The organism is Xanthomonas sp. WHRI 6108, assembly GCF_040202385.2.
In the GTDB taxonomy this organism is placed as follows: domain Bacteria; phylum Pseudomonadota; class Gammaproteobacteria; order Xanthomonadales; family Xanthomonadaceae; genus Xanthomonas; species Xanthomonas arboricola.
The window spans coordinates 3,029,145-3,086,196 of sequence record NZ_CP168198.1; the positions used below are offsets into that span (position 1 = coordinate 3,029,145).

Sequence of the window (57,052 nt, forward strand, 5' to 3'; positions counted from 1 at the left end):
CAACGGCCATCCCGGCCGTTGCCAATCCCAGATCCCGGCCCCCGGATCCGCCCAAGCGGAACCCACCACACCCCGCAGTCCCCGCTGTTGCGAATCCCGAATCCCGATTCCCAAATCCCCGCATCTCAGGCCTGCGTTCCACCAACGGTGATGCCGTCGATCAGCAGCGACGGCTGGCCGACGCCGACCGGCACGCTCTGCCCGTCCTTGCCGCACACGCCCACGCCTTCGTCCAGCGCCAGGTCATTGCCGATCATGCGCACCTTCTGCATGGTTTCCGGGCCGTTGCCGATCAGCGTGGCGCCCTTGACCGGCGCGGTGACCTTGCCGTCTTCGATCAGGTAGGCCTCGGTGGCCGAAAACACGTACTTGCCGCTGGTGATGTCGACCTGGCCGCCGCCGAAGTTGACCGCGTAGATGCCCTTTTTCACCGAGCGGATCATTTCCTGCGGATCGTGCTGGCCGGCGCGCATGTAGGTGTTGGTCATGCGCGGCATGGTCAGGTGCGCGAACGATTCGCGCCGGCCGTTGCCGGTCGGCGCCACGCCCATCAGGCGCGCGTTGTGGGTGTCCTGCATGTAGCCGACCAGCACGCCATCTTCGATCAGCGTGGTGCACTGGGTGGACGTGCCCTCGTCGTCGATATTGAGCGAGCCGCGGCGGCCATCCAGGGTACCGTCATCGACGATGGTCACGCCGGGCGAGGCCACGCGCTCACCGATGCGGCCGGCGTAGACGCTGGTGCCCTTGCGGTTGAAATCGCCTTCCAGGCCATGCCCTACCGCCTCGTGCAGCAGCACGCCGGGCCAGCCCGGGCCGAGCACCACCGGCATTACGCCGGCCGGAGCCGGAATCGCATCCAGGTTGACCAGCGCCTGACGCAGCGCTTCGCGGGCGAAGCCTTCGGGGCGGCCATCTGCGAACAGTTCGGCATAGCCGTAACGGCCACCGCCGCCGGAGTAACCGGACTCGCGCCGCCCGCCCTGCTCGACGATCACCTGCACGTTCAGCCGCACCAGCGGGCGCACGTCGGCGGCGAGCACGCCGTCGCTGCGCGCGATCAGCACCGTGTCCACCCCGCCGGACAGGCTCACCATCACCTGCTTGACGCGCGGGTCGGCGGCGCGCACGTACTGGTCGATACGGCGCAGCAGATCGACCTTGGTCGCGCTGTCCATGTCGTCGATCGGGTCGGTGGCCGGGTACAGCGCACGGCCGTTGCCGCGCACCAGCGAGCGGGTGGATTGCGCACCGCCCTCGCGCGAGATTGCGCGTGCGGACTGCGCCGCCTCCAGCAAGGCATCGCGCTGGATGTCATCGGAATAGGCGAAGCCGGTCTTCTCGCCGGCAATCGCGCGTACACCCACGCCCTGTTCGATGGAATGCGCACCGTCCTTGACGATGCCGTCTTCCACGCTCCAGCTCTCGCGTCGCGAATGCTGGAAGTACAGGTCGCCGAAGTCGATGCCCGGGCCCAGCAGGGCGCCGAAGGTGCGGTCGAGATGGCCGGTGTCCAGGCCGGAAGGAAGCAACAGCCGGGTTTCGGCCAGAGTGAGAGCGTTATCGGTCATGCACTCAGGATGGGGCCCGCGCGCCGGGGAGACAAGTCGTTCGGCTGAACATGCGGCACGGCTATCATCGCGGGCCCATCGCCACGCCGACGCCCGCGCATGAAGCTCACTGCCCACGTCCTGGATGGCCATACGCTGGACATCCGCCCCGCTCCGCACGAGCGCGACTGGATGGACGCCACCGACCAGCGCTATGCCTACCGCTGCCTGCCGCTGGCGATCGCCAATGCGCATGGCTGGGAGCTGCTGTGCCAGGCCGGTTTCGAAGCGAGTTGGGACGGGCGCGACGGCCTGGATGCGATCCGGATCAGCGCCGATGCCGGCGCCGCCTCACCGGCCATCAGTCACTTCGGTTACGGCGTGCTGACCTTCCACGTGCCCTGCCTGTTTCGCACCGATGCCGGCATGGATCTGTTCGTCACCGGGCCATTGAACCGGCCCAAGGACGGTATCGGCGCGCTGAGCGGCATGGTCGAAACCGACTGGAGCCCGTACACCTTCACCATGAACTGGAAGTTCACCCGGCCCGGGCAGGTGCGCTTCGAGGCCGGCGAGCCGTTCTGCCATCTGTTCCCGCTGCCGCGCCAGCTGATCGAACAGGTGCAGCCGCAGTGGAAGCCCTTGTCCGAGGCGCCGCAACTGGCGCAGCAGCATGCCGACTGGACCCGCAGCCGCACGCAGTTTCTGCAGGAACTGCCGGATGCGCAGTCGGCCGCCGCGCGCGAGAAATGGCAACGCGGCTATTTCCGTGGCGTCGCCGGTGCCGATCAGGCGCCGGTGCAGGGCCACCGTTCGCGCCTGCGTCTGCCGATGTTCGTGCGTGCTGACAGCGACGGCGACGGTCCGCTGGACTGAGTGCATCGCTGCATCGGCGCACCGGACGTGCCCGCTGACGCGCGTGCCGCGTTCGATCGACTTGCCGTAAGGCTGAGCGCCCGAGACGACTCAGCAGCAACACTCGCCAGCGCGCCCGCAACCGGACGCGTCAGCGTGGCGACCTACCGGGCGTGCCTGGCGTTGCGGTGGGCGCGCCTTCTGCAGGCGGCTTGCCGGGCGCCCGCTCGCGCACTTCGCGCTCCACCACGTCCACCTGCGGATCCTTCCACGGCCCGGTGACGTGATAGGTCTTGGCGCCGATCGCCCCGAGCGGTTTGCCGAGCACCGCATTGGCGGCCGCGCCCACCGCCGCCCCGACCGGGCCGCCGGCCACCGCGCCAACCACGGTGAGCAGATTGCCGGCCTTGGGATTCACGTCCACGGTCTGGTCGAAGGTCTGCGCGCGCAGGTCGGTCTGCCCCCGGATGGCGATGTCGGCGGCCGGGCCTTCGATGCGGATCGCATCGGTGCGCGCGAAGCCCTCGCCGAAGCGCACCTGGCCGTCCAGCTTGTTGAAGGCCAGCCCCTTGGAGAAGAAATCGCGGAAGTCGAACATCAGCCGGCGCGGCAACTGCGCCACGCTGAGCAGGCCGAGCACGCGACCGGCACCGGGGTCCACTTCCAGCAGCTGGCCGTTGCGCACGTCGATCTTGAGGTCGCCATCCAGCGAACCGAGCGCAAACCCGGTCGGCGAGCCCTGCCAGCCGGCATTGAGTTCCAGCTGGCCTTCGCCGCCGCGCAGCTGGCCGCCCAGGGTGAGGTTCTGCAGCAGGTTGCCGAGATTGCGGCTGTCCACCCGTGCCGACAGCCGGGTGCTGGCGGAGTCGCCCTTGCCGCGCCAGGCGCCGGTCAGGCCGATGTTCTGGTCGTTGGAGCGCAGTTGCAGCTGGTCCACCTGCATGCCGTCGGTCAGCCGGCTGCTGCGCAGGGTGGCCGCGCCCAGGGTCATCTTGCCGACCTGCAGGTCGTCGACGTCCAGCGACAGCGGCGGGATCGAGACCGGGTCGAACTCGGCCACCGCGCGGCGCGCCGGTTCCGGCAAGGCACCGGCCAGCGGATCGCCCGGCTCGGGCACGGCCGGCTCGGCCGGTGCAGCCACCGGCTGCCAGTGCACCGTGCTCAGCTTGCCCTGCACGGCGGCGCCATCGGCATTGGGCACGCTGAGCTGGCCGGCCAGCGACGGGCCGTCCAGGGTCACCGCCACCGCGTCACGGGTCGGCCGCAGGCGCAGGCGCGTCTGCGGGAACACGCCGCCGATCATCAGCAACCGGTCGGCCTGCACATCGACCTGCTGCAATGGCACGGCGTCCTGTTTCGGTGCTGCCGGCTGGCCCGGCAGCGGCGGCATGTCCGGCTCGCTGCTGCCGCGCGCCAGGCTGATCCAGTCGATCGCATCCAGCGAGGCAGTGCGGCCGGTGACCACCAGGCCGTTGGCGGGCGGCCGCTCGGTGACCGTGTCGGTGCCCATGACCACGCGCACGCCGGTCTGGTTGCCCTGGCTGTTGGCCTTGAGCGCAACCAGCTTGCCGAAGGCCACGTCGATGTCGCCATCGCCCACCGGCAAGGCCACCCTGACCTGCGTGTCCAATGGCTGCGTGGCCGCCTTGTCCAAGGGTGCAGGCAAATCCAAAGTGATGCCGACCAGCTGCGAGCGCAGTGTCAGCAACGCCTGCGCGTCGGCCTGCCCCGGCGAGGTCAGCGGCACGTCCACGCCCACCTGCCACGGTGCGCTGCCATGCACGTAGGGGCGCAACCATTCCATCTGCGGTGCGCGGTCGAACAGCTCTTTCGCATCCAGGGTAGCGCCAAAGCGCGCCTCGAAGGCCTGCTTGGGGTCCTGCACGAAGCCACCGGCACGCAACGACAACTCGCCGATGCGGCCCTGGTGCTGCACGCTCAGGCGCTCGGCGGCAAAGCCGCTGTCGCGGTACTCGGCCTGTCCGCTGACCTGGTCGAAAGCCAGGTTCCAGCGTGCATCGCCCAGCCTGGCGCCCTGCAGCGCGACCGTGCCCTGCAGATGGCCGCCCACACCGCCGGTGCGCAGGGGCCGCAGCAGGTCGAAGCTCACCGTTGCCGGGCCGGACACTGTGAGGTTGCGCAAGGTGTCGCCATAGCGCTGCTCCAGCGGGCTCTTGCGCAGCATGCCCAGCAACTGCGCGGCATCGGCCCGGGTGGAGGCGCGCACGTACAGCTCGGAGGTGGCGAAGCTGGGAATGCCCGCCTCCAGCGACGCGATCGGCGCGCCGGCCAGCTCGCCCTTGCCCTGCAGGGAAAATCCGTTGCCGATGAAGCGCAGATCGGCCTGCACCTGCTCCATCGCCGGCCAGTCCGGATTGAACGGGATCACGCCGTCGCGGATCTGGCCAAAGGCCTCGAACCGGCCGTCGTTGTTGTCGAACGGCCAGTCGTCCAGATCGCCGCTGACCAGGCCGGTGCCGCCGGTGATCACGCCACCGGCAACCGCCGTGTCCAGCCAGTCGATGGCCGCCTTGCTCATCTTGGAGCGGATCCAGAACTTGCGCGCCACCGGCAAGGCGACATCGTCCAGTTGCGTGGCCAGCTGGATGCGCGGGCGGCTGCCATCGTTCTGGAACCACAGCCCGCCGCGCACGCTGGCGCCATAGTCCTTGGCCTGCACGCGCAACGCCGGCGTGGCGACCTGCCAGCCGGCGCCGTCGCGCCAGCCCACGATGCTGCCGGCCAGCTGCAGCTCGTGCACCACCCCGAAACCGGTCGGCCAGTCGAAGCGCAGCGTGGCATCCGCTGCGGGGTCGAGCTGGATTGCCTGCGCGTCGCCATCGATCCGGCCGCGCAGGCCGCTGATGCCCGGCGCGTTGCCCACCGGCAAAAAGCCCAGTTCCTCGATCCGGCCCTGCGCGCGCACCGCTCCGCCCTGCTCGCCGGCGATCTGCAGATCGGCCAGGCGCAACTGCGGCCGTGACAGGCTCAGCCAGCGCCGCAGGCCAGGCGACAGTTGCTCGCTCAAGGCGGCCGCCGCGATCAGGCCCGAGACATCGAGGTGGTTGCCCACCACCGCATAACGGCGCCCGCCGGCAACGCTCAGCCCGTCCAGCCGCTGCAGCCTGGCCGCCTGGCCCAAGCGCAGCAGCGGCGCATCCATGCGCCAGCCGCCGTCGATGGTCTGCCAGCGCGCGCGCGCCTGCAGCCGCTCCCACACCAACGTGCGGCGTGCGGTCTGCTCGGGCAATGCCGCGCCGGACAATCGCAGCTGTTGCAGATCGGCATCCACGGTGACTGCGGTGATCCGGCGCGCGCGCAACTGCGCCCAGGCCTGCAGGCGTCCGCCGCCGCCGTCCACGCGCATGCCGCCGAACTGCAGCAACGCCGCCCAGGCGGCCAGATCGGCCGGGTCGGCTTGTGCATAGGCGCTGCCGTCGCCGCTGTCGCGATCGAACGCGATCACCGTGGTCAGCGGTGCGCGCTGCAGGTCGATCCAGGCGCGGCTGCCGACCTTCACCGTCGAGCCGTTGACGCGCAGGCGCAGGTCGATGCGCGGCAGCGTGGTGTCCACGCCGATCGACGGCGCGGCCACGCGCAGGCGCGCCTCGGCCACCTGGATCTCGCCGAGCCGGCGCAACGCTTCCAGCGGGTCCGAACGCCGCCCGGCCGGCAGACCCTGCACCGACCACACGCCATCGTCGCTACGTTGCAGCGTCAGCGCCAGGCCACGCAGACGCACCTCGGTCAGCGAGTGGCCGGGCAACAGGCCGGCGTACATCGCCAGCAGGATTTCGGCTTGGCCCACACGCACCTCGCCATGCGGGCCGATCCGCAAGCCATCCAGCCGCAGCAACGGGCCGCGCCGGGTCCATTCGGTCTGCAGGCGATCGAACGCGATCGGCTGGCCGGCGCGCTCGCTCAGCCATGCGGCGATCTGCTGCGGCCGCTGCTCGGCCAACGGCAACGCCTGGCTGGCCGCACCCACCAGCAACGCGATCGCCACCAGCGCAAGCGCGGTGGCAGTGATCGCATAGCGGCGAAACAGACGGAGACGGCGGCGCAGCGGGGTGGGCATCAGGGGCGGGGATTGGGCATTGGAGATTGGGGATTGGTCAAAGCAAAGCCGCGCACGGTGCCGTCAAGCGCCATTATCGGACCAAGCCACGCTACCAGAGCCGGCGTTGACCAATCCCGAATCCCGACTCTCCAATCCCGGACTCACAGCAGCACCACATCGAACTGCTCCTGCAGATACTGGTCGTCGGACTGGAAGCGGATGCTCTTGCCGAGGAATTCCTCGAGCTCGGCCACCGCGGCCGACTCTTCGTCGGTGATGCGGGCGACCACCTTCGACGAGGCGATCACCAGCAGCCGCGCCGCATCGAACTGGCGCACCGCGCGGGTGATCTCGCGGAAGATCTCGTAGGTCACCGTTTCGGCGGTCTTGATGGTGCCGCGCCCGCTGCACTGGCCGCAGGTTTCCGACAGCTGCCGCTCCAGGCTCTCGACGGTGCGCTTGCGGGTCATCTCGACCAGGCCCAGCGGCGAGAATTCGTACACGGTGGTCTTGGCGTGATCGCGCGCCAGCGCTTTCTCCAGCGTGCGCAGCACCTGGCGGCGGTGCTCGGCATCGTCCATGTCGATGAAGTCGATGATGATGATGCCGCCCAGGTTGCGCAGCCGCAGCTGCCGCGCCACCGCCTGCGCGGCCTCCAGGTTGGTGCGGAATACGGTTTCCTCGAGATTGCGCTGGCCGACGAACGAACCGGTGTTGACGTCGATGGTGGTCATCGCCTCGGTCTGGTCGATCACCAGGTAGCCGCCGGACTTGAGCGGCACCTGCTTGTTCAGCGCGCGCCCGATCTCGTCCTCGACCCCGTACAGGTCGAAGATCGGCCGGTCGCCGGTATACAGCTCCAGTCGCTCGGCCAGCACCGGCATGTACTTGGCCACGAAGGCCTGCAACTGCACGAAGGTCTCGTTGGAGTCGACCTTGACCTTTTCCACGTCGCGGCGGATCAGATCGCGCACCGCACGCAACGGCAGGCTCAGGTCTTCGTAGATGATGCTGCACGGCGGCGCCTCGCGGCCGCGCCGCTCGACCACGTTCCAGACCCGCGACAGGTAGGCGATGTCCTCGGCCAGCGCCTCGGCCGGCTGGCCTTCGGCGTTGGTGCGGATGATGTAGCCAAAGCCGCCGTGCTGGGCCGAGACCTCGCTGACGATGGTCTTCAGGCGCAGCCGCTCGGCCTCGTCCTCGATCCGCGCCGACACCCCGACGATCTTGGATTGCGGCAGCAGCACCAGGTAGCGCGAAGGAATGCTGATCTGCGTGGTCAGCCGCGCGCCCTTGGTGCCGATCGGGTCCTTGACCACCTGCACCACGATCTCCTGCCCGTCGCGCAGCAGTTCCACGATCGGCACCGCGGCCGCCGGCGGTGGCGGGATCGGGGTCTCTTCGGTATCGACCACGCTGGCCGGTGCCGGCGCCGGGCGCACCACGTCGTTGGCGTGCAGGAACGCGGCGCGCTCCAGGCCCAGCTCGACAAATGCCGCCTGCATGCCCGGCATCACCCGTTGCACCTTGCCCTTGTAGATATTGCCGACCACGCCCCGGCGCCAGCCGCGCTCGATATGCAGCTCCTGCAGCATGCCGTTCTCGATCACCGCGACGCGGGTTTCGCGCGGGGTGACGTTGACCAAGATCTCTTCCGACATCAATGCGCTCCGAGGGCTGTGAGCAACTGCGAGGTGTGAAACAGCGGCAATCCCATCACGCCGGAATAGCTGCCGGCCAGATGGCTGATAAAACGTTCGGCGCGGCCTTGGATCGCATACGCGCCGGCCTTGCCCATCGGCTCGCCGCACGCCACGTACGCGGCGATCTGCGCAGCATCGAGTGGCGCGAAGGTCACCTCCGACACCACCAGCGCCTGCACCGGGGCGCGTTGCGCGCAGACTAGAACCACGGCCGTGAGCACTTGGTGGGTACGCCCGGACAGCAGGCTCAGCATGGCGATCGCATCATCCGCATCGGCCGGCTTGCCGAATACCCGTTCGCCCAGCACCACCTCGGTATCGGAGCCGAGCACGATCGCATCGGGGTCGCTGGCCTGCACCTGCGCCAGGCCGGCACGCGCCTTGTCCAGCGCCACGCGCTGCACGTATTGCGCAGGCGATTCGTCAGGCGCGCGCAGTTCGGGCACGTCCAGTTGCAGGGTCTGGAAAGGCACATCCAAGCGTTGCAGCAGTTCTTGCCGGCGCGGCGACCGGGAGGCGAGATAGAGCATCCGTCCAGCATACCTGTTGCCCCTCCCCGCCCGCTTGCCGATCCGGGCGGCAGTGGTCGCGTTCGACTCACAACATGTTCATCGAACCGGCAACACGCTTCCCCTACAGACAAGGAGATCTCATGCGTACCACCCTCAAACCGTTGTTGCTGGCCCTGTCCATCGCTGCCGGAACCGCCATGACCGCCCACGCCCAGACCGCTCCGAGCTACACCATTCCCAACGACGGCACCCTGCTCAACGTGTCGGCCGAGGCGGACGCCAAGCGCATACCGGACATCGCCACGCTGTCGGCCGGCGTGGTCACCCAGGCCGCCGACGGCAACGCCGCCATGCGCCAGAACGCCGAACAGATGAGCAAGGTCATGGCCGCGATCAAGGCCGCCGGCATCGCCGACAAGGACGTGCAGACCACCGGCATCAACCTCAGCCCGCAGTACACCTACAAGGAAAACGAGGCGCCCAAGATCAACGGCTACCAGGCCAGCAACACGGTCAGCCTCAAGGTCCGCGACATCTCGCGCCTCGGCAAGGTGCTGGATGCATTGGTCGCCCAGGGCGCAAACGACATCAACGGCCCCAGCTTCTCGGTCGACCAGCCCGAACCGGCCTACGACGAGGCCCGCGTGGCCGCGCTGAAGAAGGCCCAGGCCCGCGCCGACACCTATGCCAAGTCGCTGGGCCTGAAGGTGCGCCGCATCGTCAGCATCTCCGAAGGCCGCAGTGGCGGCGGCGTGCGTCCGATGATGATGGCCGCCTCGATGCGCTCGGCCAAGTCCGAGATGGACACGCAGGTCGCCCCGGGCGAGAGCACCTTGTCGATCAACCTGGACGTGACGTTCGAGTTGGGCCGTTGACCTGACCGCAACCGCATTCGGTTTGCTTTCCAGACTGCCCTCCTCGAGGGCAGTTTTTTATGGGCAAGCCAAAAGTTGTGTTGCCTCGCCTTGCGATGGCACCCGCCCCGCTTCCGGCACGAGTCAGGCGTGCCAAATGTGTGCGGATCGATGCGACCGGGGCGAATCGACCAGCCGACCTCCAGCGCGTCGAAATCGCTTGTGCCCGCGCAAGGCTCGCGGTAAACCTACGCTACCGGATGGTGTAGTGCGTCCGGGTCGCGCTGGTCCTTTCCGCAGTTCCGTTGAGGAGGTGGATGATGGTTCGCACGCAATCGCAGGTTTCTTCCCGATCCACCGGCATCGACACCTCGCGCGTTCTGGCGATGAGCACGGCGGTGGCCTTGCATCTGCTCGCCGGCGGGTTGTTGTTGATACCGCTCTCGTACCGGGCGGTTCCGCAGCAGCCCACACCGAAAGAACGCTGGGTCATGCCCATCACCATCGAGACGCCGCCGCCACCGGTGTTTCCGATCGAGGTGAAGTTCAAGCCGAAGGCAACGCATACATCGCCGACCACGGTACCGGTGCAGGTGCAGACCCCGGTGATCAGTGAGCCAGCGGTGGTCGACAACGCAACGTTCACCTTACCTGCGGTCTCGGAGGCGGTGTCTGACAGCGCGCCGGCGATTGCCGCGCCCAGCGGCCCGGTCGAGGCAGGCCAGTTGCAGTACCTGAGCTCACCGGCGCCGAGTTACCCGGTGGCGGCACTGCGTGCCGGGCAGCAGGGCACGGTGCTGCTGCGCGTGTTGGTCGGCACCGATGGGCGCCCGGCCGAGGTGAGCGTGCAGACCAGCAGCGGTCATCGCGCACTCGATCTGGCGGCGCGTAGCCAGGTGCTACGCAACTGGCGCTTCCAGCCGGCGATGCAGAACGGCCAGGCCGTGCAGGCCTACGGCCTGGTGCCGGTGAGTTTTTCGTTGAACTGATGCGTCATCACCTGCGGCGACCCGGATGCCCGGTCGCCGCATGGTCCGGCGTTGCGCAGCCGGCTGCTGCAAGACCACGGTTTCAGCTGTTGCATGCGCATCGTCGCAGTGCGCCTTGCGTGCACGCGACGACGTGCGGTCTCGCAGATCGGGTTGAGGGTACGCCCGGCTACTCGCCCGCACATCCATCTCGAAAGCGCAGCGGCTACGCGCGGCATACTGCCCTTGCGCATGCCGCTTAGGCGCGGTGGTACGGATGATTAGCCAGCATCGCCGCAGCGCGGTACAGCTGCTCGGCGACGATCAGGCGCACCAGCATGTGCGGCAGGGTCAGCGGGCCGATCGACCAGCTTTCGCTGGCGGTTTTCAGCACCTCGGCGGCGTGGCCTTCGGGGCCGCCGATCAGAAACGCCAGATCGCGGCCCTGCCCGCGCCAGTGCTCCATGCGCTGGGCCAGCTGTTCCGAACTGAGCGGGCGGCCCGGGATATCCAGCGCAACCACGTAGGCGTTCTTGGGCAGCGCGGCGAGCACACGGCGGCCTTCGTCGTCGATGGCGCGTTGTGCATCGCGGCCCTTGCCACGCAGGCCGGGTTCGATCTCGACCAGCTCCAGCGGCATCCAGTGCGAGAGACGTTTCTGATATTCGGCAAAGCCCTGCGCCACCCAGGCCGGTGCGCGCTCGCCGGTAGCGATAAGTCGGCATTTCATGACCACATGATATCCGCGTCACAGCTTGGGCATCGGAACCGGGGCGATCACAGCGGTGTCATGGTGCGGTTACAGCGGGCTTCTAGGGTCGGCGCACTACCCAGCCCGCAGGAGTCGTTCGATGCCGATTTTCGATCCCGCCCGCCGCCAGGTGCTCAAGGGCAGCGCTGCCGTGATGGCCGCCGGTGCGCTAGGCAGTTTGAGTGCGCTGCAGTCGCGCCAGGCCCAGGCCGCCAACAGTTCCTCGCCGCCGCTGCAACTTGCCCCGGTGCCCAGCCGGTACGGCCCGCTCGCGCCGGTCGCCGACCAGAGCACCGGACTGCCGCTGCTGCAGCTGCCGCGCGGTTTCAGCTACCGCTCGTTCGGCTGGAGCGGCGACCGCATGGACGATGGCCAGCCCTGCCCCGACCGCCATGACGGCATGGCCGTGGTCGGCCTGCGTCGGCCCGACTGGCGTCCGGGCAGCGATCCGCTGCGCGGCCTGGAATACGTGCTGATCCGCAACCACGAACGCGGTGCGACCACGCCGTTCCGCGCGCCGGCGATGTACGACACCGGCATCGTCAGCGGCACCCAATCCGCCGGCGGCGGCACCACCACGCTGAGTTACGGCCGCCGCGGCTGGGGCAGCCTGGAGCCCAGCCTGGGCGGCACCCTGGTCAACTGCGCCGGCGGCCCGACCCCGTGGGGCACCTGGCTGAGCTGCGAGGAGATCAAGACCAACGCGGTATCCAGCACCGGCCGCAAGCACGGCTATGTGTTCGAAGTGGACCCGGACAGCCAGCGCACCACCGGCCGCCCGCTGGTCGGGCTGGGCCGCTTCAGCCACGAGGCGGTGGCGATCGATCCGCGCACCGGCATCGTCTATCTCACCGAGGACGACCGCAACAAGGCCGGGCTGTACCGCTTCATTCCCAACGACCGCCGTGGGCGCAATGGCTCGCTGGAAAACGGTGGCCGGCTGCAGGCCGCACGCGTGCGCGGGCGGCGCAATGCCGATCTCACCGTCGCCAGCATCGGCCAGCAGTTCCAGCTGGAATGGGTGGACATCGAAGAGCCGGATCTGGACAGCATCGCCGCGCCGGCCGGCTTTGCCGACATCGGCGCCAACGACACCCTGAGCGGGCCGTTTGCGCAGGCCTGGGCAGACGGTGCGCTGCGCATGAGCCGTGGCGAAGGCATCTGGTACAGCTACGGCAAGCTCTTCATCGTCGACACCAGCACCGGCGTGGATGCGCAGGGCCGGCGCGGCTACGGCAACGGCGCGGTGTGGGTGCTGGACCTGTTCACCCAGCGCCTGAGCGCCCTGTTCGTCAGCGGCAATCAGCTGGCCGCGCACAACCCGGACAATGTCACCGTCAGCGCGCGCGGCGGCGTGGTGCTGTGCGAAGACGGCGGCGAAAGCCCGGACGAATACGGCCCCGGCGCGCGGCTGCTCGGGCTGACCCGCGGCGGCGAATCGTTCTATCTGGCCAAGAACAATGTGCAGCTCACCTCGCAGCAGATCGCCGATGCCGGCAAGACCATTGCCGAGGGCGACTACCGCGATACCGAGTTCTGCGGGGCCTGTTGGGATCCGCTGGCGCGCACCCTGTTCGTCAACATCCAGACCCCGGGCATCACGCTGGCGATCACCGGCCCGTGGGAGCGCGGGCCGTTGTGAGCCTGCGGCCCTGAGCTGGCTGTCTTAGGCACAGGGCAACGGCCAGCGCTGCCGAACGGACCGGCCTCCGTTCGGCAGCGTCGCTCCGGCCGCCGGCACAACGCCACGCATGCACGCGCCCCGATTGCAGGGCGGGCAGTGTGTCCAGCCAAGGCTGCGCGCCGCGCGCGCGCAGCCGCGGTGGCGGATGTGCAAGCCGACAACCACCATAAAGGCCGGGATCAGAACCAGGGCGCGTCGGGCGCGCCCGCCATGGCGCGCTGCCGCTTCAACCAGCGCTTGAACGATTGCGGGTCTTCCAGCTCGCGCAGGCCACGGCGCGCGTCCAGCAGGTCGTCTTCGACCTCGCGCTTGAGTTGGGCCATCAAACGGCCCAGTCGCTCCGGCTTGGGGCGCGACGGCAGCTCCAACCCGTACTCGGCGCAAAAGTCGTCCGACTGCTGCTGCACCTGCTGTTGCAGCTGCCTGCACTGCCGATCCAGTTCGCGGTTGTAGTCCTGCAGGCGCGCGGCGCTCATCGCATCCACGCCTTGGGCGTCCATCAGGCCGATCTCGGCCTGCAGTTCGAGCAGACCCAGCAGATCACCGGCCTTGTAGGCCGCGTTGAGCCGCTGCATCAGGATGGTGCGCGCGGCGTGGTCGTCGGCGCCCTTGGCGCGGTCCGGATGCAGATTGCCGGCCAGCTTGCGATACAGCTCGCGCAACGGAGGCGGCTCGACATTCTCCCCAACTGCCTTGTGCTCGGCACGCTTGCGCCGTTGCGTGTGGCGTTGCTGTTGCTGCGCACGCTCCTGCTGCAGGCGCTCGCTGACGCGCTCGTAGAGCTGTTCGGGCGAATCGATGCCATCCAGCTCGTCGGCATCCAGCCCGTAGGCCTGGCCGAGGATCTGCTTCATCAGCGCATCGGATTCGGCGACTTCCTGGTCGTAACCGGCTGCGCTGTGGCGATCGTAGATCGGGCGCAGTGACGCGTGGCCGGCCTCGATCAGCGGGGCGGCGATATCGCACAGCAACTCGGACAGGAAGGCGCGGTCGGCCTTGCCCAGTTTGAACGTGGCATACGCACGGTCGAGCTCTTCGACCAGGGCGAGGTCGGCCGCGCGGCGGTGGTCGAGCAAGGGCTGCAATTCGGCGTGGTAACGCTCGCGCCACTGCGACAGTGCAAGCTGCCAGGCCTGCAGGTCGGCACGATGCCGTTCCAGGTCGCGCAGCAATCGGTCGAAGCGCTTGCGTGCCGGCGACAGCGGCGCGCCGGAGGCGTGTGCGCCCTGGCTGTGCAGCTGTTGCAGCGCCTGCGAGGCAGGCGCATCGGTCGGGAGTCGGGCATTGCGTGGCATGCCCGGCTCACTCACTCTTCGGGATCGGCTTCCGCATCGTCCGGACGCTGGTCGCCCACCGTCCACAGACGTTCCAGCGCGTAGAACTCGCGCACGCGCGGCAGCATCACATGCACCACCACGTCGCCCAGGTCCACCAGCACCCACTCGGCCTCGCGCTCGCCTTCCACGCCCAGCGGCATCACATCCAGGCGCTTGGCGAACTTGACCACTTCTTCGGCGATCGACTTCACATGGCGGGTCGAGGTACCCGAAGCGACCACCATGTAATCGCAGACGCTGGACTTGCCGCGCACATCGATCTCGACCACGTCCTTGGCTTTCAGCTCCTCCACGGCCTCGCGCACGGTGGCCAGCAGGGCCGGCACGGACGGCGGCGGATTCGGGATGGAGGTCTTGATGACTTGGGCTTGGGTGGTCAAAGCGGGCAACTCGATGGAATTGGCGCGAATTATAGGCCGGTCCGGCCGGCTGCGTGTTCAGCTAGTCGGCTGGGCGCAGCCGTAGAGGCCTTCGTGCGCGATAAATGCCGCCACCGACGCCGGCAGCAGCGCCTGCCAGTCGCCGCCGCCGGCGATGCGCGAGCGCACCGCGCTGGCCGATTCGCCGCGCAACGGCTGCTGCAGCGACCACAGGCGGCCTGCGGGCGAGATGCCCAGCTCGCCCGCCTTGGCGGCCCAGCGGCCCTGCACTGCCGCGGCGAGCTGCGGCGCGGCGGCCAGGTCCAGCGGCGTGCCCGGACGCGCGGCAATGACGAAATGCGCCAGTTCGAACAAATCTTCCCACTGATGCCAGCTGCTCAGTCCGACGAAGGCATCGGCACCGAGCAGCCAGGCGATCGGTATCGTGGGGCCGAGCTCGGCGCGCAGCGTGCGCAAGGTATCGACGGTGTAGGACGGCGCATGGTCGCGACTGGCGCGTTGCAGCTCGCGGCTGTCCAGCGCCAGCCCGGGGGTGTCGGCCAGCGCCAGCTCCAGCATGCGCGCGCGCTGCGCTGCGGTGGCGCCGGGTGCGGGACGGTGCGGCGGATCAGCGGCCGGTACCAGGTGCACCAACGCGCCCAGTTCGTCGCGCGCGGCGCAGGCGATGGCGAGGTGGCCCAGGTGGACAGGATCGAAGGTGCCGCCGTAGTACAGGTGGAGCTGGGATTGGGGAATCGGGATTCGGGAATCGGAAGAGCGTGGGTTCGGCGCTGCCGGGTGGGAGTCGGTGGGCAGAGAGGTAGGGGCCGCAGCTGCGGCCTGGTCGGAGGTTGCGCTGCGTGGGGAGGCGGGTCGCGCGTCGCCGTTGGCGGCATCGCCGGCCTTCACGCCAGCAATCTCACCGCGCGGGATTCGGCCACGGCCACCAGCAGGCGTTCCAGGCCGACCCAGGGGTCGCCGTCGGCGCGGCCCTTGGCCATGCGGTCGACCCGCGAGGCTTCGGCGACGAAGCGCTCCCAGCGGCGTGGTTCGGGGTGCCGTTGCAGCGCGCGCTTGAACGGCGCCTGGCGTGATTCCCACAGGCCCTGCGCCTTCATTTCGGCAGCGAGGTTGCCGCCGTTGGCCTGCACCTTGGCCAAGGACGCGGTGCGCAGCAGTTCCTTGATCAGGATCGGCATCAGCGCGGCCACCGCCTCGCCTTCGGCGCGCAGGCCGGCGAGCATGCGGACCGCTGCGGCCGGCTGCCCGGAGAACGTGGTTTCGGCCAGGCGGAACACGTCGTAGCGCGCGGCATCGGCGACCAGCGACTCCATCGCCTCCAGGTCCAGCACCTTGCCATCGGCCAGCAACACCAGTTTGTCGATTTCCTGCGCGGCGGCCAGCAGGTTGCCTTCCACCCGCTCGCTCAGGCGCTGCACCGCCGCAGCATCGGCACGCAGGCCGTGGCTGCGCAGGCGGCGCTCGATCCAGTCCGACAGCTCGTGCGGCTTGATCGCCCAGGCCACCGAAATGGTGCCGATGCGGCCGATCGCATCGGCCCATTTGCCCTGGTGCGCCTTGCTCCAGTCGTTGGCGGTGATCAACAGCACCACATCCGGCGGCGGGTTGGCGCAGAAGCGGGTGATGACCTCGGCGCCGTCCTTGCCCGGCTTGCCACTGGGCAGGCGCACTTCCACCAGCCGGCGCGGACTGAACAGGCTGGGCGCGTTGAAGGTCGCATCCAGCTGGTTCCAGTCGAACTCCCGGCCATCGGCATCGAAGACCTCGCGCTCGCTGATGCCTTCGGCGCGCGCGCGTGCGCGCACCGCATCGGCCGCCTCCAGCACGCGCAAGGTCTCCGGACCGGCGATCAGGTAGACCGGCTGCAGCGGCTGATTGGACTGGCCGGCGAGCTGTTCTGGGCGAAGTTCCATGACTAGGTAAGTTCCATCACTACGAAGGCACGCGCCACTGCACCATCACGCACAAGACGGCGTCGGCAGCGATCGTCGGGGCATGCTCACCGCGCAGCAAGCGCGACATGCGCCTGGCGCAAGCCAATTCCGCACACCGTGCGCGGTTGCCCGGCAGATGCGCGGACGGGACGATCACCAACTGCTCAGTTATTCGACGAAGACGCGGGCGGCAGCGAGGCCGGCACGCTCGATTCTGGCGTGGACGGCTGCACCGGCGGTGTGGTGGCTGGCTGCAGCGGCGCGCTGGGCGTGCTTTCCAGCGTCTCGCCGCGCTCCACACGCGCGCGCACGACGCTGTCGATGCGACGCAGGATCGAGGCCGACATGTCCTTACGCAGTTCGTTGGCGAGGATCTCGCGCTCGGTCGCAGTGCCGGTGGCATCCACCGGTGGCGACACGTAGTCGCGCGACAGCTCGATCACCTGCTGCGGTACCAGTACCGAGCCGTTGGCGGTGGTGACGGTGAAGATGGCCGCATAGCGCAGGCTGTATTCCTGCGCGCGGCCCTGGCTGTCGATGGCGATCGGCAGATCGCCCCAGCGCTCGGACAACACCTGCACCTGCGCAAAGCCGGTCTTGGCATCTTCGTCGGCCAGGGTGGCGCCGGCGGCCTTGAGGCCACGCCGCAGCAACTTGGCCAGCTCGCTGTACTGCACCGCGGACTGCACCTTCACCGCAGGCGTGTCCGGCGGCAGCGCCAGCGAGTTGCGCAGATGGAAGCCGCAGGCGGTGAGGCTCGAGACCAGCACGAGGGACGCAGCGAAGGCAGTAGGAAATCGAATCATGGGCACAGTCTGGATGAGCGCCCCGGCGGCGGCAACAGGCGGCTAGCCTGCCCGACACCGCGTGAACGGGGCTTGAGAGGGCGCCGCGAAAAACGCGGCGCCCGGGAATGACAAACGCGTCGCCACGCGCCGGTGAAATGAATGACCACATGCCACTGCGGCAATCTTACCTGCGCGTCGCAACGCCGGTCCGCGACACTGCACGGACCGGCGTGGCAACGATCAGCCCGCCACGATATTCACGATCTTGCCGGGCACGATGATGATCTTGCGCACGCTCAGCCCTTCCAGGAACTTGGCCGCGTTCGGCTCGGCCTGGGCCAGCGCTTCGATCTGCTCGCGTCCAACATCGGCGGCCACCTCGATGGTGCCGCGCAACTTGCCGTTGACCTGCACCGCCAGGGTCAGCGCGTCGCGCACCAGCGCGGCGGCATCGACCTGCGGAAACGCGACATCTTCCAGCAGCGTCTCGCCGTGGCCCAGCACCTGCCACAGGGTGTGGCTGGCGTGCGGGGTGATCGGGTTGAGCAGCAGCACCATCGCCTCCAGGGCTTCCTGGCGCACCGCCCGGCCCTGCGCACTGGCATCGTCGAACTTGGCCAGCGCGTTGGACAGTTCCATCACAGCGGCGATCGCGGTGTTGAAGCTGTGGCGGCGGCCGTAGTCGTCGCTGACCTTGCCGATGGTTTCGTGGGTCTTGCGGCGGATCGCCTTCTGCTCGGCGCTCAGTGCGGCGGCGTCCAGTGCGGCGGCAGCGCCGTCGCCCACATGCTTGTGCACCTGCACCCACAGCCGGCGCATGAAGCGCGCCATGCCATCGACGCCGGCCTCGTTCCATTCCAGCGACTGCTCCGGCGGAGCGGCGAACATCGAGAACAGCCGCACCGTGTCGGCGCCGTACTTGGCCACCATCGACTGCGGGTCCACGCCGTTGTTCTTGGACTTGGACATCTTCTCGGTGCCGCCGATGTGCACCGGCTGGCCATCGGCGATCAGCACCGCGCCGGTGACGCGGCCGCGCTCGTCGCGCTGGATCTCCACGTCGGCCGGATTGATCCAGTCCTTGCCGCCGTTATCGGCATCGCGATAGAAGGTGTCGGCGATGACCATGCCCTGGGTGAGCAGGTTGGTCACCGGCTCGTCGCTGTCCACCAGCCGCGCGTCGCGCATGAGCTTGTGATAGAAGCGGAAGTACATCAGGTGCAGGATCGCGTGCTCGATGCCGCCCACGTACAGGTCGGCCGGCATCCAGTAGTTGGCGCGGCGATCGACCATGTCGCGTGCGTTGGGGCTGGTGTAGCGCGCCACGTACCAGCTCGACTCCATGAAGGTGTCGAAGGTGTCGGTCTCGCGCTCGGCCGGGCCGCCGCAATCCGGGCAGGTGGTCTGGCGCCAGGTCGGGTCGGTCTTGATCGGCGAACCGGTGCCGGCAAATTCCACGTTCTCCGGCAGCACCACCGGCAACTGGTCTTCCGGCACCGGCACCGCGCCGCACTTGGCGCAATAGATCACCGGGATCGGGCAGCCCCAATAGCGCTGGCGGCTGACGCCCCAGTCGCGCAGGCGGTAATTGACACGGCGCTGGCCCTGGCCCTTGCGCTCGAAACGCTCGGCCAGTGCCTCGAAGGCGCCGCCGAAATCCAGGCCGTCGAACTCGGCCGAATTGATCAGCTCCAGCGGGCGGCTCTTGTCGGTGTACCAGTCGCGCCACTGGCTGGCGTCCCAGCTCTGCTCGTCGTCGTTGCGCGGCTCGCGCAGCTTGACCACCTGCACGATCGGCAGCTTGTACTTGTTGGCGAATTCGAAATCGCGCTGGTCGTGGCCGGGCACCGCCATCACCGCGCCGGTGCCGTAGCCCATCAGCACGAAGTTGGCCACCCACACCGGCACCTGCTCGCCGCTGATCGGATGCACCGCGGTCAGGCCGGTGGCCATGCCGCGTTTTTCCTGGGTTTCCAGCTCGGCTTCGGAAACGCCGCCGTGCTTGAGCGTTTCCAGCAGCGCGGCCAGTTCCGGGTTGGATTTGGCCGCATGCAACGCCAGCGGATGCTCGGCGGCGATCGACACGAAGGTCACACCCATCAGCGTGTCCGGGCGGGTGGTGAACACGCGCAGCGGGTCCAGTGCAGCGCCATCGGTGTCGCGCACGTCGAACTGGATCTCCAGCCCTTCCGAGCGGCCGATCCAGTTGCGCTGCATGGTCTTGACCGAATCCGGCCAGCCGTCCAGCTGGTCCAGGCCGTCGAGCAGTTCCTGCGCGTAGTCGGTGATACGCAGGAACCACTGCGGGATCTCGCGTTTTTCCACCAGCGCGCCGGAGCGCCAGCCGCGGCCGTCGATGACCTGCTCGTTAGCAAGCACGGTCTGATCGATCGGGTCCCAGTTCACCACCGCGTTGCGGCGATAGGCCAGGCCCTTGCGCATCAGCCGGGTGAACATGCGCTGCTCGTGCACGTAGTACTCGGGCGTACAGGTGGCGAACTCGCGCGACCAGTCGATCGCATAGCCCAGCGATTTGAGCTGGCCGCGCATGTGGTCGATGTTGGCGTAGGTCCACTTGGCCGGCGCGGTCTTGTTCTTGATCGCCGCGTTTTCCGCCGGCAATCCGAACGCGTCCCAGCCCATCGGCTGCATCACGTTGTGGCCGGTCATGCGCTTGTAGCGGCTGACCACATCGGAGATGGTGTAGTTGCGCACATGGCCCATGTGCAGCGCACCGGACGGGTACGGCAGCATCGACAGGCAATAGAACTTCGGCTTGTCCGAAGTTTCGTCGACCTGGAAGGCGTGGGTGGCATCCCAGAACTGCTGGGCGGAGGTTTCGACCTGCTGCGGGTCGTAGGCGTTCGGTTCGACGGTGGACATTGGGAGCGGATGCTCGGGCGGTGCAAAGCGGCACAGGGTACCGCAGTGCAGCAGGTGCTCCAAACGCTTGCCTCAGGTGGCAGGTCTGGCCGGCCAGCGCCAGGCCGCCACGGCGAGCCAGCCGACCCAGGCCAGGAACGCCAGGCGCTGGGCGATCGCCTGCCGCAGCAGGCCCGGCGGGCCGAACGCCAGCACCGCCACCAGCAGCCCCGCGCCCAGGCTCAGCCATGCCAGTGCGCGGGTGCCGGGCTGGTTGAGCAGCGCGGCGGCGAGCAGCAACATGCCCGGTACGAACGCCACCGCCCACAGCAGCCAGGCGGTGGCATGGGCCTGACTGGCGCGCCCGTCCAGATCGGTGGGGTCCAGGGGCAAGGCGCCCATGCCGAGAAAGGCCAGCCCGGCCAGCACGATCAGCTGCCCGCCCACGCGCAGGCTCCAGCTGGACCTGGCCGGCATGCGCGCCAGCAGGCTGACTCCGGTGGCCATGCCGAGCGCACCGACCAGCACGAACGCCAGCAGGTTGAAGCCCAGCGCATGCGGCACCCCGTTGGCACCGAGCAGCGCAACCGGATGGCTGGCCTGCAGGTAACCGGGCAGTGCCACGCCGAACCCGGCCACCGCCAGCACGAAGACGGTTGCGGCGACCAGGCCCAGGTAGCGCTGGGTGCCATCGATGCGTGTCATTGCCTTGCTCCAACGCGGGGCGCAGGCTGCGCCACCAGGACGCAGCATTGTCGTGCCGGGCGCGCGTGGCGTGAACCCCTGCCGGCGTGACGGCCGGCCACGCGCCATGCGCCCGGGCCGGCCAGCCTTGTGTCGGCCCGGTTTGCCACCATTACCTCCCACTGTTGCCGCAATCACTTCTGGAAGCCCATGTCCGACAAGCCGCACGTATTCGATGCCACCACCGACACCTTCGAGACCGAGGTCCTGCAGAAATCGTTGACGACACCGGTGCTGGTGGACTTCTGGGCCACCTGGTGCGGCCCCTGCAAGTCGTTGACGCCGATCCTGGAAAAGCTAGCCGCCGACTACAACGGTGCGTTCGAGCTGGCCAAGGTCGATGTGGACAAGGAGCAGCAGATCGCCGCCGCGTTCCAGATCCGCTCGGTGCCGACGGTGTTCCTGGTCAAGGGCGGCGAGCTGGTCGACGGCTTCCCGGGCGCGATGCCGGAAGGCCAGGTGCGCGAATTCCTGACCCAGCACGGCGTGCTGCCGGCCGAGCCGCAGGTCGCCGAAGCACTGCCGCCGGCCCCGCTCGAGCCGCAGGACCAGGTCGCCGCGCTGCGTGAGGCGATCGCCGCCGAGCCGGACAAGGACGAGCTCAAGCTGGACCTGGCACTGGCGCTCCTCAAGACCGGCGACACCGCCGAGGCCGAGCAGTTGATCGACGCCCTGCCCGCCAACCTGGCCACCGACGACCGTGCGGTGCGCGCCAAGGCCCGGCTGAGCTTTGCCAATGTGCTCAAGGACGCGCCGGACGCCGACGCGCTGCAGGCCGCCGTTGCCGCCAACGGCGCCGACCTGCGCGCGCGCCATCTGCTCGGCGTGCGCCACCTGCTCGACGGCCACGACGAGGCCGCGCTGGAGCAGTTCCTGGAAATGCTGCGGCAGGACCGCACCTTCGACGACAACCTGCCGCGGCGTAGCCTGATCGATGCGTTCCGGGTGATCGAGGACGAAGACCTGGTCGGCCGCTACCGCCGCAAGATGTCGTCGCTGGTGTTCTAAGCACCGTCGGCACCACGGCGCCCGGTCTGCAGGCCGGCCGGGCGCTGCCGTCACCGCCACAACCTCCATACGCATGCGAATGGTATGCTGCAGGCCCGCCCCGCCATGGACCCTGGCCGCATGCGTGCTTCACTGTTCAAGCTCGGTATCAACCTGTGGCCGCCGTACCTGTTCGCCGGGATCCACGTCACCGCGTTGTCTCCCGACTACCGCTACGCACGCGTGGAGCTACGCCAGCGGCCGTGGAATCGCAATTACGTCGGCACCCATTTTGGCGGCAGCCTGTTCGCGATGACCGACCCGTTCTGGATGCTGCTGACCATGCAGAACCTGGGGCGCGACTACTACGTATGGGACAAGGCCGGCAGCATCGAGTTCGTCAAACCCGGGCGCGGCACGGTGAGCGCCGAGTTCGTCATCGACGACAGTGTGCTGGCCGAGTTGCGCGCCGCCACCGCCAATGGCGAAAAACACCTGCGCTGGTTCGAAAACGTGGTGCACAACCGCCAGGGCGAGGTGGTGGCGCGCGTGCGCAAGCAGTTGTACGTCAAGCGCAAACCGGCACGCTGACACTGCGCCGTCGGCGTGCGGCCGGATGGCCAACACACTGCATCAGTTTCACGCGCGTCGGCTGGACGTGATCGTGGCGTGCGCAAGCCCGTCATGCCCTCGCGCACGCTCACGAGGTGTTGCGCGCGGCATGCGGACTCTGGGGTCTCCCAACCCACACGGTCTGTCTTCATGAAAACGCTCAACGTCATCACCCTGGTGCTTCTTATCGTCGGCGGCTTGAACTGGGGCCTGGTCGGTCTGTTCCAGTTCGATCTGGTCGCCACGCTGTTCGGCGGCCAGGATGCCCTGCTGTCGCGTGTGGTCTACACGCTGGTCGGCATCTCTGCGTTGTGGCAGCTGGTCCCGCTGTTCCGTAACGACCATGACGCCAACGTTCACCACACCAGCCCGCACGTGCGCAACACCCCGTAAGCGCACAGCCGCGGCAGGCATGCGCGTGACAGCACGACGCCGGCGCATTCCGCCGGCGTCCTGCTATGCGTTTATGCACGTTGCGTCCAGGCGCTTTGCGTCCGGGCGCGTGGTCGGCAAGAATCGGGCATCCCTCCCGCTGGCTGCCTTCATGCTTCTGCGCACTGTTGCTTCCGCCTGCCTGCTTGCCCTGGTGTTACCCGCTGCCGCCAACGCGGCCTATCGCAGCCCGCAGCAGATCCTGGATGCCTCGCCGGCCAGCGCCTGGCGCGTGCTCGACCCCGAGCGCACGCTGTACCTGGAACTGGATGGCGGACGGGTGATCATCGAGCTGGCGCCGCAGTTTGCGCCCGCGCACGTGGGCAACATCCGCACCCTGGCGCACGAGCGCTTCTGGGACGGGCTCAGCATCTACCGTTCGCAGGACAACTTCGTGGTGCAGTTCGGCGACCCGGATGGCGAGACGCCGGCCAAGGCCAAGTCACTGGGCTCGGCGAAGACGCACCTGCCGGCCGAATTCGAGCGCCCGTCGCAGGGCCTGGATTTCCAGCGCCTGCCCGACAGCGATGGCTGGGCGGCGCAGGTGGGCTTTGTCGACGGCTTCCCGGTTGGGCGCGACAGCACCAGCGGCAAGACCTGGCTGGCGCATTGCTACGGCACCCTGGGCGCCGGCCGCAACAACGACGAAGACAGCAGCATCGGCGCCGAGCTGTATGTGGTCACCGGGCAATCGCCGCGCCAGCTGGACCGCAACATCACCGTGGTCGGCCGCGTGGTCAAGGGCATGGAGTTGCTCAGCGTGATCCCGCGCGGACCGGACCCGATGGGTTTCTACGAAGACCCCGCGCAGCGCTCGCCGATCCGCGCCATTCGCCTGGCCAGCGAGGTGCCCATGCCCGAACGCACGCCACTGCAGTTGCTGCGCACCGACAGCCAGACCTTCCGCGATGTGGCCGAGGCGCGCCGCAATCGCAAGGACGATTTCTACAAGCGCCCGGCCGGGCATATCGATCTGTGCAATGTGCCGTTGCCGGTGCGGACGCCGCCGGCTGGCTGAGTCGGGAATCGGGAATCGGGAATCGGGAATCGTAAAGCGGCGCGCGCGTGACTAGCGGGCGCGCTGGCTGAAGGCGACGCTGCCCAGGATCAGCACCGCGGCCACCAGCATGGTCCAGGTCAGCGGCTCGCCCAGCAGCGACCATGCCAGCAGCGCGCCGAACACCGGCACCAGATAGGTCACCGTGGAGGCGCGTGCCGGGCCGATGCGCTGGATCAGGCGGTAATACATCAGGAACGCCAACCCGGTGCACACCACGCCCAGCGCGGTGGCGCAGGCCCAGGCCACTGCCGGCACCGGCGTGGTCGGCCACTGCAACCAGGCCAGCGGTGCCAGCAGCAGCGCGCTGCAACCCAACGTGGACGCTGCCGATGCGGCCGGCGGCAAATCGCCCATGTGGCGCTTCACCAGGTTGTAGCCGATGCCGTACAGCAGCGACGCGGTGGCGCCCGCCAGTGCCGCCGGCCCCACGCTCAACCCGGCCGACTTGCCGGTGGCCAGCACCAGCACGCCGATGAAACCGATCAGCAAGGCCAGCGCGCGACGCGTGCCGATCTTCTCGCCGAAGAACAGGAAGGCGATCAATGCGGTGAACAGCACCGTCATCGCATTGCAGATCGCACCGATCGCGGCCGGTGCGTGTTGCGCGCCCCAGGCGAACAGCAGGAACGGCAACGCGGAGTTGAGCACGCCGATCGCCGCCAGCATCGGCCAGCGACGCAGCGGGAAGCGTTCGCGCGCCAGCCACAGGAACGGCAACAGCACCAATGCACCGAGCGCCAGGCGGATTTCCACCAGCGCCACGGTGCCGAACCTGGGTGCGGCCACGCGCATGAACAGGAACGAGCAACCCCAGACGATGCCGAGAAACCCCAGCTCCAGCGGGGTGCGCCATTCGCGTGCCGCAACCGCTGGCTGCGTCGCCGGCTGCGCGCTCATGGCCGCACCTGCGCACGCTGCCGTGATGTGCTGAAACCGCAGGAGACAACATCAGGCAAGCAGACGGGCATGGCACGATCATCGCGATGGGGTACTGCAGCATCGGTTGCAACCGCAGGCGCGACAAGCGCGTAGTATCGAGGCGAGCCACAAATCTCACTCATGCCTCGATGAACCTGCGCCCCACCCTGCTGCCCGCGCTGGGCGTGTTCGCCGCCGCCGCGCGCCACCAGAACTTCGCGCATGCCGCCGAAGAACTGCATCTGACCGCCAGCGCGGTCAGCCACCATGTGCGCAAGCTCGAAGCGCTGCTCGGCGTGACCCTGTTCCAGCGCCTGCCGCGCGGGGTCAAGCTCACCGCCGAAGGCCGCCAGCTGGCCGACGCCGCCACCGCTGCGTTGGCCGAGATCGCTTCGGTGGCCGGCAACCTGCATCCGCGCGAAGACGCCATCCCGCTGCGCGTGACCACCTTGCGCTCGCTGTCGTACTGCTGGCTGTTGCCGCGGCTGCCGCGCTTCTGTCGCGCGCATCCGCATATCCGCATGGATCTGCAATCGGACGCGGCGTTTTCGCGCTTCGAAGAAGGCGGCCCGGATCTCGGCATCCGCTATGGCCAGGGCGCCTGGCCCGGGTTGACCTCGCATCATCTGATGGACGACGAACTGTTTCCGGTGGCCTCGCCGTCACTGCCGGAGGTCGCTGCGCTACGCACGCCGGCGCAGATCGCGCAATTGCCGCTGCTCACCGACATGTCGCCGCAGGGCTGGCGCGACTGGTTCCGTGCCGCCCAGGTGCGCGGCACCACGCTGCCGCCGATGCATACCTTCAACGACAGCACCGACGCGATGCGCGCTGCCGTCTATGGCCTGGGCGCGGTCCTGGCGCGCAAGCACATCGCCCAACCGTATCTGCAGCGTTACGAGCTGGTGCGCCTGCCCGGCCCCACCCTCAAGGCACGCTACGCCTACTACATCGTGCACCCCAGTCACCGCGTCCCCGGCCCTGCGGCAATGGCGTTTATCGATTGGCTCAAGCGCGAGGCGCTGGACGAGCGCACCCCGATGCCGGCATTGCCGGCAGAGCTGCTGGCACTGCCTGCGGCCTGAGGTGGCTGCTTGCATCACTGCGACCTTGCATGCTGGGCCCTGCCTGCCTGGAGGACTTGAGCGCGGTGCCTGAGCCGATGCTGCCGGACTGATCTGGCATGCCTGGGCTGCAGGCCGCCAACCGCAAAAACCTTCAGCACCTATCGGCTGCGACCTGCCCTGCGGGCAGATCCCGCGCGCCAGAGGCCTGGACATCCCCCATCACGGCAACGTCGGCGACAGCCGCCAGCCGCGCCCGACCACCGCCGGGCAGCGCCGCGCCGAAAAGACGCTTGACATCGGTCGCCATAAAATCAATTAATTAGCTAATTCTTTAATTGCCTAATTCCTTATGTCCATCGACCGCATCTTCGAAGCCCTTGCCTCCCAGCCCCGCCGCAAGATGCTGGCGTGCCTGGCAGACCAGGAACTCACCGCCGGCCAGATCGGGCAGTTGTTCGAAATGAGCGCGCCAGCCATCTCGCGACATCTGTCGGTGCTGGAAAGCGCCGGGCTGGTATCCAGCGAACGGCGCGGCCAGTTCGTGGTCTACCGGCTCACCCCGGACAACATGGTCAACACGCTCAGCAGCTTTGCCTTCGAAGTCTGCCCGGCCTCGGCGCCGCTCAAGCGCAAGGCGCGCGCCTTGACCAAGAAGATCTCCTGACCCTCCTCCGGCCGCAAAGGACTCCTGCCGATGTTCAGCACGCCCCAGCAACGCCCTGCCGATGCACAGGCAGGTTTTCCGTCAGTCCGTCTGGAGTCCTACAGCGGCGGTCTGCCGGTGGAGGTCACGCTGATCGCACAGCTGGGCGTGGGCGCAGGCAACCCGTTGATCGAACAGGCCTGCCGCCGCCAGCGCGCGCATCCCAGTTTTCACGATGCGCTGGACGAGCCATCGGCACGCCTGGCCGGCACCGACTTTGCGCACGGCGAATCGACTGCCCTGTTCTCGTTTGCGGTGGGCGCCAACGGCCACCCGTTCCATCGCCACGCCGGCCATCGCATGTTCACCGCCATCACCGGCAGCAGCGGCGCGCAACTGCGCTTCTGCACCGCCTCGATGGAGCAGATCGAACAGGATCCACAGCACTTTCTGGCGGCGTTGCGGCATATCGATCTACCGGCCGACTGCCTATTCACCGTGCGCTTTGGCGGCGGCACCTGGCATCAGTTCGCACCACTCAAAGCGCAAGCCGCACACCCGGCATTTTTCGCACTGTCCTGCCACAGCGACGAGGCCGGCGGCGCGTTGAGCGATGCGGTGCGCGCACGCGTGCTGTCCGGCACCGCCGATATCGCCACGCTCACCGAACGCTGCCGGAGGCGGTGATCGGGCTACTGGCCTCGGCGCAGGCACGCGCGCTGCAGATCCCCACCGTACGCCTGTCGTTGGCCGCATCGCCAGGCAGCAGCAGGTCTGCATGGTGCGGCCGGCTGCGCGCGCTCAGCGGCAGGCTGCGCCAGGCAGTGAGCCGGCTGCGTCGACCGGTGGGGTTCGTTGCAATGGCACCGCAGCTGGCGCAGGTCAGCGTGCATGCCGAGCCCAAGACCGGCTCGCTACTGACCCGGCACCTGCAGGGCTTCGATCATCAGGACAGCGTACGTCTGCGCCTGCAGCCGCATCAGTTGCGTCAACGCGGTGCGCACACCTTGATGGCGTTGCTGCTGGAGGGGTTCACCGAGCGCGCGCCGCGCGGCGTGACCTGGTTGATGCGGCTGCGCAATGCGCTGGTGGCGCCGCTGCAGTTGCGAACTTCTCCGCTGGGCTGCCCGGTGTCTTCGTTGCTGTCGGCACAGCGCGACTGCCTGTTCGCAGGGCGATTCCCGGTACTTGCGCAAGACAACGCGCCACTGGATCGACGCGTGCAGGTATTGCTGGGCGCCGACGACCGCCACCTGGTCTTCCGCAGCAGCGTGGGCGTGGAAGTGCTGGAGGATGGCAGCGTGGAGCTCAGCCTGGAGACGCGCGTGGTCTGCCGCAACAGGTTTGGCCGCGTTTACATGGCCCTGGTGGACGGCGTGCACCATCGCTACATCGCACCGGCGCTACTGCGCACTGCCGCCCAGGCCCTGCTGGTGCCGGTACTGGAGACCACCGCAACACAGGCAACCGCGCGGCGCCCGTGAGCGGCCAGCGCACGCGGCCATCACCCGATCTTGCCTGACGGCTGCCTAGTCTTTGGGGCCCCAATCCAAGGAAGCTTTCCCATGCCGACTCTTCGCATGCGTATCACCGGCACCGACGACGACGCGCGTGCCATCGCCAACCTGCTGCAGAGCATCGAAGGCATCGAGCACGTGGAAGAAGTCGACGACCTGATGCCGCACCTGGATGACGACGATTCCAGCTCGGCCGGCCTGTCCGACGACGAAGGTCCGGGCAGCCACGAGTTCGAAGTGGAAGCCGGCAACGATGCCACTGCGCAGAAGGTGCGCGACGCCGTGCAGGAGCTGGCCCTGCAGCTGGACGTGTTTGTCGAGTACGAATTCGACGAAGGCTGAGCAGGCTGCGTACCGACTGCGCTCCGCTTGCGCGCAGTCGGTGTCTGGAGATGTTGCACACCATGCGCTGTACCGCGATCGCGTACAAGCAGCGCAACCAGGATCGACGTGTTACCGCGCAACGCGTCGAGTAACTGCCCGACGTAAGCGCCCTTTCTAAAACATGCGCAGCTAATACGGCATCGCCGACCAGCTACGCAGTCGATCACGACATCCGGCGCCGCCGCGCACGCCAGCGCCATGCCTGCAGCAGCAGCCAGCCGACGATCCCCCCCAGCACCAGCACCGGCAGCAACGCCGCCACTGCGCGGATCACGAAGGCCACGCTGGATGCGAAGACCTGGCCGAACTCGGCTGCCGCCTCGGCAATCTCGCCCCTGCCCTGCTCGCCACCGGTGCCGCGGAAATTGAGCGTCAGCAACTGCGTGCGCACGCGCCGTTGCTGCTGCGCGGCGTCCTGCTGGGTCTGCTGCGCTTCGGCCTCGATCTCGGCAAGCCGCTTGGACAGGGCCAGCAGATCGGTCACGGCCAGGTCGCGGCGCTGCTGCAGTTCGAGCAGGCGCGCATGTTCCTTTTGCAGGCGCGCCTGTGCCAGCCCGGTATCGGCGATCTGCTGCGCCAGATCCTCGGCACGCGTGCTGCGCGCGGCGACATCGCCATGCTGGCCGGCCAGTTGCACCATCGGCTCGATGCCGTCCGGAGCTAACCGCACGCTGACGCTGCCGCTGGGGTCGCGCCCACCGGTTTGTTCCACCGCCAGCAGCGCGCAGTCGCCGAACTGCGCCGACTGGCAGGCGGTGCGTACCGCGGCGATGCGTTGATCGATCTGATCGGCCGGCAGTTCGATGCGTACATCGTGCTCATACGCCAGCGCATTGCCTTGCGCGGCGGGCGGTGCCGGTGCCGGCGCCGGCGCGCCGCCGTCTGCCGCCATCTCGCCCGACGGCCTGGCACACCCGCTCAGCGCCCAGCCCAGCAGCAAGCCGACCGCGTACCACTGCATCCGGCGCCTCATCGGCTGGCTCCATCGGCCGCGTGCATGCTCTGCGCGGCCAGACCCGGCGCGGACGCACCGCGCAGCTTGACCGCCACACTGGCCTCGCCAGTCCTGCAACGCACGCCCGTGCTGAAAGGCGCACTGCCGCGCTGCGGGAAGTGGTGGTGATTGGCATGCTGCCGGTTGAAGCGATGGATTCCCGGCATCTCGGGCGCCGCCTGCAGGCGCAATGGCGCGCGCATGCCGGGCCGCAGCAGGCCGCCACGGCGACGGCATGACGCACACGTGCGCTCGCACGCCTCGGGGTTCGGCGCATCGGTGTCCGGGTCGAACGCGATGCGTCCGCAATGACAGCTTTGGGCGTCGTGCATGGTGATCCTCCTTGAAAGCGGCCACTCTAAACCAATGGCGGATGCGGACAAGCGCGCACATGCCTATGCTGGCGGATTGCTTCCATTGGAATCCACCATGCGTCAACGTCTGCTTGTCCTCGCCCTGCTCGCCGGCCTGAGCGCCTGCCAGCAGCAGCCCGAATCGCCGCGCGCCGGCACCCCCGATGCCGCGACGCAGGCTGCGCAGACGCCGGATGCGCGCTTTGCGGCGCTGTCCAAGCGCGCGCTCGACACCTGGATGCAGCTGTCGCCGGTCACCGCCACTCAGACCGGCGATCACCGTTTCGATACGCAGATCGACGATCTGAGCAGCGCAGGGCGCCAGCGCAGCCTGGAGGCCGGCAAGAAGCTATTGAGTGAGCTGGATGCCATCGAGGTGGCCAAGCTGTCGCGCGAGAACCAGGTCGATGCGGCCATTTTGCGCAACCAGCTGCAATCGGAAATCTGGAACACCGAGGTGCTGCAGAGCTGGGCCTGGGACCCGCAGGTCTACAACGGCCTGGCCGGCAGCGCGCTGTATGGCCTGATGGCGCGCGACTTCGCGCCGCTGTCCGAGCGCCTGAGCTCCGCCACACAGCGCATGGAGAAGATTCCCGGCATCTTTGCGCAGGCGCGCGCCAACCTGGACCCGGCCCGCGTGCCGAAGATCCATGCCGAAACGGTGGCCAAGCAGAACAAGGGCATCCTCAGCATCGTCGATACCTTCATCGCGCCCAATATCGGCCAGCTCGGCCCGATCGAAGCGGCCCGCGCGCAGGCCGCCATCGACGATCTGCGCAAGGCCGTGGCCGAGCAGCAGACCTGGCTGGATACCGTGCTGGTGCCCAATGCCAAGGGCGATTTCCGCGTCGGTGCGCAGATCTACGACCAGAAGCTGAAATTCGCGCTGCTGTCGTCGTTGTCGCGCGCCGAGATCAAGCAGCGCGCCGAGTCCGAGCTCAAGCGCGTCCGCAGCGAGATGTACGGCATTGCCCGCACGGCGCTCAAGGACAAGCCCGGCGCACCCAAACTGCCCGAGACGCCCAATGACGACCAGCAGCAGGCCGCCATCGAGGCGGCGCTGGAACTGGCCTATGCCGACAAGCCGGCACGCGACAAGGTGGTCGACGACGCCAAGGCCGCACTGGCGCAGTCCACCGAGTTCGTGCGCCAGAAGGATCTGATGACGCTGCCCGATTCGCCGGTGGACATCATCCTGATGCCGGAGTTCCAGCGCGGCGTGGCGGTGGCGTACTGCGATTCGCCCGGCCCGCTCGACAAGAATCTCAAGACCTTCTATGCGGTCTCGCCGATTCCCGACGACTGGAACGACAAGCAGGTCGATTCGTTCCTGCGCGAGTACAACAGCCGCATGATCCACCTGCTCAGCATCCACGAAGGCACCCCGGGCCATTACCTGGAAGGCTGGCATTCGGCCAAGTTCCCCTCCACGCTGCGCGCGGTGCTGCGCTCGGGCATGTTCGCCGAAGGCTGGGCGGTCTACACCGAACGCATGATGCAGGAACAGGGCTATCTGGATAACGACCCGCTGTTCCACCTGGTGCAGCTCAAGTTCTACCTGCGCACCATCGCCAACGCCATCCTCGATCAGGGCGTACATGTGGATGGCTGGGAACGCGACAAGGCGATGCACCTGATGATCCACGACACCTTCCAGCAGGAAAGCGAAGCGGCGGGCAAGTGGGTGCGTGCGCAGCTGTCGTCCGCGCAGCTGCCGACCTACTTCGTCGGCGTGCAGGAACATCTGGACACGCGCAAAGCGGTGCAGGACAAGCTGGGCAAGGACTTCAACCTGAAGGCGTACCACGACCAGATGCTGTCCTACGGCGCCCCACCGGTGCGCTTTGCACGCGAGTTGATGCTGGACCAGCCGATCGAGTGATTGATCCTTCTCCTACCGGGAGAACAAGCACTCTTCGCCCCTCGGGAGAAGGTGTCCCGCAGGGGCGGATGAGGGTGCGGGCGAAGCCTGGTGTGGCCGGAACTAGCGAGTGGCTTCGCCCCGTACCCTCACCCCAACCCCCGCTCAGCGCCCCCGGCCCGCGCTTGCGGCGCGGGCGCTCCAAGGCACGCGCGCCAGTGGCGCGCAAGCCGTGCCTTGGCGTCCCGGCAGGAGAGGGGCGTATTGCTGCGGTGGTTGCACGTTTGTGCAGCCCACTAATTTGCGCAGCCCACTAAACAGCGACCTCAGCCATCCGCTGCAACAAACCCGCCGGTCTGCCGCGCCCACAGGCGTGCATACAGCCCGCCCTGCGCGATCAGTTGCGCATGCGTGCCGGTCTCGACGATGCGTCCGGCATCCATCACCACCAGCCGGTCCATGCGCGCGATGGTGGAGAGGCGGTGCGCAATCGCGATGACGGTCTTGTTGCCCATCAACGCGTCCAGGCTATCCTGGATCGCCGCTTCCACTTCCGAGTCCAGCGCCGAGGTGGCCTCGTCCAGGATCAGGATCGGCGCATCCTTCAGCAGCACGCGCGCAATGGCGATGCGCTGCCGCTGACCGCCCGACAGCTTGACCCCGCGTTCGCCCACATAGGCATCGAATCCGCGCCGGCCTTCGCCATCGACCAGCGTGTCGATGAAGCCTTCCGCGCGCGCCTTGCGCACCGCTTCCAGCATCTGCGCGTCGCTGGCCTGCGGCCTGCCATACAGCAGGTTGTCGCGGATCGAACGATGCAATAGCGAGGTGTCCTGGGTGACCAGGCCGATCTGCCCGCGCAGGCTTTCCTGGGTAACCTGGGCGATGTCCTGCCCGTCGATGAGGATGCGCCCCTGCTCCAGGTCGTACAGCCGCAGCAGCACGTTGACCAGGGTCGACTTGCCCGCGCCCGACGGCCCGACCAGGCCGATCTTCTCGCCAGCACGCACCTGCAGGTCCAGCCCGGCGATCACCCCGCCGCGCTTGCCGTAATGGAAATGGATGTGCTCGAACTGCACCTGGCCGTGCGTCACCTGCAACGGCACGGCGTCGGGCGCGTCCTGCACCAGCACCGGCTGCGAGATGGTCTGCATGCCGTCCTGCACGCTGCCGATGTCTTCGAAGATGCCGTTGACCGTCCACATGATCCAGCCGGACATGTTGTGGATGCGGATCACCAGGCCGGTGGCCAGCGTGATCGCGCCCACGCTGATCTGGCCGCGGCTCCACAGCCACAAGGCCAGCCCGCAGGTGCCCACGATCAGGAAGCCGTTGGCCACCGCGATGGCGGTATCCATCGTGGTGGTCACGCGGGTCTGCCCGCGATGCTTCACCGCCAGCTCGTCGATCGCATCGCGCACATAGGCCTGTTCGCGGCCGGCATGGGCGAACAGCTTGAGCGTGGAGATATTGGTGTAGCCGTCGACGATGCGCCCGGTGGCCTTGGAGCGTGCATCCGACGCGATCCACGCGCGCGCCTTCATGCGCGGCACGAAGAACGCCATCAGCGCGACATATACCACCAGCCAGATCAGTAGCGGCAGCATCAGCCAAGGGTCGGCCTGCGCAAACAGCCACAGCGCGCTGCCGGTATAGACCACGATGTACCAGAGCGCATCGACCATCTGCACTGCCGATTCGCGCAGCGAGGTCCCGGTCTGCATCACCCGGTTGGCGATGCGGCCGGCGAAATCGTTGTTGAAAAAGCCCAGGCTCTGCCGTACCACGTAGTTGTGCATCAGCCAGCGCGAGCGGTTGCTCAGGCCCGGCACGATCGCCTGGTTGACCAGCAGGTTGTGCAGCCCGGTGAACAGCGGGCGCGCCACCAGCGTGATTGCCGCCATCCAGAGCAATTCGCCGGCATGACGGCGGAAGAAGTCCGCTCCCGGCCGCTCCGCCAGCATGTCGACGATGCGCCCGAGGAAGTCGAACATCGCCACTTCCACCAGGGCCAGCAACAGCCCGGCGATCAGCGTGGCCAGCAGGATCGGCCATAACGGCCGCAGATAATGCAGATAGAACCGCCACACGGTGCGCGGCGGCATTTCCCGCTCGATCGGCGGGAAGACATCGATCAGGGATTCGAACCAGCGGAACATCGCAGACACTTTCGGGAAAAACCGGGAGATCAGGCTAGCTGATCGCGCGTCAAGCTGCAGTGGCGCTGGCGTCGGGTTGCTGCAGCATCACCCGCACGGCAGGCTGCGCTGTGCGCGGCAGGCAACCGGCCCGTCGCATCGGTTCCGGTTGCCCGGGTCATGCGGCGTCGGTCGCGCTTATTCGCGGACACGTGCGAGCAGGCGGTTGACCTCGACCAGATCGAAATGGCCCGGATCGAAGCGCCCGCCCAGGGTGGCCAGCTCCTGCACATGTTGCGCATGCTCCGGGTCGGCGATGATCCGCAGCAAGGCCTGGTAGCTGTCGATTCCTTCGCTGCTCTCCGGCGGGCAGGCATTGGTGCCGTCCACGCAACGGGCCGCGCGCAGGCTCGCGTCCGGCGGCAGGATCGCCTCAACCTGGACGCGGTGCTGCCAACCCGCGCCGGCACCGTAGAAATAGTCGAACCGCTCCAGCTCGCCCACCGCGCTTTCGATGCTGACCCGGGCAGCATGCTTGAGCCGTGGCCGCTCCGGCACATCCAGCCCGGACTCGCCGTAGCGGCCGCCGCCCAGGTCGAATTCGTACGGATGCGCACCGTTCCAGCCCATCAGCGGTTGCAATACACGATGCAGCGTGGCCAGGCGCAGCGCTCCGGCCACCAGCACGCGGCGCCAGATCAACGGCGCGCTATCCACCAGCGAAACATGCAGCTGATATACCGGCGCAGGCGTGGGTACCGCCTGCTGTGCAACTTTCTTCTTGGCCTTGGTCATCGGGTCTTGGTCGTGTCTCTCAGTCGCCAGTATGGCGGCAGCGGCCCGCGCCTGCATGGCCCCGCTCCGTCAGCGCTGCGCCATGCGATGTGCGATGTGCGATGTGCAGCATGTCGCGCGATCACGCATCGACGATGCCGCCCACCGTCACGCCAGCATCATTGCGCCGCCGCCCTCGCCCGCCCGGATTTACGCCACACCCGCTGCACGCGCCGGCAGTCGCAGGCCGAACAACAGGTCATACAGGATCGGGATCAAGCCCAGCGTCACCAGCGTGCCCAGCGCCAGGCCACCGATCATGGTGATGGCCATTCCGGTCCACAGCGGCCCGGCAAACAGCATCAGCGGAATCAAGCCGACGATGCAGGTGAGCTTGGTCATCACGATCGGGCGCAGCCGCTTGACCGCTGCGGCGATCACCGCCTCGCGGCGTGGCAGGCCATCGGCAAGCTCGGCTTCGATGCGTTCCAGCAGCAGCACCGCGTTGTTGACGATGATGCCGGCCAGCGCCAGCAAGCCGAAGGTCGCCATGAAACCGAACGGATAGCCGGTGATCACCAGGGCCAGTGCCGCACCGATCAGCACGAACGGGACTGCCGACAGCACGATCAGCAGCTTGCGGAACGAGTTGAACTGCCACACGAACAGCAGCAGGATCGCGCCCAGTGCGTGCGGCATGTATTGGAGCAGGGCCTGGTTGGCCTCGGCAGAATCCTCCAGCTCGCCACCGATCTCCAGCCGATAACCGGGTGGCAGCTTGAGCGCGGCCATCGGCACCGACAGGCGCTCGACGATCTCGGTCGCGGTCAACTGCGGGTTGCGTGCGGTCACGGTGATCGCACGGCTCAGGTTGCGCCGCTGGATCGCCGACGGCTCGCTGTCGTGCAGCACCGTGGCGACCGCCGCCAGCGGCACCGGCGCACCGCCGGCTTGCGGGTACACCAGGGTGTCGCCAGGTGTGCCGTCGGCGGCGCGTTCCTGCGCACTGCCACGCCACACCACGGCCACCGAGCTGCCATCGTCGCGCAACAACGAGGCATCCACGCCGCTGTAGCGCGCCTGTAGCGCCTGCGCAATGTCCTCGCTGCTCACCCCGGCACGCCGCGCCCTGAGCTGGTCCACTTGCACCACGTAGCGCGGAATGCGCGCCTGCCAGTCGTCCTGCACATCCACGGTGCCCGGCAACGCGCGCAGCGCCTTTGCAATCGCAGCGGCGCTGCTGCGCAGTACCGTCTCGTCGGGGCCGACCACGCGATACACCGCCATGCCGGCTTCGGTCGCGCCCAGCGAAAACCGCTTCGGCTCGGCGCGCACGGTGGGGAAGTGGCTGCGGACATGCGCACGTGCCCGCGCTATCACTGCATCGAGATCGGTGCCCGGGCGCACGCTCACGGTGAAGTACGCCATGTTGGCCGCCGGCAGCGGGGGATTGAGGCCCAGCACGATGCGCGGGCCGCCATCGGCGACATAGCCGATGCTGTCCACCACCTCCGGGTTGGCGCGCCGATCGGCCAACCAGCGGCTCAGCGCGCGCACCGTGCGCAGGGTTTCACGCGTATCGCTGCCTGCCTGCAAGGTCACCGGCATCTGGAACTGCAGACGATCGGACTTGGGCAGAAAATCGTAGGGAATCGATACCAGCACCGCGACCGCCACCGCCAGCATCGCCGCCATGCCGGCGATAAACAGCGCCTTGTGCATCAGCACGCGCTCGATGAGGCGGCGGTAGCCACGATAAAAGCGCGACGGCTCCTGTTCGCTGCCGTGTGCGACATGTGCCTTGGCGAAATACATGCACAGCAGCGGCGTCACCGTGATGCTGAGCAGCCACGAGCCCAGCAAGGTCACGCCAAGCACGGTAGCCAGCGAGCGCAGATATTCGTTGGTGCTGGTCTGGCCGAAGAAGAACGGCGAGAACGCCAGCACGATCACCAACGATGAGGTCAGCAACGGGGTGGCCAGGGAGCGGCCGGCGTCGATGCAGGCCTGACGGCGCTGTTCTCCGGCAACCAGGCGGCGTTCGATGTCTTCGGCAATGACAATACCGTTGTCCACCAGCAGGCCGAGCGCCAGGATGATCGCCGCGATCGACACCGTCTGCAGCTCCACGCTCAGCACGCGCATGACGATCAGCGAGGCGAAGATGGTCAACGGCACGATCGCGCCGACGATCAGGCCGGTGCGCCAGCCCAGGAACAGCATCACTACCGCCATGACGATGACGATGGTCTCGCCCATGACGTGGTGCATCTTGCCCATCTCGCGCTCGACCACGTCGGCCTGGAAGGTGACCACGTGCTGCGCAAAACCTGCGGGCAATTCCTGCGCGGTCTGGCCCAGCTTGGCGCGCAGCGTTTTGCCGAAGTCGGCGATATTGCTGCCGGGCTTCATCGAGACCGACACCACCACCGCCGGCTGGCCCTGGTAGACGGCAGCGCTTTCCGGCGGATCGGCAGGCATCACCTGTACCTGCGCCAGCTCGCCCAACGCCACTTCGCGCACGCCATTGGCATTGGGTGTCGGCAAGGTCAGCAACAGGTTCCGCAACTGCGCAGGCGAGCGTATCTCCCCGGAAGTCGCAACCGTCATCGCCAGCCCGGACACCGTCGCCAGCCCGCCGGAGGCCACCACATTCTGCGAGCGCAACTGCGCCATCACGCTGGCAGGGCTCAGTCCGGTCGCCAGTAGCCGCGCGCGATCGAACGCCACATACACGCGCTCGTCCTGCAGCCCGTACAACGCCACCTGCTCCACGCCAGGCAGGGTATACAGCTGCTCGCGCAGGCGCCGCAGCGGCCCACGCATCTCGCTCATCGAATAGCCTGGTGCGGTGACTGCGATCGAGGCCACCGACACCCGTCCGAAGTCATCGTCGACCAACGGTCCCTGCGTGCCCGCAGGCAGTTGCGCACCCGCCTCGGCGGCCTTGGCCCGCACGCGCTGCCACAACGCCGGCAGATCCTGCACATCGTCGTAGGCGGTCAGCTGCACGATCGCGCTGCCTGGCCGCACCGTGCTCACGATGCGCTTGATGCCGGCCAGTTCGCGCAGGCGCTCTTCGAGGGGGCGCGCCAACAGGGTTTCCACCTGCTCGCTGGGCATGCCCGGAAACGCCACCGACACAATGGTGTCGCGCACGGTGACCGAGGGTTCTTCCTGCGAGGGAAAACCGACGAACGCCACGATGCCGCCGAGCAGGATCATCACTGCCGCGAACAAGGTCAGCCGGCTCGACCTCATCGCCATCCGGGTCAGCATCATGGCGCCTGCCCTCCGCTCAGCTTGGTTTGCATCTGCAACGGCGCCACCGGCTGGCCATCGATCAAGAAGCCCACGCCTGCGCTGACCACTTGGTCGCCGGCCTGCAGCCCGCGCCGGACCTGGATGCGGCCGCCGACGATCGACCCGAGCTCGACTGCGCGCTCGCGCACGATCCGCTGTGCCGGCTGATACACGAACACGCTGGCCCGTTGGCGATTGAGCCTGGGCAGTACCGCAGACAGCGGTACGCTGGGCGTGCTCGCAGCCTGCGCGGGCAACTGCAGCAACACACTGTCGCCACTGCGCATCGCGTGCGGCGCGCGCACCACCTCCAGAATCGCCAGCGCAGTGGCACCGTTGTCCAGCCGGCTGGACAGGCTGCGCAGGCGCAATGTCAGCGGCACCGCAGGCTCGTCGGCCAGCGTGGCCTGCACGGTCTGCCCAGGCGTCAGCCCGGCGGCAGCAACAGGCGGCAGATTGGCGAGCAATTGCAGATGCGCCTGCCCTTCCAGCTGCAACACTGCCTGCCCCGCCCCCACATCGGCCTGCGGTTGCTGCAGGCGTGCGACCACGGCGCCATCGAAGGGTGCGCGCAGCTCACCAAGACGCGATGCACGCCGCGCCAGCGCCAGGTCGGCCTTTGCCACCTGCAGTTGCGCGGTTGCCGCATCCGCCGCCGCGCGGGCGGCGGTCAGCGTCGCCGCCGAACTGGCACCATCGTCGAACATGGCGTGCTGCTGGCGCAGTTGCAGCTGCCGCTCGCCGGACTGCGCCATCGCCGCGCGCAGGTTCGCGTCGGCCTGCTGCTGGCGCAATTGCAGCGGCTCGGCATCCAGGCGTGCCAGCACCTGCCCTTTCTCTACGCGGTCGCCCACATCCACCAGCACGGCGGCGATGCGTCCGCCGCTCTCGAACGCCAACTCGGCCCGTTGTTGCTGACGCGCCATTGCCGGCACCTGCAGCCACCCATCGCGGCCGGAGCCGAAGCGCTCCAGCTTGACCGCCCGCGGGGTCTCGGCCGCCGGCGCATCCGGCCGGCTGCAGCCGGCCAGCACCAGCAACAGACCGCAACACACCATGGTGCGAAGAACATCCATCATCACGCTATCCCCTGCCATGTGCCGTTCAGCGGCTGTAGGTCACTGCAACCGTGCCGCCGACAAAACTGCGGCGTGCAACCAGCGGGCTGTCCGTGGCGTTGTCCGCATAGCGGGTGCCGGTCACGCTCACGGTGGTGGCCCAGTGATCGCCCAGCGCATGCGTCCAGCTGCTGCCCACCGCGGCGGCATACACCCCGGATCCGGTACTGAAGGCCTGCCAGCGCGTCCGCGCCGCCTGCGCGTCGGTGACCCCGAAATAGGCCTGGTTGAAGCGACGATCGCCGGCATGCACATCCAGATCCAGCGTCACCGTGTCGCTGGCGCCATGCAGCAGGGTGAACTCCACGCCGGCGCGATAGCGGTTGCGCCGCGCGTCCTGCTTGAGCGCGAATTCGGCTTCCGCGTTGACGTTCATGTACGGCGTGATCCGCTGCATCACCAGTGTGCGTGCGGTGACCGACCCCGGTACATCGCCCATGCCCGCCAGCACGCGCGAACCCGGACGCCAGTCGCTGTCGCGTTGCAGGCGGCCCAGGTCGTAATACAGCGGCTGCGACAGATAGAAGCCGGAATCGCTCTGGAACTGCAGACCCGCGCCACGCGCGGTGTCAAAGAACAGCATGCCGCGCTGGACCACCAGCACCGGGTTGGCCTGCACGCGCGCGCGCTCGGCGCCGGCATACCGCGGTGCCGCAACCGCTGCCGCGCCCACGGTGAGATCGGTGTGGTCGCCCAACAGCCGCGAGCTGCCGGTCAGATCGGTCTGCGCGTGCGCGAGGCATGGCAGCAGCAGGCTGGCAACGAACGGCCAGGCACGCAGTGTGGTGTCACGAGGCAGCTGCATGGAAAACAGGATGGCCATGAAAATCTCCGTCAGCGATCAGGAAAGGGATGGCAGGCAAACGCCGTAGAACGCCTGAAACAGGGCAATCCGGCTCAATAGGCGTTGGCGTGCGGTGGTCAGGTAATCCAGTTGCACCTGCGTGGCGCGCAGGCGCTCGGTCAGCAGCGTGGTGCGATCTTCCAGGCCTGCCTCCACGCGCCTGCTGAGCCGTGTCATGCGCGATTGCTCACGCTCGGCCTGCGCACGTGCACGCGGTTCGGAGTCGGCCAGGGTGGCGTGCGCGTCGAGCGCATCGGCGACCTCGCGGAAGGCGGACTGGATCGCCTGTTCGTAGGCCGCGACATCGGCGCGCTGGCGCAGCTGCGCCAGCGCGAGATTGGCGCGGTTGCGGCCGCCGTCGAACAACGGCAGGTTCAATTGCGGGCTGAAGCTCCACATGCCGTGGCCGGCGGAAAACAACCCGTTCAAGCCATCGCTGGCGGTGCCCACGCTGCTGCTCAGGGTGATCGATGGAAAGAACGCGGCGCGTGCTGCGCCGATGTCGGCGTTTGCCGCGCGCAGTTCCAGCTCCGCCTGCTGGATGTCCGGGCGTTGCAGCAACAACGAGGAATCCAGCGCACGCCACGCCGTGCTGGGTGTATCTGCGGCAATCAGGCGCTGCAGGTCGCCCGGCACCGGCAAGCTGTCGTAGCCAACCAGCAGTTGCAGCGCGCGCAATGCCGCAGCGTGATCGTCGGCGCCCTGCAAGGCCGCAGCATGGGCCTGATCGGCCTGATGCTGCTGGCCATCGCGCTGGTCGCGCGCGATCAGCCCAATCCGGTACTGCCGCTGTGCGATGGCCAGCAGCGCAGCGCTGTCGGCATCGGCTGCTTGCAGCTGCTGCAGCGCCTGGCTGCTTGCGCGTTCGGTGGTGTAGGCGCGCAGCACCTCGGCAACCAGCGCGCCCCGGGCCGCATCGCGCCCATGGGTGCTGGCCAGATAGCGCTGCCGCGCCGCCTCGGACATGGCCTGCAGCTTGCCGAAGAAGTCCAGCTCGAGATTGCCGATGCCGGCGTTGGCAACGACCAGATCCTGCGCGTAGCGCGCGTCCAGGGCCGGATCGTCGAAGCGCTGCCGCACCTGTTGTGCACCCACGCCGATGCTTGGCACGCGCGCGGAGCGCTCGATACGGTACTGCGCCCGTGCCTGCTCCACCTGCAAGGCAGCGCGACGGAAGTCGCTGTTGTGCGCAAGCGCGCGTTGCAGCAACGGGCGCAGATCGCGATCCGGTGCGAACGTCTGCACAAACGCGCGTTCCTGCAGATTCAGCTCGATCCCCGCCGGCTCGCTCGGTCCCACAGCGGCCATCGCCTGCTGGCTGCCGAAGGTGCCCGGCACGGTCACCGCCGGTCGCTGGTAAGTCGGCGTCAATGAACAGCCGCCCAGCAACATGGCGATTGCCGCATTACGCAGGGCGCGGAAACAACGAGGCGCGGTCATTTGTGGAATCATGATGTCGGAGCACACGAGCCAATCTCGACCGACATCCTCGACCTGCAGCGTCCAGGTTGTTTGCGGGAATTATCCAGATTTGATCGAGACGACAGGGCAACACGCCATGACAGGCAAAAAGGTTCTGCTGGTGGAAGACGATGCAGACAGCGCCAGCATCCTGGACGCCTATCTGCGTCGCGACGGCTTTGACGTTGCCATCGCCGGAGACGGCGAGCGGGCGATTCACCTGCATCGTCAGTGGGCGCCGGATTTGGTGCTGCTGGACGTGATGCTGCCCAGGCTCAGCGGTATCGAAGTGCTGTCGGCGATCCGCCGCGCCAGCGATACGCCGGTCATCATGGTCACCGCCATTGGCGACGAGCCGGAGAAGCTGGGCGCACTGCGCTATGGTGCCGACGACTACGTGGTCAAGCCGTACAGCCCCAAGGAAGTGGTGGCGCGCGTCCATGCAGTGCTGCGCCGAAGCGTGGCGGTGCGTGCGCCGGGCGAGCCGCTGCGGCATGGCCGCCTGAGTGTGGACCTGGCTGCGGTGGTGGCCACCGTGCACGACCCGGCCGGGGCTCAGCTGGCACTGGACCTGACCCCGACCGAATTCAACCTGCTCGCCATCCTGCTCAAGACGCCGTTCAAGGCATTCACCCGCAGCGAACTGCTCGATGCCTGCCTGCCCGACAGCGATGCACTGGAACGGGTGGTGGATTCGCACATCCACAACCTGCGCCGCAAGCTGGAGGTGCACGGCATCACCGGCGTGCTGGTCACCGTGCGCGCGGTGGGATACCGCTTCCAATGAATGCCCTGCGGCGCTTCAACGCCTGGCGCCGGCAAGCGCCGCTGTGGATGTGGGTGGGCGTGCGGATGAGCGCACTGGCAGTGGTGACCGTGGTGGTGATCGCCTTCGGCATGTGGTGCTACTTCAACCTGCGCGACAGCCTGATCCTGGGCAAGCTACCGGCGGCGGCCCGCACCGAAATCGAACAACTGCGCGAACAGCCGGTCGCCAACGAGGCACGCCTGTGGCAACTGCTGCAGCAGTACTACGATGTGGAAAATTTTCTGCCCGGGCTGGCCAACCCTGACTGGTGGACGCTGTGGGCCATGGTCGCCCTCTCCATCCCGGTGATCCTGGTCTGCGGGCTGCTTGCATCGCGTCCGTTGTCGCGGCAATTTTCCCAGGTGGCCAGGGCCGCGCATCGGGTCAGCGATGGCGACTTCGGCGCACGCGCGCAGGTGGTGGCAGGCGCACCGGACGAGCTCACGGCGCTGGCGGACGACTTCAACGCCATGGGCGGCAAACTGCAGCAGTACGAACGCGAACTGCGCGAGTCCAGCGCAATGCTGGCACACGAACTGCGCACCCCGCTCAACGCAGCGATGGGCCGCGTACAGGGCATGCTGGACGAGGTCTTCCCGCGCGATCCCGAGCAATTGCGCCTGGTCCATCGCCAGCTGGAACAGATCAACCGGCTGATCGGCGACCTGCATCTGGTGTCGCTGGCGCGTGCCGGCCAGCTGGTGCTGGAGCCGGACAGTTTCGATCTGCATGAGCTGATTGCCGAGCGGGTGGAATGGGCAGGCCCGACAATCCGCGCGTTGCAGACGACGGTCACCGCGCCGGCACCTTCCGGGCTACGCGTGTGCGCAGACCGCCATCGCCTGGGCCAGGTGTTTTCCATCCTGATCGACAACGCACTGCGCTACGCCGCCGCAGGCAAGGTGCTGGATATCGAGTTGCGCCGCGATGGTGCGCATGTGCTGGTCACGCTCGGCGACCGTGGCCCCGGCGTGGAGCCTGCGCAGCTGCCGCACCTGCTGGACCGCTTCTGGCGCGCGGACAGTTCACGCGCGCGCCATTCCGGTGGCAGCGGCCTGGGCCTGGCGATCGCATCGGCCATCTGCCAGGCGCACGATGGCCGCTTGATCCTGGGCAATCGCGCCGGCGGCGGGTTGTTGGCCAGCGTGCAACTGCCGTTGTCGCGCTGAGGCGTTCGCGCGATTACGCCGCCACGCTTGCGTCGGCCTGGCATGCCAGGCCGCTGCGAGGATCAGCGCTGCTGCAGGCTCGGCACCGCAGCGGTCACGTCGGCATGGCGACGCATGATCCAGTTGAACAGCGGCGTGGCCATCAGCGTGGAGAGGATCGCCATCAGCACCAGCACCGAGAACAGGCCTTGTTCGATCACACCGGCCTGCAACCCGATGTTGATGATGATCAGTTCCATCAAACCGCGTGCATTCATCAGCGAGCCGATCGCCATCGCATCGCGGTTGTTCTCGCCGGTGATGCGTGCGGCGGCCCAGCAGGCCAGTCCCTTGCCGATGAACGATGCGGCCAGAATCGCCACGCCGGCCAGCATGATCTGCGGCTGCAGCAACACGCTCAGTTGCGTCTTCAAGCCGGAATAGGTGAAGAACATCGGCAGCAGGAACACCACCACGAACGGCTGCATCATCTCGCGCAATTTTTCGGTCAACGCGCCCCTGGGCAGGCAGACGCCGAGCAGGAAGCCGCCGAAGACTGCATGGATGCCGATCGCATCCATCGCCCAGGCGCTGAGGCAGAACAGCATCAGGATGACCGCCAACACGCCATTGCTCAGCGGTTGGTCCTGCACCACGTAACGCTCGAGACGACGCAGCAGATGCCGGCCGACAAAGATCATGAACGCCGCATACGCAACGCCGCCGCCGATGGCCAGATAGGCGCTGCCCCAGCTGCCGCCGAAGCTGGCCAGCACCACGGCAAGAATGCACCACGCCGCCGCATCGTCGAACGCACCTGCAGTGAGTGCCAGCGTGCCCAACGGGCTATTGGTCAGCCCGCGCTCGTGGATGATGCGCGCCAGCATCGGGAAAGCGGTAATCGCAATGGCCGCGCCTAGGAACAGCGAGGCCTCCATCAACTTGGCTTTTTCCGAGAACAAGCCCTCCACGTTGATCAGCCACGGACACATCGCGAAGGCCAATGCGAACGGCACCGCGATCCCGGCCAGCGACACGCTCATCGCACTGCGATAGCGTGCGCGGAAATGATCGCTGCGGAAGTCGGTGCCGACCAGGAACATGTACAGGCCCACGCCGAACTGGGCCAGCACATACAGCACGTCCAGCGTCTGCTTGGGAAACAGCGCCGCCTGCACATCCGGCAGTAATATGCCGAACAGCGACGGTCCCAACGCCACGCCGGCAATCATCTCGCCGACTACCTGCGGCTGCCCCACCCGCTTGGCCAGCAATCCCACCAGACGACAGATCAGCAGGATCACCGCAGCCTGCAAGAAGAAATACACTGACATCTGCGGAGTGGTCATGCGTTGGGCAACATCCCTGAGAAGTGCGCGGATCATAACGAGCCGTGCCGGCCGGCGATAGCCATCGTGCAGCTGGCGCCAAGGCACCGGCGGGCGCCGGCACGCCTGCAGCGGCAGGCCCGATCACGTGACGCCTGCGCGCCGAGCCCGGTTGCCGGCGCGTTCTGTGATCAATGCCTGCTGCAGCCCACATCGCGGCGCAGATGGCACACCAAAGCGCCGCAATCGGTTGGGGATAACGTGGACACCAAACCGATACTGCACTGGCCGCCGGCCACTACACGCTCCGTGCAGTGACCGTGCCCCGCTTGCAGGACGAGGGATGTGTCACTTGTGTCCCGTTTGCTCCGCTGCCACCGGCGTCAACACCAGGTCCTGGAAATCGAAGCTGAAATCGGTCAGCGGCGAGATCGCCTCCATCCGCATCTCGCGCACCGCACCATCCGGGGTCAGCGCGAAATTGACGAAGGCATCGGCATTCAGGCTGCGATCGTCCCAGCGCACGATGAAGCTGTCGTGCTGCCAATGCTCCAGCGTGCCGATCAATTGCGCGGTCTTGGAAAACTGCAGGCGCAGGCGCTTGCCGTCCTGACGGATCACCACGTCGCCATACCACGGGTCGCGATAGGTCGCCGCATAGCTGCGCAGCGGCAGCGACGGCGTGGAGCGCGCTGCGCGTGCGTCCTGATGTTTCTTCCAGCTGGTGTCCGCATCGCCGTCGGCCTTGGCCACCGCCTTGGCATAGGCGGCGATCCAATCGGTGGCCGGCACCTGCAAGAATGCATCCAGCACCTGCAGGGTCACCGCATTGAAGGCCGCACCGATCTCCTGATTGGTCAGCACCACCACGCCCAGTTGCTGGTCGGGCACCAGCGTCAGCCGCGACACCATGCCCGGCCAGCCGCCGGTGTGCCACACCAGCCGATGGCCGCGGTAATCGCTCAGGCTCCAGCCCTCACCGTAGCCGGAAAAATTGGGGCGTGCTGCCGCCAGCTCCGGCACGGCTGGGTCGGCAATCGCGATCGGTGTGATCATCGACCACATCTCCTGCTGCCGTTTGGCACTGAACAGCGGCGTGCCATCGGGCAGGACGCCGCCGGCCAGTTGCACCTTCATCCACAACGCCATGTCGTGCGCGCTGGAATAGATGCCGCCGGCACCGGAGTTGTTGGACCAGGTCAGCGGCGCGACCGTGCGCAGCTCGGTGAAGTCGTACTTGGCATGGCCCACGGCCGCGTTGTCGCCCGGCTGCAGATGGTCGGCATTGAAGCGCGTACCGCGCATGCCCACCGGGGCGAAGATGCGTTGCTGCAGAAACGCCGCATAGGTCTGCCCGGAGACCTGCTCGATCACCTTCTGCGCCACCGCATACAGGATATTGTCGTAGGCGTAGCGATCGCGGAAACCGCCCTTCAGCGGCACCTTGGACAGGCGCTGCACCACTTCGTCGGTGCTGTAGCTGGTGGTCGGCCAGAACAACAGATCGCCCGCGCCCAGGCTCAGGCCGCTGCGGTGCGCGAGCAGATCGCGCACACGCATCTCGCCGCTGACGTACGGGTCGGACATGCGGAACCATGGCAGGTGGTCGATGACCTTGTCGTCGAGCGAGAGCTTGCCCTCGTCGGCCAGGATCGACAGCGATGCGGCAGTGAAGGCCTTGGTGTTGGAGGCGATCGCAAACAGCGTGTCGGCCTGCACCGGCGCAGGCTTGCCGATCTCGCGCACGCCGTAGCCACGCTCCAGCACCACCTGCCCATCCTTGACGATGGCCACCGCAATGCCGGGCACATCGAACTGCTTGCGCACGCGTTCCATCTGCGCGTCGAACTGCTGCATGCCGGCGGGAAGCTCGGCCGCCTGCGTCGTCACCAAGCTTGCCAGCATCAGCATGCCTCCACTCAGCCATCGGTTCACGGTCACTGTCGCACGTCCTCTCATTCGCTCAGGTCGATCCGCCGGCACTGTCCAGCGACAGCGGCAGCGGTGCCACCAACACGCCGTTGCCATCGGCATACAGCCAATGGCCGGGCACGAAGGCCACGCCGGCAAAATTCACCGGCACATCCACATCACCCAGATCGCGGCGCTCGGTGCGGCGGGGGCAGGCGCCCAGCGCCAGCACGCCTAGCGGCAGCGTGGCCAGGATCTCCACATCGCGCACGCAGCCGTGGATCAACACGCCGGCCCAGCCGTTGGCGACCGCCTGCATCGCGATCTGGTCGCCCAGCAGCGCGTGCTTCAACGAGCCCTGCCCGTCCACCACCAGCACGCGGCCGTCGCCAGGCGTGGAGGCCAGCTCGCGCACCCGCGAGTTGTCCTCGAAACAGCGCACGGTAACGATCGGCCCGGAAAATGCCGCACGTCCGCCATAGGAGCGGAACAACGGTTCGGCGATGCTCACCTCGGGAAAGCGGTCACACAGATCGGGCGTGGTCCAGGTCATCGCTGCGGTCCGAAAGTGGCGATCTGCGATGGTAGCGGCATGGCCGCGTCCGCGTAAGCCGCCGATCGCCCCGCCGGCTGGCCGGGCGGTGCCTGCATCGAGTGCACAACGCCTGCATGCCGCCGCGCGCCAACGGCCGCGCCTGCCTGGCAGTGCGCGCAAGCGTTTGGGGCCGCGCTGCTTCGCCGCGGAGCCGGCGGGGCTATCATCTGGGCGGCTTGCCACATCTGTGCGTCTGCGAACATGCCAGGCGCGCGCTCACGCCAACGTGGAATCTGTCATGACCGATCTGTTCGCCGCCACCCCGCCCGCGCTCGATGGCATCCACGTCGGTATCGGCGGCTGGGTGTATGCGCCATGGCGGGCGGGGATGTTCTATCCGCAAGGGCTGGTGCAGCGCCGCGAGCTGGAATACGCAAGCCGCCACGTCACCGCCATCGAGATCAACGGCACGTATTACGGGACGCAGCAACCGGCCACCTACGCGAAGTGGCGCGACCAGGTGCCGCCCGGGTTCGTCTTCTCGGCCAAGGCACCGCGCCGCATCACCCAGTCGCGCAGACTGGCCGGCACCCAGGCGCAGGTGGACGACTTCATCGGCGGCATTGTCGAGCTCGGCGACACGCTGGGGCCGCTGGTGTGGCAGTTCGAACAAGGGCATCGGCTGCAGGCCGACGACCTGGACGCCTTCCTGTCGTTGCTGCCCAAACGTGCCGGCAAGCGCGTGCTGCGCCATGTGCTGGAAATCCGCGACCACGACGCAGTGGATGCCGCGCTGCTGGCATTGGTGCGCCGGCATGGGGTGGCCACGGTGTTCACCGATTCGGACGAGCATCCGTCCTTTGCCGATCTGTCCACCGACTTTGTCTATGCGCGGCTGATGCGCAGCCAGGCGCGCCTGCATGCCGGCTACCCGGCGCCGGCACTGGCGCGCTGGGCCGAGCGCATCCAGGCCTGGCGGCGCGGCGACGATGTGGCGGACCTGCCGCATATCGACGCATCGATCCACGCCGCAGCCACGCCGCGCGAGGTGTTCGTGTTTTTCATCAGTGCTGCCAAGGAGCGCAATCCGGCCGCGGCGATGGCGTTGCTGCAGGCGTTGGGGGCGCGCTGACAGGGGCGTTGCGTCGCGTCTTCGGCGACAATGGCGCATGCCCACGACCGACCTGCGCAAGGCGCAACTGCAAATCCATTTCTGCGTCCTGCTCTGGGGCATCACCGCGATCCTGGGCAAGCTGATCACGCTGCCCGCGTTGCCGTTGGTGTGGTGGCGCATGTTGATCGTGGTGGTGGCGCTGGCGCTATTGCCGCGGGTGTGGCGCGGACTGCGCGGGTTGTCCGGACGCGTGGTGCTGGGCTATTGCGGCATCGGCGCCCTGGTGGCCCTGCACTGGCTGACCTTCTACGGCGCGATCAAGCTGGCCAATGCCTCGGTGGCGGCGACCTGTATTGCACTGGCGCCGGTGTTCACCGCCGTGATCGAGCCATGGGTGACGCAACGCCCCTTCCGCCCGCGCGAACTGCTGTTCGGCCTAGCGGTGTTGCCCGGCGTGGCGCTGGTGGTCGGCGGGGTGCCGGATGGCATGCGTGCCGGCGTGGTGGTCGGCGCGATTTCGGCGGTGTTCGTCGGCCTGTTCGGTTCGCTCAACAAGCGCATGGTCGCGCATGCCGACCCGCTCACCGTCACCGCACTGGAGCTTGGCGCCGGCACCTTGACCCTGACGGTGCTGGCGCCGGCCATGCCGTTGTTGCTGCCGTCGCTGCATGGCGACCTGATGATCATCCCCAGCCTGCACGACGGCGTCCTGCTGCTGGTGCTGTCGCTGGCCTGTACGCTGCTGCCGTTTGCGCTGGCCCTGGTGGCACTGCGCCATCTCAGCGCCTACTCGGTGCAGCTGGTGACCAACCTGGAACCGGTCTACGCCATCGTGCTGGCGATCGCCCTGCTCGGCGAGCAACGCGAGCTGACCGTGCAGTTCTATCTCGGCGTGGCGATCATCCTCGGCGCGGTGTTCCTGCATCCGGTGCTGGAACGCCGGCGCAAGATCGTGCATCCGGAGCTGCTCGGCACTGCCGAGGCGAAGAACATCGTCGACTGACCGCACGGCGCAACCAACAAACGCCACCGTCGCAGCGGCCCAGGCCGCGACCGACCTTATCGATGACGCACCCGCGTGCGCACGCCACCTACCCCAACGCCACCACCTGGTCGCGCCCGCCACGCTTGGCCGCATACAGAGCCTGGTCGGCGCGCTTGATCACCGCGTCCACGCTTTCCTGCGGATGCAGCGTGGCCACGCCGATACTCACCGTCACCGGCAGCGCGATCGTCATCACCGCCACGCTCTGGCGCAGGTATTCGCACTGCACGCGCGCCTGCAGCAGATCCACGTTGGGCAGCAGCAGCACGAACTCCTCGCCGCCATAACGCGCAATGGTGCCGGCACCGGCCACATGCGCGCGCAGCAACGCCGACAGTTCGCGCAGCACCACATCGCCCTGGTCGTGCCCATGCACGTCGTTGACGGTCTTGAAGTGGTCCACGTCCAGCAACGCTACCGACAACGGCTGGCCTGCCGCACGCGTCTGTTCCATGGCCGCGGCCAAGGCCACTGAAAACGCGCGTCGATTGGGCAAGCCGGTCAGCGGATCGGTGCGGGTCTGCTCGACCAGATCGGCATTCAGCGCGTCCATCTGCGCGTAATAGCCGGCCAGCTGCTGCTCGTACCATTCGCGCTCGTGCAATTGCTGGCGCAGGCGCTTGCCGGCCAGGCGCAGTTCCAGCAGATGCGCGGCCTGCCGCGACAATGCCTGCAGGGCAGCACGCTGCTCTTCGCGCAGATGCGCCGGGGTCTGGTCGAAGACGCAGAGCGAGCCCAGCGCCATGCCCTCGCTGGTCACCAACGGCGCGCCGGCATAGAAGCGTACCGCCGCGCTGCCGGTCACCATCGGATTGTCGTGGAAGCGCGGGTCGAGCAAGGTGTCGTCGACCATCATCACTTCGTCCGGGCGCAGGATCGCATGCGCGCAGAACGAGATGTCGCGCGATGCCTCGCTGCGCGGCGCGCCATGCGCGGACTTGAACCATTGCCGCTGTTCGTCCACCAGCACCACCGCCGCCATCTGCGTCTCGCACAGCGTGGACGCAATCATGGTGAGGTCGTCGAAGGCACGCTCGGGCGGCGAATCCAGCACTTCGTACTGACGCAGCGCTGCAAGCCGCTCGGCTTCGTTGTCCGGCAATGTCGGTTTGATCACTCTGCCCGCTCCCCAGCTGGCTGTCGGCGGCGGAAGTATGACCGAGCCGGTCATGCACGGCCATCGGGTTGCGCCTGCGCAGCCGATGCACCGTGCTGTTGCGGTTCAGTCCAACGCGCGAAAAACGCTCACCAGTCGGTGCGTTGCGGCAGCAGGCCGCGCAACTCCGCATCGCTGAGGTTGCGCCACTGCCCGGGCTTGAGCGCGGCCAGCTTGATGTTGTCGATGCGCACCCTGCGCAGCTGGGTCACGCGGTAGCCGAATTCGGCGGACATCAGGCGGATCTGCCGGTTCAAGCCCTGCTCCAGCACGATGCGGAAGCCGAACTTGGCGATGCGCGCGGTGCGGCACGGCAACGTGGTCTCGTTGTGGATGCGCACGCCACGCGCCATGCCGCGCAGGAATTCGTCGGTGACCGGCTTGTTGACCGCCACCAGATATTCCTTCTGGTGGCGATTTTCCGCGCGCAGGATCTCGTTGACGATGTTGCCGTTGCTGGTCATCAGGATCAGACCTTCTGACTCCTTGTCGAGCCGGCCGACCGGGAAGATGCGCTGCTCGTGGCCGACGAATTCGACGATGTTGCCCTTGACCGAACTTTCGGTGGTGCAGGTGATGCCCACCGGCTTGTTGAGCGCGATGTAGACATGCTTGCGGCCACCGGGCTTGCTGGCGGCGCGCGTGCGCAGCGGCTGGCCGTCCACCAGCACGGTGTCGTCCTCGCCCACCACCGCACCGGTGCCGGCAGCCACGCCATTGACGGTGACCCGGCGTTCGCCGATCAGGCGATCGGCCTCACGGCGGGAGCAGAAGCCGGTTTCGGCAATGTATTTGTTGAGTCGGGTCGTCATCGGCCGATTATCGGCGATTTGGAGCGACGCGCGTGCACCAATCTGCGATCAGGACAGCGCCAGCAGCGGCTGCCCGGCATGCAGCAGCTCGTCCAGCGGGCATGGACGATGCAGGCTGAAACCCTGCACCTGGCCGACACCGGCCTCGCGCAGGCCGGGAATGTCCGCCTCCGACTCAACGCCCTCGGCCACCACTTCGATCCCCAGCGCAAGGCCCACCTGCGCGATCGAGTGCACTGCCGCGCGGTCCACCGCGTCGTGCGCGTAGTTGCGCACGAAGCCGCAATCGATCTTGAGGACATCCACGGTGAACTGCTTGAGATAGCCGAACGAGGCCAGGCCGTTGCCGAAATCGTCCAGCGCCACATGGCAGCCGCGCGCACGCACGCTCTGCACGAAGCGCTGCGCGTGCTCCAGATCGCCGATGACGGCGGTCTCGGTGATCTCCATGCACAGCTTGGGCACCAGGCTCGGGTAGCGCTCGAACAAGGACCACACGAAATCGAGAAAATCCGGCTGCGCGATCGACTGTGCGGACAGATTGACGTGGCACAGGTCCAGCGTGGTCACATGCATCGGACTGGCCGCCAGCTGCGCGCACAGCGTTTCCAGCACATGCACGTCGACCATGCGCCCCAGGCCGTAGCGCTCCACCGCAGGCAGGAATTCGCCCGGGCTCAGCACCCGCCCGTCGCGCGCGCGCATGCGCACCAGCACTTCGTACTGCAGGCGTTCCGGATCGCTCAACACCTGGATCTTCTGCGCATACAGCAGCAGCCGGTCTTCGGCGATCGCCTGCTGCACCGCGCTGATCCAGCCACCGTCGTGGCGCCGCCGCGCCAGCGCCAGATCGTTTTCGCCGAAGCAGCGAATGCGGTTGCGCCCTTCTTCCTTGGCCGCATGGCAGGCCAGATCCGCGGCGGTCATCAAGGCATTGACGTCGCTGGCGCCCTGGCGGATTTCCACCACGCCGAAGCTGCAGCTCGGCGTCAGCGGCCGTCCGCCCTGGTGGCTCCACGGCTGACCCAGCACCGCATGCATGCGCTCCAGCAAGGTCTGCGCCTGCGCCAGATCGGTATCGGCCAGCAGGATCGCAAACTCGTCGCCACCCAGCCGCCCCAGCCAGTCGCCGGGGCGCAACTGCATGGTGATCACATCGGCGAAGTGGCACAGGAACTTGTCGCCCACCGCATGCCCGAAGGTGTCGTTGACCAGCTTGAAGTGATCCAGGTCGACGAAGCACAGCGCATGGCAGAGCTGCGGCGATTGCGGCGGCTCGATCAGGCGCAGCAGCCGGCGTTCGATCTCGCGGCGGTTGATCAGGCCGGTCAAGGCATCGTGGCGCGCATGGAAGGCGACTTCATCGGCCAGTTCGTGCGCATGCGAGACGTCTTCGATCACTGCCAGCACCAGGGTCGGCTCCTCCGGGCCGGGCTCCACCAGCGACGCGCTCCAGCGCCCCCACATCACCCCGCCGTCGGCGCGCAGCAAGCGTCGCTCGCCCGACTGCAGCAGTGTCGGCCAGTCGATCAGGCCGCGGCTGTCCAGCGCGATATGGTCCGGATGCAGCACCTCGGCCAGCGTGCAGGCCTGCAGTTCCTCCGGCCGGTAGCGCAGGATGTTGGCCATCGCGGCATTGGCATCGAGCACGCGGCCGCGCAGGTCGAACTTGACCATGCCCAGCGCCGCCTGCTGAAACGCGGTGCGGAAGCGGCCTTCGTGCGAGAGCAGATAATTGCGGATGCGGCGCATCGCCAGCACGCAGGTGATCAGCACCAGCAACAGGGTCGCCAGGCTGCAGACCACCATCACATCGTGCAGCAACCGCGCGCAGCGGACCAGCAGCGCCTGGAACTGCGCGGTATCGCCGCGCATGCGGCCGTCGAGCAGGTGCAGCTCGTCGCGCAAGGCCTGCAGCGCGCGCGGATCCGGGCGGCTGGCGGCCTGCACGGAGGCGGCCCGGTCGGCCAGGCTGCTCAGTTGCAGCAGGTCGGCGTCGGTGTGCTTCCACATCGCGATGGCGTCGCCCAGATACGGAAAGACATGGCCATAGCGGTATAACCGCACCATTTGCGGCATGTCCTCACGGGCATTGCGGCCGGCGGCCAGCCCGGCATGGACCGCAGCCCAGTCGATCAACGGCTGCTCGACTGCCTCGCGTGCGGCGCGGTCGCCGAGCGGCACTTCCAGCGCGCGGCAGGCGGCCTGCAGGTCGGCCGGATCGCCGCTGCCCAGATAGCGCTCCAGCCAGTACACCGACTCCTGCTGGGCATTGGACCAGTGGCTCTGGCCGACGATCCAGGCCATTGCCCCGGACTGGATCTCGATCACCAGTGCCGAGAGCACCGCCATGCCGACGGCCATGCCGATCAACAAGGCCAAGGGAAGCGTCAGCCAGCCGCGCATCAGGTGCATGGTCCGCCCACCGCTCGTGCCGCCCGCCATCTGCGCCATTGTCATCCTCGCCCCCCCTGCTGCTGCCCATGCGATTCAGGCGCCCAGTGGGCGCCTGAAGGCAGTAGCGGCCGCAACGGCGCAGTCTGTATGGCTGCGCCAGCCTGGCCACGGTCGAGGCAGAACTTAGCCCGGCTAACAGGATGCCGCCGGCAATCTTCGCGGTATCGGCGCATGACGCCTGCACACCGCTATGCATCAACCAACATAGCGACTGCAGCGACCGGCCGGGTGGGCCGGGCAGCCGCACGCCGCCGCGTTGTCAGCGGTGCTTACTCGCCGCGGGGCTTGGGCGGGCCCTTGCGATGTGGCGCGCCGGCGCGGTCCATCGGACGGTTCGGGCCATTCGGGCGACCGGACGGCTTGCCGCCGCGCGGGAAGCGCGGCTTGGACGGCGACGCGGCCGCTTCGCCTTCTTCCAGCTTGCGCATGTTGAGCTGCTGGCCGGACACCCAGACCTTCTTCAGGTGCGTCAGCAGTTCGCGCGGCATGTCGGCCGGCAGGTCCAGGATCGAATAATCGTCCTGGATGTCGATACGGCCGATATAGCGGCTTTCCAGGCCGGCTTCGTTGGCGATCGCGCCGACGATGTTGGCCGGCTTCACGCCGTGGGTGTGGCCCACTTCGATGCGGTAGCTCTCCATGCCGAACTCCGGCTCGCCACGCGGGGCGACCGGATCGCGACGCGGACGCTCGGCGCCCGCGCCATCGCTGGCGAACGCCGGACGTTCCGCACGCGGCGGGCGTGCCGCACGCTCGCCATCGGCACGCGGGCCACGCTCGAACTTCGGCTCGAAGCGCGGACGCTCGCCGCGATCGTTGCGGTCGCCGCGATCGTTGCGCTCGCGCGGTGCAAATTCCTCGCGTGCACCGCGCACCGGCGGGGTCAGCAGGAACGGCGCATCGCCCTGCAGCAACTTGGCCAATGCCGCAGCGATATCGATCGCCGGTACGTTGTTCTCGCTCTCGTAGCGCTGCAGCAGATCGCGATACATCTCGATCTGGCCGCCGGCCAGGGTCTCGGTGATGCGGGTCATAAAACGTGCCACGCGGGTGTCGTTGACCGCATCCACGCTCGGCAGCTGCATTTCTTCGATCGGCTGGCGGGTGGCGCGTTCGATCGCGCGCAGCATGCCCTTCTCGCGCGGGGTGACGAACAGGATCGCATCGCCATTGCGGCCGGCACGGCCGGTACGGCCGATGCGGTGCACGTAGCTTTCGGTGTCGTACGGGATGTCGTAGTTCAGCACATGGCTGACGCGCTCCACGTCCAGGCCGCGCGCGGCCACGTCGGTAGCGACCAGGATGTCGAGCTTGCCGTCCTTGAGCTGGGCAATGGTCTTCTCGCGGGCGGCCTGCTGCATGTCGCCGTTGATGGCCGCCGCGGCCATGCCGCGTGCCTGCAGCTTCTGCGCCAGCTCTTCGGTGGCAGCCTTGGTGCGCGCGAAGATGATCATGCCGTCGAACGGCTCGACCTCCAGGATGCGGGTCAGCGCGTCCAGCTTGTGCAGGCCGCTCACCCACCAGTAGCGCTGGCGGATATTGGCCGAGGTGGTGGTCTTGGCCGCGATGGTGACTTCGGCCGGGTCCTTCAGATAGGTCTGCGCGATGCGGCGGATCGCCGGCGGCATGGTCGCCGAGAACAGCGCCACCTGGCGCTTCTCCGGCAACTTCTTCAGCACCGCTTCGACGTCGTCGATGAAGCCCATGCGCAGCATTTCGTCGGCTTCGTCCAGCACCAGCGTCTTGAGCTGGGACAGGTCCAGCGTGCCGCGGTCCAGGTGATCGATCACGCGGCCGGGGGTACCGACCACCACATGCACGCCGCGCTTGAGCGCGCTCAACTGCTGCGCGTAGGGCTGGCCGCCGTAGACCGGCAGCACGCGGAAGCCGGGAATGGCTTCGGCATATTTCTGGAACGCCTCGGCGACCTGAATGGCCAGCTCGCGGGTTGGGGCCAGCACCAGCGCCTGCGGCTTGAGCTGGTTGAGATCGGCATTGGACAGCACCGGCAGCGCGAACGCGGCGGTCTTGCCGGTGCCGGTCTGCGCCTGGCCGAGCACGTCGCGGCCGGCCAGCAGCGCGGGGATGGTGGCAGCCTGGATCGGCGACGGCGACTCGTAGCCGACGGCGGCAACCGCCTTCATCACAGCGTCTGAGAGGCCGAGGTCTGCAAACAGCAGCGGCGCGGGAGATTCTTGGGTCATTGGGTAACTCCGGAGGCGCCGCACGGAGCCGGCAGGCGCAAAGCAGCATAGTGTGCGCCCTCAGCCCCCCTGCTGTCGAAATTTCCGTGACAGTCCGTTCAGCTTGTGAGGATTCGCCCGCTGCGGCGAATCATCTCCTCGACCCTTGTCATCCACCCACCCGGCCGGAGCCATGTCCCTGGAAACAGACCTGCACACCCGCTTCAATGCCTTACTGCAGCAGCACCGCGGCATCGTCCTGAAGGTCGCGACCAGCTATTGCTGGAACCCGGACGACCGCGCCGAGCTGGCGCAAGACATCACCGTGCAGTTATGGCGCGCATTCCCCGGCTACGACGCCGGCCGGCGCTTTTCCACCTGGATGTACCGCATTGCCTTGAACGTGGCGATCAGCGATCTGCGCGGCCGCAGCCGCGCGCCGCAGGACCCGCTCCCGCTGGAGGCGGTGGCCGACAGCATCGCCGACCCGCTGGCGCGCGACCCGGCACACGCGCAGCAGGTCGCCGCACTCCATGGCTTCATCGCCCACCTGCCGCCGCTGGAACGCGCCTTGATGCTGCTGTACCTGGACGCGCACAGCTACCGCGAGATCGGCGAGGTGCTCGGCATCAGCGAAACCAACGTCGCCACGAAACTCAGCCGCCTCAAGGCGCGCATCCGCGCCGAACTCTGACCACCCACTTCGCCCAAGGAACATTCGATGGAACTTGACGACATGCAACGTGCCTGGCACGCGATGGAACACCGTCTGGATCAGCACGGCACGCAGATCGGCCACATCGTCGGCCAGGTGCGTGGCCATGCGGCGCGCACCAGCCTGCGCCCGCTATGGCTGAGCCAATCCGCGCAACTGCTGTGCGCCGTGGCGCTGCACATCGTGATCGCGCGCAGTTGGCTTGCCCACACCGATCAGGCTGCGGCCATCATCGGCGGCGTGCTGCTGCAGCTGTGGAGCATTGCACTGGCGATCTCCGCACTACGGCAGCTGCAGCTGCTGGCGCAGCTGGACTTTGCCGGACCGCTGCTGCCGACGCAGCGCGCGCTCGCGCAGCTGCGGCGCTGGCGCACGCGGGTGGCCCCGTGGCT

The 57,052-nt window shown here is 67.7% G+C and carries 48 protein-coding genes (1 of these 48 running past the window's edge); 20 read left to right on the forward strand and 28 right to left on the reverse strand.

Features of this window, described 5'->3' with window-relative positions; translation table 11 throughout:
* Positions 1–125 precede the first annotated feature (125 nt).
* Positions 126–1,571, reverse strand: coding sequence for a metalloprotease TldD (gene tldD, locus ABQ039_RS12735; protein ID WP_024940782.1), 1,446 nt, complete (start codon positions 1,569–1,571; stop codon positions 126–128).
* Between the two features lie 99 nt (positions 1,572–1,670).
* Between tldD and ABQ039_RS12740 the strand changes: the two genes are divergently transcribed.
* A complete protein-coding gene (locus ABQ039_RS12740) occupies positions 1,671–2,426 on the forward strand; it encodes a DUF6065 family protein (RefSeq protein WP_349778072.1) in 756 nt (251 codons plus the stop codon).
* Positions 2,427–2,556: 130 nt separating this feature from the next.
* On the opposite strand, the gene ABQ039_RS12745 is transcribed toward ABQ039_RS12740, so the two are convergent.
* The 3 genes from ABQ039_RS12745 to ABQ039_RS12755 all read right to left on the reverse strand — a co-directional run bounded on the left by ABQ039_RS12745 (position 2,557) and on the right by ABQ039_RS12755 (position 8,698).
* On the reverse strand, positions 2,557–6,483 hold the full coding sequence (locus ABQ039_RS12745) for a YhdP family protein (protein ID WP_349778071.1): 3,927 nt from the start codon (positions 6,481–6,483) through the stop codon (positions 2,557–2,559).
* Positions 6,484–6,626: 143 nt separating this feature from the next.
* The gene (gene rng / locus ABQ039_RS12750; RefSeq protein WP_016903751.1) at positions 6,627–8,126 is read right to left on the reverse strand and encodes a ribonuclease G; all 1,500 of its coding nucleotides are present in this window, start codon (positions 8,124–8,126) and stop codon (positions 6,627–6,629) included.
* Positions 8,126–8,698, reverse strand: coding sequence for a Maf-like protein (locus tag ABQ039_RS12755; RefSeq protein WP_102256561.1), 573 nt, complete (start codon positions 8,696–8,698; stop codon positions 8,126–8,128). The genes rng and ABQ039_RS12755 overlap by 1 nt, the downstream gene beginning before the upstream one ends.
* A gap of 122 nt (positions 8,699–8,820) precedes the next feature.
* Here ABQ039_RS12755 and ABQ039_RS12760 point away from each other — a divergent pair, with 122 nt between their 5' ends.
* Both ABQ039_RS12760 and ABQ039_RS12765 read left to right on the forward strand, forming a co-directional pair.
* Positions 8,821–9,555, forward strand: a complete 735-nt coding sequence (locus ABQ039_RS12760) for an SIMPL domain-containing protein (RefSeq protein WP_349778070.1) — start codon at positions 8,821–8,823, stop codon at positions 9,553–9,555.
* 296 nt (positions 9,556–9,851) lie between these two features.
* Positions 9,852–10,523 (forward strand): TonB family protein, encoded by a 672-nt coding sequence (locus tag ABQ039_RS12765; RefSeq protein ID WP_349778069.1) that lies wholly within the window; start codon positions 9,852–9,854, stop codon positions 10,521–10,523.
* Between the two features lie 238 nt (positions 10,524–10,761).
* Here the strand turns inward: ABQ039_RS12765 and rlmH are convergent, their stop codons facing one another.
* Positions 10,762–11,232, reverse strand: coding sequence for a 23S rRNA (pseudouridine(1915)-N(3))-methyltransferase RlmH (gene rlmH / locus ABQ039_RS12770; RefSeq protein ID WP_016903756.1), 471 nt, complete (start codon positions 11,230–11,232; stop codon positions 10,762–10,764).
* Between the two features lie 121 nt (positions 11,233–11,353).
* Between rlmH and ABQ039_RS12775 the strand changes: the two genes are divergently transcribed.
* Positions 11,354–12,895 carry an alkaline phosphatase PhoX gene (locus ABQ039_RS12775; protein ID WP_104569794.1) on the forward strand — a complete coding sequence of 514 codons (1,542 nt, stop codon included), beginning with the start codon at positions 11,354–11,356 and terminating at the stop codon, positions 12,893–12,895.
* A 221-nt stretch (positions 12,896–13,116) separates the two neighbouring features.
* Here the strand turns inward: ABQ039_RS12775 and ABQ039_RS12780 are convergent, their stop codons facing one another.
* The 7 genes from ABQ039_RS12780 to ABQ039_RS12810 all read right to left on the reverse strand — a co-directional run bounded on the left by ABQ039_RS12780 (position 13,117) and on the right by ABQ039_RS12810 (position 20,943).
* Positions 13,117–14,232 carry a J domain-containing protein gene (locus ABQ039_RS12780; RefSeq protein ID WP_349778068.1) on the reverse strand — a complete coding sequence of 372 codons (1,116 nt, stop codon included), beginning with the start codon at positions 14,230–14,232 and terminating at the stop codon, positions 13,117–13,119.
* 11 nt (positions 14,233–14,243) lie between these two features.
* Complete coding sequence (rsfS, locus tag ABQ039_RS12785; RefSeq protein WP_016903759.1) at positions 14,244–14,654, reverse strand: ribosome silencing factor; 411 nt, start codon at positions 14,652–14,654, stop codon at positions 14,244–14,246.
* Between the two features lie 57 nt (positions 14,655–14,711).
* Positions 14,712–15,542, reverse strand: a complete 831-nt coding sequence (gene nadD, locus ABQ039_RS12790; protein WP_374057800.1) for a nicotinate-nucleotide adenylyltransferase — start codon at positions 15,540–15,542, stop codon at positions 14,712–14,714.
* Positions 15,539–16,567: a DNA polymerase III subunit delta gene (holA, locus tag ABQ039_RS12795; RefSeq protein WP_024939733.1), complete on the reverse strand. Its 1,029-nt coding sequence runs from the start codon at positions 16,565–16,567 to the stop codon at positions 15,539–15,541. The genes nadD and holA overlap by 4 nt, the downstream gene beginning before the upstream one ends.
* A gap of 185 nt (positions 16,568–16,752) precedes the next feature.
* On the reverse strand, positions 16,753–17,394 hold the full coding sequence (gene lptE / locus ABQ039_RS12800; RefSeq protein WP_024939734.1) for an LPS assembly lipoprotein LptE: 642 nt from the start codon (positions 17,392–17,394) through the stop codon (positions 16,753–16,755).
* A gap of 222 nt (positions 17,395–17,616) precedes the next feature.
* Complete coding sequence (gene leuS / locus ABQ039_RS12805; RefSeq protein WP_349778067.1) at positions 17,617–20,259, reverse strand: leucine--tRNA ligase; 2,643 nt, start codon at positions 20,257–20,259, stop codon at positions 17,617–17,619.
* Positions 20,260–20,331: 72 nt separating this feature from the next.
* Positions 20,332–20,943: a DUF998 domain-containing protein gene (locus ABQ039_RS12810; RefSeq protein WP_039522279.1), complete on the reverse strand. Its 612-nt coding sequence runs from the start codon at positions 20,941–20,943 to the stop codon at positions 20,332–20,334.
* Between the two features lie 189 nt (positions 20,944–21,132).
* Between ABQ039_RS12810 and trxA the strand changes: the two genes are divergently transcribed.
* From trxA to ABQ039_RS12830, 4 genes are all read left to right on the forward strand, one after another.
* Positions 21,133–21,990 (forward strand): thioredoxin, encoded by an 858-nt coding sequence (trxA, locus tag ABQ039_RS12815; protein ID WP_104622909.1) that lies wholly within the window; start codon positions 21,133–21,135, stop codon positions 21,988–21,990.
* 120 nt (positions 21,991–22,110) lie between these two features.
* The gene (locus ABQ039_RS12820) at positions 22,111–22,560 is read left to right on the forward strand and encodes a DUF4442 domain-containing protein (protein WP_102581491.1); all 450 of its coding nucleotides are present in this window, start codon (positions 22,111–22,113) and stop codon (positions 22,558–22,560) included.
* A gap of 171 nt (positions 22,561–22,731) precedes the next feature.
* Positions 22,732–22,974, forward strand: a complete 243-nt coding sequence (locus tag ABQ039_RS12825; protein WP_054591530.1) for a DUF378 domain-containing protein — start codon at positions 22,732–22,734, stop codon at positions 22,972–22,974.
* A 151-nt stretch (positions 22,975–23,125) separates the two neighbouring features.
* Positions 23,126–24,031 carry a peptidylprolyl isomerase gene (locus ABQ039_RS12830; protein ID WP_184431673.1) on the forward strand — a complete coding sequence of 302 codons (906 nt, stop codon included), beginning with the start codon at positions 23,126–23,128 and terminating at the stop codon, positions 24,029–24,031.
* 51 nt (positions 24,032–24,082) lie between these two features.
* Here the strand turns inward: ABQ039_RS12830 and ABQ039_RS12835 are convergent, their stop codons facing one another.
* On the reverse strand, positions 24,083–24,970 hold the full coding sequence (locus ABQ039_RS12835; RefSeq protein ID WP_039522286.1) for a DMT family transporter: 888 nt from the start codon (positions 24,968–24,970) through the stop codon (positions 24,083–24,085).
* 170 nt (positions 24,971–25,140) lie between these two features.
* Between ABQ039_RS12835 and ABQ039_RS12840 the strand changes: the two genes are divergently transcribed.
* The 5 genes from ABQ039_RS12840 (at position 25,141) to ABQ039_RS12860 (ending at position 28,560) form a co-directional block, all read left to right on the forward strand.
* Positions 25,141–26,076, forward strand: a complete 936-nt coding sequence (locus ABQ039_RS12840) for a LysR substrate-binding domain-containing protein (protein ID WP_039522288.1) — start codon at positions 25,141–25,143, stop codon at positions 26,074–26,076.
* Positions 26,077–26,407: 331 nt separating this feature from the next.
* Positions 26,408–26,722, forward strand: coding sequence for a metalloregulator ArsR/SmtB family transcription factor (locus ABQ039_RS12845; protein ID WP_065032496.1), 315 nt, complete (start codon positions 26,408–26,410; stop codon positions 26,720–26,722).
* A gap of 30 nt (positions 26,723–26,752) precedes the next feature.
* Positions 26,753–27,388, forward strand: coding sequence for a hypothetical protein (locus ABQ039_RS12850; RefSeq protein ID WP_349778066.1), 636 nt, complete (start codon positions 26,753–26,755; stop codon positions 27,386–27,388).
* Positions 27,385–28,185 (forward strand): DUF2867 domain-containing protein, encoded by an 801-nt coding sequence (locus tag ABQ039_RS12855; protein WP_349778065.1) that lies wholly within the window; start codon positions 27,385–27,387, stop codon positions 28,183–28,185. Before ABQ039_RS12850 ends, ABQ039_RS12855 begins: the two co-directional genes overlap by 4 nt.
* 81 nt (positions 28,186–28,266) lie before the next feature.
* A complete protein-coding gene (locus tag ABQ039_RS12860) occupies positions 28,267–28,560 on the forward strand; it encodes a hypothetical protein (protein WP_005994696.1) in 294 nt (97 codons plus the stop codon).
* Positions 28,561–28,765: 205 nt separating this feature from the next.
* Here ABQ039_RS12860 and ABQ039_RS12865 read toward each other — a convergent pair whose 3' ends face one another.
* Both ABQ039_RS12865 and ABQ039_RS12870 read right to left on the reverse strand, forming a co-directional pair.
* Positions 28,766–29,575 carry a DUF4349 domain-containing protein gene (locus ABQ039_RS12865; protein ID WP_184609068.1) on the reverse strand — a complete coding sequence of 270 codons (810 nt, stop codon included), beginning with the start codon at positions 29,573–29,575 and terminating at the stop codon, positions 28,766–28,768.
* Positions 29,572–29,979 (reverse strand): aldehyde-activating protein, encoded by a 408-nt coding sequence (locus tag ABQ039_RS12870; protein ID WP_374057801.1) that lies wholly within the window; start codon positions 29,977–29,979, stop codon positions 29,572–29,574. The genes ABQ039_RS12865 and ABQ039_RS12870 overlap by 4 nt, the downstream gene beginning before the upstream one ends.
* 46 nt (positions 29,980–30,025) lie before the next feature.
* On the opposite strand from ABQ039_RS12870, the gene ABQ039_RS12875 reads away from it, so the two are divergent.
* Positions 30,026–31,831, forward strand: a complete 1,806-nt coding sequence (locus ABQ039_RS12875; RefSeq protein ID WP_184609064.1) for a DUF885 domain-containing protein — start codon at positions 30,026–30,028, stop codon at positions 31,829–31,831.
* A gap of 305 nt (positions 31,832–32,136) precedes the next feature.
* Here the strand turns inward: ABQ039_RS12875 and ABQ039_RS12880 are convergent, their stop codons facing one another.
* The 6 genes from ABQ039_RS12880 to ABQ039_RS12905 form a co-directional block, all read right to left on the reverse strand.
* Entirely contained in the window at positions 32,137–33,969 is a 1,833-nt protein-coding gene (locus ABQ039_RS12880) for an ABC transporter ATP-binding protein (protein WP_184609062.1), read from the reverse strand.
* A 177-nt stretch (positions 33,970–34,146) separates the two neighbouring features.
* The gene (locus ABQ039_RS12885; RefSeq protein WP_184609060.1) at positions 34,147–34,743 is read right to left on the reverse strand and encodes a plasmid pRiA4b ORF-3 family protein; all 597 of its coding nucleotides are present in this window, start codon (positions 34,741–34,743) and stop codon (positions 34,147–34,149) included.
* A 189-nt stretch (positions 34,744–34,932) separates the two neighbouring features.
* Positions 34,933–38,004: an efflux RND transporter permease subunit gene (locus ABQ039_RS12890; protein WP_184609057.1), complete on the reverse strand. Its 3,072-nt coding sequence runs from the start codon at positions 38,002–38,004 to the stop codon at positions 34,933–34,935.
* The gene (locus ABQ039_RS12895; protein WP_260297153.1) at positions 38,001–39,101 is read right to left on the reverse strand and encodes an efflux RND transporter periplasmic adaptor subunit; all 1,101 of its coding nucleotides are present in this window, start codon (positions 39,099–39,101) and stop codon (positions 38,001–38,003) included. The genes ABQ039_RS12890 and ABQ039_RS12895 overlap by 4 nt, the downstream gene beginning before the upstream one ends.
* A gap of 28 nt (positions 39,102–39,129) precedes the next feature.
* Entirely contained in the window at positions 39,130–39,948 is an 819-nt protein-coding gene (locus ABQ039_RS12900) for a MipA/OmpV family protein (protein WP_349778094.1), read from the reverse strand.
* A gap of 36 nt (positions 39,949–39,984) precedes the next feature.
* The gene (locus ABQ039_RS12905; protein WP_260297150.1) at positions 39,985–41,427 is read right to left on the reverse strand and encodes an efflux transporter outer membrane subunit; all 1,443 of its coding nucleotides are present in this window, start codon (positions 41,425–41,427) and stop codon (positions 39,985–39,987) included.
* Positions 41,428–41,545: 118 nt separating this feature from the next.
* On the opposite strand from ABQ039_RS12905, the gene ABQ039_RS12910 reads away from it, so the two are divergent.
* Complete coding sequence (locus tag ABQ039_RS12910) at positions 41,546–42,235, forward strand: response regulator (RefSeq protein WP_046343487.1); 690 nt, start codon at positions 41,546–41,548, stop codon at positions 42,233–42,235.
* A complete protein-coding gene (locus ABQ039_RS12915) occupies positions 42,232–43,425 on the forward strand; it encodes a cell wall metabolism sensor histidine kinase WalK (RefSeq protein ID WP_104577117.1) in 1,194 nt (397 codons plus the stop codon). Before ABQ039_RS12910 ends, ABQ039_RS12915 begins: the two co-directional genes overlap by 4 nt.
* 62 nt (positions 43,426–43,487) lie before the next feature.
* Here the strand turns inward: ABQ039_RS12915 and ABQ039_RS12920 are convergent, their stop codons facing one another.
* The 3 genes from ABQ039_RS12920 to rraA all read right to left on the reverse strand — a co-directional run bounded on the left by ABQ039_RS12920 (position 43,488) and on the right by rraA (position 47,196).
* Positions 43,488–44,753 (reverse strand): cation:proton antiporter, encoded by a 1,266-nt coding sequence (locus ABQ039_RS12920; protein ID WP_104554007.1) that lies wholly within the window; start codon positions 44,751–44,753, stop codon positions 43,488–43,490.
* 327 nt (positions 44,754–45,080) lie between these two features.
* Entirely contained in the window at positions 45,081–46,691 is a 1,611-nt protein-coding gene (locus ABQ039_RS12925) for a serine hydrolase (RefSeq protein ID WP_349778064.1), read from the reverse strand.
* Between the two features lie 4 nt (positions 46,692–46,695).
* A complete protein-coding gene (gene rraA, locus ABQ039_RS12930; protein WP_024939752.1) occupies positions 46,696–47,196 on the reverse strand; it encodes a ribonuclease E activity regulator RraA in 501 nt (166 codons plus the stop codon).
* A gap of 280 nt (positions 47,197–47,476) precedes the next feature.
* On the opposite strand from rraA, the gene ABQ039_RS12935 reads away from it, so the two are divergent.
* Together ABQ039_RS12935 and ABQ039_RS12940 are read left to right on the forward strand one after the other, a co-directional pair.
* Entirely contained in the window at positions 47,477–48,310 is an 834-nt protein-coding gene (locus ABQ039_RS12935; protein ID WP_349778063.1) for a DUF72 domain-containing protein, read from the forward strand.
* 37 nt (positions 48,311–48,347) lie between these two features.
* The gene (locus ABQ039_RS12940; protein ID WP_016903967.1) at positions 48,348–49,295 is read left to right on the forward strand and encodes a DMT family transporter; all 948 of its coding nucleotides are present in this window, start codon (positions 48,348–48,350) and stop codon (positions 49,293–49,295) included.
* A gap of 88 nt (positions 49,296–49,383) precedes the next feature.
* Here ABQ039_RS12940 and ABQ039_RS12945 read toward each other — a convergent pair whose 3' ends face one another.
* The 4 genes from ABQ039_RS12945 to ABQ039_RS12960 form a co-directional block, all read right to left on the reverse strand.
* Positions 49,384–50,508 carry a sensor domain-containing diguanylate cyclase gene (locus ABQ039_RS12945; protein WP_202397395.1) on the reverse strand — a complete coding sequence of 375 codons (1,125 nt, stop codon included), beginning with the start codon at positions 50,506–50,508 and terminating at the stop codon, positions 49,384–49,386.
* Between the two features lie 74 nt (positions 50,509–50,582).
* Entirely contained in the window at positions 50,583–51,305 is a 723-nt protein-coding gene (locus ABQ039_RS12950) for a pseudouridine synthase (RefSeq protein WP_016903964.1), read from the reverse strand.
* A 48-nt stretch (positions 51,306–51,353) separates the two neighbouring features.
* On the reverse strand, positions 51,354–53,759 hold the full coding sequence (locus tag ABQ039_RS12955; protein WP_349778062.1) for an EAL domain-containing protein: 2,406 nt from the start codon (positions 53,757–53,759) through the stop codon (positions 51,354–51,356).
* A 272-nt stretch (positions 53,760–54,031) separates the two neighbouring features.
* The gene (locus ABQ039_RS12960; protein WP_046343498.1) at positions 54,032–55,966 is read right to left on the reverse strand and encodes a DEAD/DEAH box helicase; all 1,935 of its coding nucleotides are present in this window, start codon (positions 55,964–55,966) and stop codon (positions 54,032–54,034) included.
* Positions 55,967–56,138: 172 nt separating this feature from the next.
* Here ABQ039_RS12960 and ABQ039_RS12965 point away from each other — a divergent pair, with 172 nt between their 5' ends.
* Both ABQ039_RS12965 and ABQ039_RS12970 read left to right on the forward strand, forming a co-directional pair.
* Complete coding sequence (locus ABQ039_RS12965; protein WP_046343499.1) at positions 56,139–56,639, forward strand: RNA polymerase sigma factor; 501 nt, start codon at positions 56,139–56,141, stop codon at positions 56,637–56,639.
* A 27-nt stretch (positions 56,640–56,666) separates the two neighbouring features.
* Positions 56,667–57,052 carry the 5' portion of a hypothetical protein gene (locus tag ABQ039_RS12970; RefSeq protein WP_104543374.1) on the forward strand. Its footprint extends 262 nt past the window's final position, so the window shows 386 of its 648 coding nt (coding positions 1–386); it begins with the start codon at positions 56,667–56,669; its stop codon lies beyond the right edge, outside the window.

What these genes read in the sequence shown, in the direction of transcription:
- tldD (WP_024940782.1), bottom strand. Translation starts at nt 1,571, where the DNA reads ATGACCGATAACGCTCTCACTCTGGCCGAAACCCGGCTGTTGCTTCCT.
- ABQ039_RS12955 (WP_349778062.1), bottom strand. Translation starts at nt 53,759, where the DNA reads ATGGCGCAGATGGCGGGCGGCACGAGCGGTGGGCGGACCATGCACCTG.
- ABQ039_RS12895 (WP_260297153.1), bottom strand. Translation starts at nt 39,101, where the DNA reads ATGGATGTTCTTCGCACCATGGTGTGTTGCGGTCTGTTGCTGGTGCTG.
- ABQ039_RS12890 (WP_184609057.1), bottom strand. Translation starts at nt 38,004, where the DNA reads ATGATGCTGACCCGGATGGCGATGAGGTCGAGCCGGCTGACCTTGTTC.
- ABQ039_RS12745 (WP_349778071.1), bottom strand. Translation starts at nt 6,483, where the DNA reads ATGCCCACCCCGCTGCGCCGCCGTCTCCGTCTGTTTCGCCGCTATGCG.
- ABQ039_RS12915 (WP_104577117.1), top strand. Translation starts at nt 42,232, where the DNA reads ATGAATGCCCTGCGGCGCTTCAACGCCTGGCGCCGGCAAGCGCCGCTG.
- ABQ039_RS12865 (WP_184609068.1), bottom strand. Translation starts at nt 29,575, where the DNA reads ATGAGGCGCCGGATGCAGTGGTACGCGGTCGGCTTGCTGCTGGGCTGG.
- ABQ039_RS12860 (WP_005994696.1), top strand. Translation starts at nt 28,267, where the DNA reads ATGCCGACTCTTCGCATGCGTATCACCGGCACCGACGACGACGCGCGT.
- ABQ039_RS12840 (WP_039522288.1), top strand. Translation starts at nt 25,141, where the DNA reads ATGAACCTGCGCCCCACCCTGCTGCCCGCGCTGGGCGTGTTCGCCGCC.
- ABQ039_RS12775 (WP_104569794.1), top strand. Translation starts at nt 11,354, where the DNA reads ATGCCGATTTTCGATCCCGCCCGCCGCCAGGTGCTCAAGGGCAGCGCT.
- ABQ039_RS12830 (WP_184431673.1), top strand. Translation starts at nt 23,126, where the DNA reads ATGCTTCTGCGCACTGTTGCTTCCGCCTGCCTGCTTGCCCTGGTGTTA.
- ABQ039_RS12965 (WP_046343499.1), top strand. Translation starts at nt 56,139, where the DNA reads ATGTCCCTGGAAACAGACCTGCACACCCGCTTCAATGCCTTACTGCAG.
- lptE (WP_024939734.1), bottom strand. Translation starts at nt 17,394, where the DNA reads ATGATTCGATTTCCTACTGCCTTCGCTGCGTCCCTCGTGCTGGTCTCG.
- ABQ039_RS12920 (WP_104554007.1), bottom strand. Translation starts at nt 44,753, where the DNA reads ATGACCACTCCGCAGATGTCAGTGTATTTCTTCTTGCAGGCTGCGGTG.
- ABQ039_RS12885 (WP_184609060.1), bottom strand. Translation starts at nt 34,743, where the DNA reads ATGACCAAGGCCAAGAAGAAAGTTGCACAGCAGGCGGTACCCACGCCT.
- ABQ039_RS12740 (WP_349778072.1), top strand. Translation starts at nt 1,671, where the DNA reads ATGAAGCTCACTGCCCACGTCCTGGATGGCCATACGCTGGACATCCGC.
- ABQ039_RS12875 (WP_184609064.1), top strand. Translation starts at nt 30,026, where the DNA reads ATGCGTCAACGTCTGCTTGTCCTCGCCCTGCTCGCCGGCCTGAGCGCC.
- ABQ039_RS12825 (WP_054591530.1), top strand. Translation starts at nt 22,732, where the DNA reads ATGAAAACGCTCAACGTCATCACCCTGGTGCTTCTTATCGTCGGCGGC.
- ABQ039_RS12925 (WP_349778064.1), bottom strand. Translation starts at nt 46,691, where the DNA reads ATGAGAGGACGTGCGACAGTGACCGTGAACCGATGGCTGAGTGGAGGC.
- ABQ039_RS12945 (WP_202397395.1), bottom strand. Translation starts at nt 50,508, where the DNA reads ATGACCGGCTCGGTCATACTTCCGCCGCCGACAGCCAGCTGGGGAGCG.
- ABQ039_RS12845 (WP_065032496.1), top strand. Translation starts at nt 26,408, where the DNA reads ATGTCCATCGACCGCATCTTCGAAGCCCTTGCCTCCCAGCCCCGCCGC.
- rraA (WP_024939752.1), bottom strand. Translation starts at nt 47,196, where the DNA reads ATGACCTGGACCACGCCCGATCTGTGTGACCGCTTTCCCGAGGTGAGC.
- ABQ039_RS12755 (WP_102256561.1), bottom strand. Translation starts at nt 8,698, where the DNA reads ATGCTCTATCTCGCCTCCCGGTCGCCGCGCCGGCAAGAACTGCTGCAA.
- trxA (WP_104622909.1), top strand. Translation starts at nt 21,133, where the DNA reads ATGTCCGACAAGCCGCACGTATTCGATGCCACCACCGACACCTTCGAG.
- ABQ039_RS12880 (WP_184609062.1), bottom strand. Translation starts at nt 33,969, where the DNA reads ATGTTCCGCTGGTTCGAATCCCTGATCGATGTCTTCCCGCCGATCGAG.
- ABQ039_RS12765 (WP_349778069.1), top strand. Translation starts at nt 9,852, where the DNA reads ATGATGGTTCGCACGCAATCGCAGGTTTCTTCCCGATCCACCGGCATC.
- ABQ039_RS12810 (WP_039522279.1), bottom strand. Translation starts at nt 20,943, where the DNA reads ATGACACGCATCGATGGCACCCAGCGCTACCTGGGCCTGGTCGCCGCA.
- ABQ039_RS12940 (WP_016903967.1), top strand. Translation starts at nt 48,348, where the DNA reads ATGCCCACGACCGACCTGCGCAAGGCGCAACTGCAAATCCATTTCTGC.
- holA (WP_024939733.1), bottom strand. Translation starts at nt 16,567, where the DNA reads ATGGAACTTCGCCCAGAACAGCTCGCCGGCCAGTCCAATCAGCCGCTG.
- ABQ039_RS12960 (WP_046343498.1), bottom strand. Translation starts at nt 55,966, where the DNA reads ATGACCCAAGAATCTCCCGCGCCGCTGCTGTTTGCAGACCTCGGCCTC.
- ABQ039_RS12935 (WP_349778063.1), top strand. Translation starts at nt 47,477, where the DNA reads ATGACCGATCTGTTCGCCGCCACCCCGCCCGCGCTCGATGGCATCCAC.
- ABQ039_RS12835 (WP_039522286.1), bottom strand. Translation starts at nt 24,970, where the DNA reads ATGAGCGCGCAGCCGGCGACGCAGCCAGCGGTTGCGGCACGCGAATGG.
- rlmH (WP_016903756.1), bottom strand. Translation starts at nt 11,232, where the DNA reads ATGAAATGCCGACTTATCGCTACCGGCGAGCGCGCACCGGCCTGGGTG.
- ABQ039_RS12950 (WP_016903964.1), bottom strand. Translation starts at nt 51,305, where the DNA reads ATGACGACCCGACTCAACAAATACATTGCCGAAACCGGCTTCTGCTCC.
- ABQ039_RS12780 (WP_349778068.1), bottom strand. Translation starts at nt 14,232, where the DNA reads ATGCCACGCAATGCCCGACTCCCGACCGATGCGCCTGCCTCGCAGGCG.
- ABQ039_RS12820 (WP_102581491.1), top strand. Translation starts at nt 22,111, where the DNA reads ATGCGTGCTTCACTGTTCAAGCTCGGTATCAACCTGTGGCCGCCGTAC.
- ABQ039_RS12760 (WP_349778070.1), top strand. Translation starts at nt 8,821, where the DNA reads ATGCGTACCACCCTCAAACCGTTGTTGCTGGCCCTGTCCATCGCTGCC.
- ABQ039_RS12905 (WP_260297150.1), bottom strand. Translation starts at nt 41,427, where the DNA reads ATGACCGCGCCTCGTTGTTTCCGCGCCCTGCGTAATGCGGCAATCGCC.
- rng (WP_016903751.1), bottom strand. Translation starts at nt 8,126, where the DNA reads ATGTCGGAAGAGATCTTGGTCAACGTCACCCCGCGCGAAACCCGCGTC.
- leuS (WP_349778067.1), bottom strand. Translation starts at nt 20,259, where the DNA reads ATGTCCACCGTCGAACCGAACGCCTACGACCCGCAGCAGGTCGAAACC.
- ABQ039_RS12850 (WP_349778066.1), top strand. Translation starts at nt 26,753, where the DNA reads ATGTTCAGCACGCCCCAGCAACGCCCTGCCGATGCACAGGCAGGTTTT.
- ABQ039_RS12910 (WP_046343487.1), top strand. Translation starts at nt 41,546, where the DNA reads ATGACAGGCAAAAAGGTTCTGCTGGTGGAAGACGATGCAGACAGCGCC.
- ABQ039_RS12900 (WP_349778094.1), bottom strand. Translation starts at nt 39,948, where the DNA reads ATGCAGCTGCCTCGTGACACCACACTGCGTGCCTGGCCGTTCGTTGCC.